This window comes from Massilia niastensis DSM 21313, from assembly GCF_000382345.1.
Classification (GTDB): Bacteria; Pseudomonadota; Gammaproteobacteria; order Burkholderiales; family Burkholderiaceae_D; genus Telluria; species Telluria niastensis.
In genome coordinates, this window is record NZ_KB908116.1 from 1 (window position 1) to 57,671 (window position 57,671).

Below are 57,671 nucleotides of genomic sequence, written 5' to 3' on the forward strand. Positions count from 1 at the left end.
TCCAGTTCAGCCAGTACCTGCCGTACCGAACGATGACGGTACAAGGCCAACGCAATGACCAACCACACTACCTGCTGTGCTGGCAAACGTCTTCGTCGAATGCTCGCCTTACCTGTATGGCTGAGCGCCTGCTCGATCCACTCAACTGGCAGATGCTCACCCAGCCGTTGCCAATCAGGAGCGGGAAGATCTGCGGTTACAAGTGGGAGGGTATCGGCTAGCATCGGAACCGCAGGTTAACAGAGCCGCTACACGTTTACAACAGCCAAATGATCAAAGGTGGCTTAACTTAACCGCATTAGGGTCAGAGTTGAATTGTTGGGCAATTGCCACACCAATAAATAGGGTCAGTGTCGAATTATTGAGCAATTTCCTTGGCAAACTTGGTCGGAAGCTGGAATTTTGGCTAATTAGGGACAGAGTCAATTGTTTCTTAGTATCATTTCCAAATAAATAGGGACAGAGTCAAGCTGACATAAGCAAGGCTTGAGATTAATTAGGGACAGAGTCGATTTCTCGGGTAAAATATCTGCTCAACGTTGAAGCAGACGCCATGGCCCGCCAATCCCGACTCATCGTTCCGAACCAGCCTTACCATGTGATCCAGCGCGGAAACGATCGGCAGCCGATCTTCCGTGAGCCAGCCGACTACCAGCGCTTCCTCATGTGGCTCAAGGAAAGCGCGCGCTTCTACGAGGTGGCGATCCATGCCTATGTGCTGATGCCGAACCACCTGCATCTGCTCGTCACCCCGGCGAACGACACCGGCCTGGCCCTGATGATGCAGAAAGTCGGCCGTTTCTACGTGCCCTGGTTCAATCACAAGTACGAGCGCACCGGCGGCCTGTTCGAGGGGCGCTTCCGCACTTCGCTGATCGATACCGACCGTTATTTCCTGACCTGCAGCCGGTATATCGAGCTCAACCCGGTGCGCGCCCACCTGGCGCCGGCGCCGGGCGAGTATCCGTGGTCGAGCTATGCCCACCACGCCGGCGTGCGCCACGACGCCCTGGTCACCGAACACATGCTGTACTGGGGACTGGGCAATACGCCCTTCCAGCGCGAGGCCGCCTACATCGACCTGATCCAGCAGGGCCTGTCGGCCGAAGAGGTCGATTTCATCACCACCTCGATCCTGAAGAACCAGCCGCTGGGTTCGGATGCATTCAAGGCCGAGCTCGAACGCAAGACCCGGCGCCAGATCCTGCCGGCCAAGCGCGGACGCCCGTTCAGCCCGAAGATTCCGCCTCTTCCCCAGCCCTGATTCCACATTCCCCTACAGGCGGCACGGTTATCCGTGCCGTTTTTTTTCGCCGAGCACCAGCAAAATCAAGGGTTTACGAATGTACTTACGCCAGCGGCATGCATGGAGTTGACTCTGTCCCCAATTAATCGAGATTTAAAAAAGTTGTCAAACAATTCGACTCTGACCCTAATTATTCTGGTTGCCAGTTCTGCTGCATTGCACTATTCTCGGCCTTCACCCCCCGTAAAGCTGTGGAGAACGACTCATGATTGCCCAAGGTTTGTACGATCCCGCCAATGAACACGATGCCTGCGGCGTCGGTTTCATCGCCCATATCAAGGGCAACAAGAGCCACTCGATCATCGAGCAAGGCCTGCTGATCCTTAAGAATCTCGACCACCGGGGCGCCGTCGGCGCCGATGCGCTGATGGGCGACGGTGCCGGTATCCTGATCCAGATCCCCGACCAGTACTACCGCGACGAGATGGCCAAGCAGGGCGTCGAGCTGCCGCCGCCAGGCGAGTACGGCGTCGGCATGGTGTTCCTGCCGAAGGAACACGCTTCGCGCATCGCCTGCGAACAGGAAATCGAGCGCGCCGTGCGCATCGAAGGCCAGGTGGTGCTCGGCTGGCGCAACGTGCCGGTCGACGAGACCATGCCGATGTCGCCTTTCGTCAAGGCCAAGGAACCGGTCATCCGCCAGATCTTCATCGGCCGCGGCCCGGACATCATGGTCACCGACGCGCTCGAGCGTAAGCTGTACGTGATCCGCAAGTCGTCCGGCCACGCGATCCAGGCGCTCAAGCTCCTGCACGGCAAGGAATTCTTCGTGCCGTCGATGTCGGCGCGCACCATCGTGTACAAGGGCCTGCTGCTGGCCGACCAGGTCGGCGTCTACTACAAGGACCTGCAGGACCCGCGCTGCATCTCGGCCCTGGCCCTGGTGCACCAGCGCTTCTCGACCAACACCTTCCCCGAATGGCCGCTTGCCCACCCGTACCGCCTGATCGCCCACAACGGCGAGATCAACACGGTCAAGGGCAACTTCAACTGGACGCGCGCCCGCGAAGGCATGCTCAAGTCGGCCGTGCTGGGCGAGGACCTGGGCAAGCTGTTCCCCCTGATTTACGAAGGCCAGTCCGACACCGCCTGCTTCGACAACGCGCTCGAGCTGCTGGTCATGGCCGGCTACCCGGTCGCCCAGGCGATGATGATGATGATCCCGGAAGCCTGGGAAAACCACACCTCGATGGACGACAACCGCCGCGCCTTCTACGAATACCACGCCGCGATGATGGAGCCGTGGGACGGCCCGGCCGCGATGGCCTTCACCGACGGCCGCCACATCGGCGGCACCCTCGACCGCAACGGCCTGCGCCCGGCGCGCTACGTGGTCACCGAGGACGACCTGGTGGTGATGGCGTCCGAATCCGGCGTGCTGCCGATCCCCGAATCGCGCATCGTCAAGAAATGGCGCCTCCAGCCGGGCAAGATGTTCCTGATCGACCTCGAGGCCGGCCGCATCATCGACGACAAGGAGCTGAAGGACACCTACGCCAACGCCAAGCCGTACAAGGCCTGGATCAAGTCGGTGCGCATCAAGCTCAACGAAATCAAGCTGTCCGAAAGCCAGCTGGCCCAGCATCGCCTGAAGGACGTGCCGGCCCAGGGCGAGAAGCAGGCCGTCACCCTGCTGGACCGCCAGCAGGCCTTCGGCTATACCCAGGAAGACCTGAAGTTCCTGATGGCGCCGATGGCCGTGCTGGGCGAGGAAGCCACCGGCTCGATGGGCAACGACTCGCCGCTGGCGGTGATGTCGAACAAGCTCAAGCCGCTGTATAACTACTTCAAGCAGCTGTTCGCCCAGGTCACCAACCCGCCGATCGACCCGATCCGCGAAGCCATGGTGATGTCGCTGGTGTCCTTCATCGGCCCGAAGCCGAACCTGCTCGACACCAACAACGTCAACCCGCCGATGCGCCTCGAAGTCGCGCAGCCGGTGCTCGGCTTCGACGACATGGCGCGCCTGCGCAACATCAGCCAGCACACCGGCGGCAAGTTCAAGTCGTATGAGCTGAACATCTGCTATCCGACCACCTGGGGCAAGGAAGGCATCGAGGCGTCGCTGGCCTCGCTGTGCGCCGAAGCCGTGGACGCGGTCAAGTCCGGCCACAACATCCTGATCGTCTCGGACCGCAAGCTGTCGCCCGAGACGGTCGCGATCCCGGCCCTGCTGGCCACCTCGAGCATCCACCAGCACCTGGTGGGCCGCGGCCTGCGCGCCTCCACCGGCCTGGTGGTCGAAACCGGCTCGGCGCGCGAGACCCACCACTTCGCCCTGCTGGCCGGCTACGGCGCGGAAGCGGTCCACCCCTACCTGGCGCTGGAAACCCTGGCCGAGATCGCGCACGGCCTGCCGCACGAGATGGCGGCCGACACCGCGATCTACAACTACACCAAGGCGATCGGCAAGGGCCTGATGAAGGTGATGTCGAAGATGGGCATCTCCACCTACATGTCCTACTGCGGCGCCCAGATCTTCGAAGCCGTGGGCCTGAACAAGTCGCTGGTCGACAAGTACTTCCGCGGCACCTCGTCGACGGTCGAAGGCATCGGCCTGTTCGAAGTGGCCGAGGAAGCGCTGCGCCTGCACACCCTGGCCTTCGGCAGCGATCCGGTGCTGGCCAATTCGCTCGACGCCGGCGGCGAGTACGCCTTCCGCGTGCGCGGCGAGGACCACATGTGGACCCCGGATGCGATCGCCAAGCTGCAGCACTCGACCCGCGCCAACAACTTCAGCACCTACAAGGAATACGCGCAGCTGATCAACGACCAGACCCGCCGTCACCTGACCCTGCGCGGCCTGTTCGAGTTCAAGATCGACCCGGCCAAGGCCATTCCGCTCGAGGAAGTCGAGCCGGCCAAGGAAATCGTCAAGCGCTTCGCCACCGGCGCGATGTCGCTCGGCTCGATCAGCACCGAGGCGCACGCCACCCTGGCGATCGCGATGAACCGTATCGGCGGCAAGAGCAACACCGGCGAAGGCGGCGAGGATCCGGCGCGCTACATGGGCGAGTTCAAGGGCATCAAGATCAGCAAGGGCGAGACCCTGGCCTCGATCCTGGGCAACGAGCGCGTGGTGGCCGACATCCCGCTGCAGGAAGGCGACTCGCTGCGTTCGAAGATCAAGCAGGTGGCGTCGGGCCGCTTCGGCGTCACCGCCGAGTACCTGAACTCGGCCGACCAGATCCAGATCAAGATGGCGCAGGGCGCCAAGCCGGGCGAAGGCGGCCAGCTGCCGGGCCACAAGGTGACCGAGTACATCGCCAGCCTGCGCTTCTCGGTGCCGGGCGTGGGCCTGATCTCGCCGCCGCCGCACCACGACATCTACTCGATCGAAGACCTGGCGCAGCTGATCCACGACCTGAAGAACGCCAATCCGCGCGCCTCGATCTCGGTCAAGCTGGTGTCGGAAGTCGGCATCGGCACCGTCGCCGCGGGCGTCTCGAAAGCCAAGGCCGACCACCTGGTGGTGGCCGGCCATGACGGCGGCACCGGCGCTTCGCCGCTGTCCTCGGTCAAGCACGCCGGCACCCCGTGGGAGCTGGGCCTGGCCGAAACCCAGCAGACGCTGGTGCTCAACGGCCTGCGCAGCCGCATCCGCGTGCAGGCCGACGGCCAGATGAAGACCGGCCGCGACGTCGTCATCGCCGCCCTGCTGGGCGCCGACGAAATCGGCTTCGCCACCGCGCCGCTGGTGGTGGAAGGCTGCATCATGATGCGCAAGTGCCACCTGAACACCTGCCCGGTGGGCGTGGCGACCCAGGACCCGGTCCTGCGCGCCAAGTTCCAGGGCAAGCCGGAACACGTGGTGAACTACTTCTTCTTCGTGGCCGAGGAAGCGCGCCAGATCATGGCGCAGCTGGGCATCCGCAGCTACGACGAGCTGATCGGCCGCGCCGACCTGCTCGACAAGTCGAAGGCGATCGGGCACTGGAAGGCGCAGGGCCTGGACTTCTCGAACATCTTCTACCAGCCGAAGGCCGACTCGCCGCGTGCGCTGTTCCACACCGACGAGCAGGACCACGGCCTGGACCGCGCGCTCGATCACAAGCTGATCGCGCAGGCCAAGGCCGCGCTGGAGAAGGGCGAGCGGGTCTCGTTCATCTCGCCGGTGAAGAACCTCAACCGCACCGTCGGCGCGATGCTGTCGGGCGAAGTGGCCAAGCGCTACGGCCATGCCGGCCTGCCGGACGACACCATCCACATCCAGCTGCAGGGCACCGCGGGCCAGTCGGCCGCGGCCTTCCTGGCGGCGGGCATCACGATGGACCTGGTCGGCGAAGGCAACGACTACGTCGGCAAGGGCCTGTCGGGCGGCCGCATCATCGTGCGTCCGAACACCGAGTTCCGCGGCTGGGCGGTGGACAACATCATCGTCGGCAACACCGTGCTGTACGGCGCGATCTCGGGCGAAGCCTTCTTCAACGGCGTGGCCGGCGAGCGCTTCGCAGTGCGTAACTCGGGCGCCACCACGGTGGTGGAAGGCCTGGGCGACCACGGCTGCGAGTACATGACCGGCGGCACCGTGGTGGTGCTGGGCGAGACCGGCCGCAACTTCGCGGCGGGCATGTCGGGCGGCGTGGCCTATGTGTACGACCCGAAGGGCGAGTTCGAGGGCCGCTGCAACATGACCATGGTGAACCTGGAGCGCGTGCTGCCGACCAAGGAACAGGGCGACCGTTCGGGCTGGCACAGCCAGACCCGCGACGGCGAGCGCGAATCCGACGAGGTGATCCTGCGCCGCCTGATCGAACGCCACTTCAAGCACACGGGCAGCACCCGCGCGCGCAACCTGCTCGACGACTGGGCCAACAGCCGCACCAAGTTCGTCAAGGTCTTCCCGACCGAATACAAGCGGGCGCTCGAGGAGATGCACAACTCGAGCATGGAAGAAGCGAACGACAAGATCGAACTGGCGGCGTAAAGGGATCTCGAAAAACCGTAGCGAGCGGCAGCAATGTTGACCGAGAAGCGCAGCTGTACGGGAGTACAGCGAGCATCGCAGGCCTCGGCGGCCCCGTCGACAGTGCAACGCGTAGTAGGTTTTTCGAGGTTCCCTTAACAGCACATCATCCAACGTCGCTCCCGCCGGTGCGGGAACGACGGGAGTTAGCGTAGCGTTACTCCCGACCGATACAAGGAAAGCAACGTGGGCAAAATTACCGGCTTCATGGAATTCGCACGGCAGGAAGAGGACCACCTCGAACCGGCCGATCGCGTCAAGAACTACAAGGAATTCGTCGTCACCCTGACCGATGGCCAGGCCAAGGTGCAGGGCGCGCGCTGCATGGATTGCGGCATCCCGTTCTGTAACACGGGCTGCCCGGTCAACAACATGATCCCGGACTGGAACGACCTGGTCTACCACGGCGACTACCGTCACGCCGTGGAGAACCTGCATTCGACCAACAACTTCCCCGAATTCACCGGCCGCATCTGCCCCGCACCCTGCGAGTCGGCCTGCACGCTGGGCATCAACAGCGACCCGGTCGGCATCAAGTCGATCGAGCGCAAGATCGCCGACGCCGGCTGGGAGCACGGCTGGATCGTGCCGCAGCCGTCCGCCACCAGGACCGGCAAGAAGGTCGCCGTGGTCGGCTCCGGCCCCGCAGGCCTGGCCGCCGCCCAGCAGCTGGCGCGCGTCGGCCACGACGTGACGGTGTTCGAGAAGAGCGACCGCCTCGGCGGCCTGCTGCGCTACGGGATCCCCGACTTCAAGATGGAGAAGGACCTGATCGACCGCCGCGTCGAGCAGATGAAGGCGGAAGGCGTCACCTTCCGCACCAGTGTCCTGATCGGCAAGGACTTCCCGGCCGCCGTCAGCAACATGGCGCGCGACACCATCTTCCCGGAAGACCTGGAGAAGGAATTCGACGCGGTGGTCCTGGCCGGCGGCGCGGAATACCCGCGCGACCTGCCGGTGCCGGGCCGCCAGCTCAAGGGCGTGCACTTCGCGATGGACTTCCTGCCGCAGCAGAACCGCGTCAACGCGGGCGACAAGCTGAAGGACCAGATCAAGGCCACCGGCAAGCACGTGGTCGTGATCGGCGGCGGCGACACCGGTTCCGACTGCGTCGGCACCTCGAACCGCCACGGCGCGGCTTCGGTCACCCAGTTCGAGCTGCTGCCCCAGCCGCCCGAGCAGGAAAACAAGCCGCTGGTGTGGCCTTACTGGCCGACCCGCCTGCGCACCTCGTCCTCGCACGAGGAAGGCTGCCAGCGCGACTGGGCGGTGGCGACCAAGCGCCTCGAAGGCAAGAACGGCAAGGTCGAGAAGCTGATCGCCTGCCGCGTCGAGTGGAAAGAGGGCAAGATGGTCGAAGTGCCGGACTCGGAATTCGAGATGAAGGCCGACCTGGTGTTCCTGGCGATGGGCTTCGTCTCGCCGGTCCAGCAGGTGCTCGACGCCTTCGGCGTGCAGAAGGACGCCCGCGGCAACGCGCGCGCCAGCACCGAGGGCGAGACCAGCTACCAGACCTCGTCGCCGAAGGTGTTCGCAGCCGGCGACATGCGCCGCGGCCAGTCGCTGGTGGTGTGGGCGATCCGCGAAGGCCGCCAGTGCGCCCGCGCAGTCGACGAGTTCCTGATGGGCAGCTCGGTCCTGCCGCGCTGATGCGTTCCGGGCGCGCTCAGCCCGGACCGGGGCCGCGCAACGCGGCCGCCGCCGCGCGCGCGCCCGCTTCGATCTGGGCCTCGTCGAAGGCCGCAAATCCCATTACCAGCGAGGGCGGCTGCACCGCCCGCGCCGTGTAGCGCCCGAGCGGAAACGCCGACAGGCCGCTCGCGGCCAGCCGCTGCCAGGCATCCCGCTCCTCGTGCGCCAGCAGGCGCGTTACCACGTCCAGTCCCGCCGTGATCGGCGGCACCGCGATCAATCCCTCCCAATGGCGCCGCGCCGCATCCTCGAACGCGGCCGCCCGCCCCGCATACACGCGCCGCATGCGCCGCACATGGCGGTCGAAATGTCCCTCGTCGATGAAGTCGGCCAGCACCGCCTGGGTCAGGGCATTGGCGTTGCGCGCCGCCAGCGAGGCGGCGCGCACGAAGGGATCGACCAGCTGCCAGGGCAGGGCCACGAAGGCGATGCGGATCGCCGGGAACAGCAGCTTGCTGAAGGTGCCGGCCAGGACCACGTGGGTGTCGCCGCCTTCCATGCTGCGCAGCGCCGGCACCGGCCTGGCCGAGAACCGGTATTCGCTGTCGTAGTCGTCCTCGAAGATGACGGCGCCCTGTTCGCGCGCCCAGCGCAGCAGCGCCAGCCGGCGTTCCGGCGACAGCGCCATGCCCAGCGGCGCCTGGCGCGCCGGCGTCACGTAGGCCAGCCGCGCCGCGGGCGCCAGGCGCTCGCCCTCGGCCACCTGCAGCCCGGCCCCGTCGACCGGGACATCGACCACCCGCGCCCCGTAGGCGCGCAGGGCCTGGCTGGCGCCGGGATAGCCGGGATCTTCCATCCATACCGCGTCGCCCGGCTCCACCAGCAGCCGCAGGCAGATGTCGAGCGCCTGCTGCACGCTGCCGAGGACCACGATCTGGTCCGGCGACACCGACACCCCGCGCGCCAGGTCGAGGTGGCGGGCGATCGCCGCGCGCAGCGCCGGCCGTCCGGCGGGCGGGTTTTCGGACAGGATGGCCAGCCGCGAGGGCCGCAGGTGGCGCCCATGCAGGCGCCGCCAGAGGTCGACCGGAAAGCTGCGCACGTCGCAGCGGTGCGGATGGAAGGGCGGCGGCAGGCTGTCGGAAGGGTGCAGCGGAAAGGCGGGAGCTTCGGCGCCGACGTGGCGCAGCCATGGCCCGCCGGGCCGGAGCGCCGCTTCGGGCTGGGGATGCGGCACGGCCGGCCCGGCCTGCAGGCTGCGCTCCGGCAGCACGCGGCTGACCCGGGTGCCGCTGCCGCGCTCGGCCAGCAGGTAGCCTTCGGACAGCAGCTGGTCGTAGGCCTGCTGCACCGTGCCGCGCGCCACGCCGTACTGCTGCGCCAGGGTGCGCGAGCCGGGCAGCAGCGTGCCTTCGGCCAGGCGGCCGTCGAGGATGGCCTGGCGCAGCGTGCGGTAGAGCCAGCGCTGCAGGGTCTCGCCCGGCGCGGGCGTGCCCAGCGCGAGCGTCCACGCGGTCTTTTCCGCGCGGGAGAGAGTCTGCTCTGTCAGAGGAAGTGGACTAGTCATTTCTACTTGAACTGGACCAATACATGGGACCACTGTAGCCACACAATGCCGCCATCACCAACCCTCCGAAGGAGTGCATCATGAAACACAGCATCGTCATCGCCGGCAGCGGCTTCGCAGGCATGTGGGCCGCCCTTGCCGCCGCCCGCGCCGCGCACGTCGCCGGCAAGTCGGACGACATCAGCATCACGGTGGTGTCGCCCGTGGCCGAACTGCACATGCGCCCGCGCCTGTACGAAGCGGCGCTGGAAGGCATGGCGCCGGAACTCGGTCCGCTGTTCACCGCCGTCGGCGTGCGCCATGTCGCCGGCAAGATCGAGGCCATCCATGCCGCCGACCGCCACGTCGCGGTGGTGCGCAACGACGGCGCCCGCGAAAACCTGTCCTACGATCGTTTCATCCTGGCCACCGGCAGCCAGGTCGTGTCGCCGCCGGTCCCGGGGCTGGCCGAGTATAGCTTCAACGTCGACCAGTTGCACGAGGCCCAAAAGCTGGAGCGCCACCTGCGCGACCTGCCGAACCGGCCCGAGAGCGAAGCGCGCAATACGGTCGTGATCGTGGGCGGCGGCTTCACCGGTATCGAGACCGCGACCGAGATGCCGGAACGCCTGCGCGCGATCCTGGGCCAGGACGCCAAGGTGCGCGTGGTGGTGGTGGATCACGCGCCGGCGGTCGGCTTCGAGCTCGGCCCGGTGCCGCGCCCGGTGATCGAGGAAGCGCTGCGCGAGTGCGGCGTCGAATCCGTGGCCTCGTCCGGCGTGACGGCGATCGAGGCCGGCGGGGTGGTGATCGCCGACGGCAGCCGCATCCCGGCCGCCACCGTGATCTGGACCGCCGGCATGCGCGCCAACCCGCTGGCCGCCCAGATCGGCGAGGGGCACGACCGCTTCGGCCGCCTGCCGGTCGACCCCTACCTGCGCGCGCCCGGCGTGCCGGCCGTGTACGTCACCGGCGACGTGGCGCGCGCCGCCACCGACGACCTCGGCAACGTGGCCGCGATGTCGTGCCAGCACGCGCTGAGCCTGGGCCGGGTGGCCGGCTACAACGCCGTCGCCGAACTGGTGGGCCTGCCGCTGCATCCGTACAGCCAGCCGAAATACGTGACCTGCCTCGACCTCGGCGCCTGGGGCGCGCTCTACACCGAGGGCTGGGACCGCCAGGTGAGGCTGACCCGCGAAGAGGGCAAGGCGCTCAAGGTCGCCATCAACACCCAGTGGATCTACCCGCCGGCGCCGAACCGCGAAGCAGCCTTCGAGTATGCCAAGCCTGACCACGTGATCGTGCCGTGAGCGTTCGCGAGGAAAACAGCATGAGCCGGACCCGCACGGTCCACGCCACCGCCGCCGTGGTCCAGCCCCACTGGTTCGCGGCGCCGCTGGCGGCGGCGACCTATCCCTTCCTGCTGGCCGCGTTCCACGAGGCGGCCACGGCGATCGGGCGGGGCGCTGGCGCCGGCGCCGGCGCCTGGATCGGGGCCGGCCTGGCCCTGCTGGCGGCGCTGGCGATGCCGGCGGTGGCGCTGTGGGCAGCCATGCGCCTGGGCCGGATCGAGTCTCCCAGCCCCGCCGAGCTGGCGGCGCGCCGCACCGCCCTGCTGGCGGTGGCGGTGCCGCCGATGTTCACCCTGACCGGCGTGCTGGCCATGCTGCTGGGGCATCCGGACTGGGACATCGGCTTCCTGCTGGCGCTGTGGACGGTGCTGGCGGTGCGCATCGCCAGCGCCGGGCGCGCGAGCGTGCGGCCGGCGGCGGGCGGTTCGGCTGGCAACTGGCGCGTGGCGCACGGCGGCGCCGCCGTGCTGGCGATCCTGTTCCTGATGGCGCACTTCAGCAACCACCTGGTGGGACTGCTCGGACCGGAAGCGCATACGGCGGTGATGAAGGTGCTGCGCGTGGTCTACCGCTCGGCCGTCATGGAGCCGATCCTGATCGGCGTGTTCGCCTTCCTGATCCTGACCGGCCTGCGGCTGGCATGGCGCTGGAGCGCGCGTCCGATGGACCGCGCACGCAGCTTCCAGGTGGCGGGCGGCGTGTTCGTGACCTTCGCCGCGATCAGCCACCTGAACGCCGTGCTGTACCTGGCGCGGGTGCACTTCGGGATCGACACCGACTGGGCCTTCGCGACCGGGGCGCCGGCCGGCATGCTGATGGATCCATGGAACATCCGCCTGCTGCCTTACTACCTGGGCGGGGTGTTCTTCGTGGTGGCGCATGCATTCTGCGGCCTGCGCATCGTGATGCTGGCGCACCACATGCCGCGCGTGCTGGCCAACCGCGTGCTGGCCGGAGGCACCGTGTTCGCCGGACTGCTGGCCAGCGTCATCATCCTGGCCATGTGCGGCGTGCGCATCCACCTGGCCTGACACCTTCGACCGGAGCTTGACCATGAATATCCTGCACCTCAGCGCCAGCCCGCGCGGCGACCAGGGCGACAGCCACCAGCTGTCTTCCTGCATCGTCGAGCAGCTGCTGGCGCGCCATCCCGGCGCCGGCGTCACCCGGCGCGCCCTCGCCGGGGGCGCCCTGGCGCACGTCGACGGCGACTATGCCCGCGTCCTGGCCAGCGCTTCCGACGAAACCGGCGGCCACGGGTCGCTGGGGTGCTCGGAACGCCTGATCGAGGAACTGGCCTGCGCCGATGTGCTGGTGATCGGCACGCCGATGTACAACCTGACCGTTCCTTCCACCCTGAAGTCGTGGATCGACCATGTAGTGCGCATCCACCGCACCATGCGCCGCACGCCCGGGGGCAAGGTCGGCACGCTGCCGGACCGTCCGGTCTACATCGCGATCGCGAGCGGCAGCTGGCGCACCGGCGAACGCGCGCGCCAGCCCGACTTCCTCGAGCCCTACCTGCGCGCCGTGCTGCCGATGATCGGGCTGAAGGACATCACCGTGTTCACGGTCGAGGGCCTGGGGCTCGGGCCGGAACAGGCGGCGGCCTCGCGCACGCAGGCGCGGGCGGCGGTGGAGCGCTTTTTTGCGGTGCAGCAGGCGGCCTGAAGCCGCTCGGAGGACGCCTGCTGCGGGCCAGGGAAAAGGAAGCAAAGGGGGCTGGAAACGGCCCCCTTTTGTTACACGCCGATCCATCCCTTCGGCACCATCTTTACCCACCCATGAGGGAGGTTTCTCCAGGGAATTTATTGATATGATTCAATAAAGGTAATTTTGCCTTATATACATATCTCTTAAAAAACAGTCACTTACAAACGAAAATAGCTGACTCAAAAGTTATTTTTGTTGTAATAGCGCAGCGATCCAAGCGCCAAAACGGGGGCGTCTTCAGCAGGGTTTGCCCTTTCTGAACTACAATACTGGATTACTCAAATATTAATTACGCTGTGTCGAACCTAGTCGAAATCCGCGATCTGCACTTTGCATACGGAGAGCGTTCCATCCTGTCGAACCTCCGCATGGACTTCCCACGCGGTAAGCTGGTGGCTGTCATGGGCGGCTCGGGTTGCGGCAAGACCACGGTGCTGCGCCTGATCGGCGGACAGATCCGTCCCCAGCGCGGCGAAGTCCGGGTGGGCGGCGAAGTCGTGCACCGGCTTGATACCGAAGGCCTGTATCGCCTGCGCCGCCGCATGGGTATGCTGTTCCAGTTCGGCGCCCTGTTCACCGACCTGTCGGTATTCGATAACGTCGCCTTCCCGCTGCGCGAGCACACCGAGCTGCCGGAAGAACTGATCCGCGACCTGGTACTCATGAAACTGAATGCTGTCGGCCTGCGCAATGCGCACCGCCTGAAGCCGGCCGAAATCTCGGGCGGCATGGCGCGCCGCGTCGCCGTGGCGCGCGCCGTCGCGCTCGACCCCGAACTGATCATGTACGACGAGCCCTTCGCCGGCCTCGACCCGATCTCGATGGGCGTGACCGCCAACCTGATCCGCAACCTGAACGACGCCCTCGGCTCGACCTCGATCCTGGTCTCGCACGACGTGCACGAGTGCTTTGCGATCGCCGACTACGTGTATTTCATGTCGGCAGGCAAGATCGTCGCCGAAGGCAGCCCGGCCGAACTGCGCGTGTCCGAAGACCCCTACGTGAAGCAGTTCGTGAACGCCGCCCCGGACGGTCCGGTGCCCTTCCACTATCCCGGCAAGTCGCTGGCCGAGGACCTCGGCCTGGGAGCGCGCAAATGATCGCCCGCATCCTCGAAACCGTCGGCCGCCAGACGCGCGAAGTGATCGCCAGCATCGGCTTCGCCACTCGCGCCTTCTTCAACCTGCTGGGCGTGTCGCCCGGCGCGTTCCGCCGCCCGGCCCTGATCTCGGAGCAGGTCCACTTCATCGGCAACTATTCGCTGGTGATCATCGTCGTTTCCGGCCTGTTCGTCGGCATGGTGCTGGGCCTGCAGGGCTACTACACGCTGAACCAGTACGGCGCCGAGCAGAAGCTCGGCCAGGTGGTCGCGCTGGCGCTAACCCGCGAACTCGGTCCCGTGGTCACCGCGCTGCTGTTCGCCGGCCGCGCCGGCACCTCGCTCACCGCGCAGATCGGCCTGATGAAGGCCGGCGAGCAGCTGACGGCCATGGAAATGATGGCGATTAACCCGGTCCAGCGCGTGCTGGCGCCGCGCTTCTGGGCCGGCGTGATCGCCATGCCGATCCTGGCCACCGTGTTCTCGGCGGTCGGCGTGATGGGCGGCTACCTGGTGGGCGTGCAGCTGATCGGCGTCGACGAAGGCGCATTCTGGTCGCAGATGCAATCCGGCGTCGATGTGCGCGCTGACGTACTGAACGGTGTGATCAAAAGCTTTATCTTCGGCATCGCGGTCACGTTCACCGCGTTGTTCCAGGGTTACCAGGCCCAGCCGACGCCGGAAGACGTGTCGCGTGCGACCACGCGCACCGTCGTCATCGCCTCGCTGATGGTCTGGGGGCTGGACTTCATCCTGACCGCACTGATGTTTAACAAGTAATTTAGGTTCCGTAGGGTATACGTATGCATCGCAAAACTATCGACGTCTGGGTTGGCCTGTTCGTTCTGCTGGGCGCGGCTTCGCTGCTGTTCCTCGCCCTCAAGGCGGGCAACCTGAGCACGGTTTCGTTCAGCCAGACCTATACGATCACCGGCAAGTTCGACAACATCGGCGGCCTCAAGCCGCAGGCGCCGGTCAAGAGCGCCGGTGTGGTGGTCGGCCGCGTGGGGGAAATCAGCTTCGACGACAAGACCTTCCAGGCTCTGGTGCGCCTCGATATGGAGCCTGCGTATAAATTCCCGAAGGACAGTTCTTTGAAGATCTTGACCGCCGGCTTGCTGGGCGAACAGTACATCGGCATCGAACCCGGTGGCGATACCCAGAACCTGGCGAACGGCGACCGCATCAACCGTACCCAGTCGGCCGCCGTGCTGGAAGACTTGATTAATCAGTTTATTTATAGCAAGGCCGCTGAAGGAAAGGAAGGTAGCGAATGAAGCGCATTTCCCGTATCAACAGCATCCTGGCCGCTTGCGCAATACTGGCCCTGAGCGGTTGCGCCAGCACGGCGAACAATCCGCAGGATCCGTTCGAAGGCTATAACCGCGCCGTCTTCACGTTCAACGATGCGGTCGACCGCACCGTCCTGAAGCCGACCGCCACCGCCTACAAGAAAACCCTGCCGGATTTCGCGCAGACCGGCGTGAACAACTTCTTCGGCAACCTGTCGGACGCCTGGAGCGCAGTGAATAACTTGTTGCAAGGCAAAGGCCAGGCCGGCATGGGCGACGTCACCCGCGTCGCCCTGAACTCGACCTTCGGCATCTTCGGCCTGCTCGACATCGCCTCGGAAGCCGGCATCCCGAAGCACAACGAGGATTTCGGCCAGACCCTGGGCGTATGGGGCGTGTCGAGCGGTCCCTACTTGATGTTGCCATTGTTGGGCCCATCTACGGTACGTGATACCGCGGCGCTGCCGGCCGATTTCGCCGGCGACCCATGGAAGTACAAGGAGCCGACCAACTGGCGCAACATCGGCGCCGCGGTGCGTGTCGTCGACAAGCGCGCCACCCTGCTGGATGCCTCGAACCTGCTGGAAGACGCCGCCCTGGACCGCTACGAATTCATCCGCGACGGCTACATGCAGCGCCGCCAGAGCCAGGTCTACGACGGCAACGTGCCCGAACAGGCCGAGCCCGAGGAAGACAAGTCCTCGAATTCGCAGGTCGTGCCGCAGCCGGTGTCATCCGAAAAGCAGTAAGAAGAGTTAACCGGGACAGTGCCACGCCGTCGGCGCCACGGGGCGCGCGGCGCGGCAGGCCAACGAAAGGAAAAATATGCACATGAAGCCACTGATTCAACTGATTGCCAGCGCGACCGCCAGCATCGCTTTCGCCACCAGCGTGATCGCCGCGCCGGCGCCGGCCGCCAACGAGGCGCCGGACGTACTGATCAAGCGCATCAGCGCCGACGTGATCGACGCCGTCAAGGCCGACAAGGATATCCAGGCCGGCAACCGCTCCAAGATCATGGACCTGGTGAACGTGAAGATCCTGCCGTACGTGGATTCCGAAAAGATGACCGCGCAGGCCGCCGGCCGCTTCTGGCGCCAGGCCACCCCGGAACAGCAGAAGCGCCTGTCGGAGGAATTCCGCACCCTGCTGGTCTACACCTATGCCGGCGCGCTGTCGCAGATCAAGAACGAGACCGTCGAATTCAAGCCGATGCGCTCCGATCCGGCCGACACCGAAGTCGAGGTGCGCTCGCAGGTGAACGTCACCCGCGGCGAGCCGATCACCCTGAATTACCGCCTGAGCAAGACGCCTCAGAGCTGGAAGATTTACGACGTGAACGTGCTGGGGGCCTGGCTGGTCGAGACCTACAAGAGCACCTTCACCAGCGAGATCAACAAGAACGGCATCGATGGCCTGATCAAGCGTCTGGCCGACCGCAACCAGCAACTGGCCGCCAAGCCGCTGAAGGCGCCGAAGTAATGGCCGAGGCCAATCCCATGCTCTCGCTCGAGGCCCTGACCTTCCAGAGCGCGCCCGCCGCGCTGGAGCAGGGCTGCGCCGCGATTGCGGCGGGCGAGACCGAGTTCGACCTGGGCGGCATCAAGGCCGCCGACTCGTCGGGCATCGCCTTGCTGCTGGCCTGGCAGCGCCGCGCGCTGGCTGCCGGCCAGCGCCTCACCTTCGTCAACGTTCCCGAGAACGTGCTCAAGCTGGCGGCCCTGTACGGGGTCGACGGGCTGCTGCCGCGGTCCTGATGCATGTAGGGTGGACGGCTATGCCGTCCACGCGTCGATCGATATCGGCGCCGCTATCGGGCGCGATGATCTCGCTTCCGCCTGTCACCGCGTGGGCGGAAAATCCGCCCACCCTACCTCCCATTCCACCCCGTAAAACGCCGGTCAAGTTCTTGACACGGCAATTTCCCCTATAATGGACCGTTTCCCCGCACGGTCCGGGCGCGCCCGCGCCATCCAACAAGAATGACAGCGATCCAGATAGACAGCGTCGAGAAGAGCTACAAAGGCTTCAAGGCCCTCAAGGGCGTATCCCTGAGCATCGAGGAAGGCGAGTTCTTCGGCCTCCTGGGTCCGAACGGCGCCGGCAAGACCACCCTGATCTCCACCATCGCGGGGCTGATCCGTCCCGATGCCGGCAGCGTGCGCATCCATGGCCACGACGTCGTCAGGGAATTCCGCGACGCGCGCATGCGCCTGGGCGTGGTGCCGCAGGAGCTGGTGTTCGATCCCTTCTTCACGGTGCGCGAGACCCTGCGCCTGCAGTCCGGCTACTTCGGCATCAGGAACAACGACGCCTGGATCGACGAGGTCATGCACAACCTCGACCTGACCAACAAGGCCGACGTCAACATGCGCGCCCTGTCCGGCGGCATGAAGCGGCGCGTGCTGGTGGCCCAGGCCCTGGTGCACAAGCCGCCCGTGATCGTGCTCGACGAGCCGACCGCCGGCGTCGACGTCGAGCTGCGCCAGACCCTGTGGAAGTTCATCGCGCGCCTGAACCGCGAAGGCCATACCGTGGTCCTGACCACCCACTACCTGGAAGAAGCGCAGGCGATGTGCCAGCGCGTGGCCATGCTCAAGCTGGGGCAGGTGGTGGCGCTCGACACCATGCCGGCCCTGCTGCGCCGGGTGTCGGGTTCGCAGCTGGTGGTGCACCTGAAGAGCGGCGAGCTGCCGGGCGAGCTGCGCCACCTGGTCTCGCATGATGAACATGACAATGGCCACGGCAACAAGTACACCCTGCGCGTGAACGATTACTCGGACGTCGAGCCCATCCTGGCGCGCCTGCGCCAGTCGGGCGCGGTGATCGACGAGATGCAGCTGGAGCAGGCCGACCTGGAAGACATCTTCATCCAGATCATGGAGGGAAAATAATGAACCTGTTCTCGGTGGGCTTCCGCACCCTGTTCTACAAGGAGTCGCTGCGCTTCTGGAAGGTCGCGACCCAGACCGTGGCGGCGCCGGTCGTCACCGCCATGCTGTATCTGCTGATCTTCGGCCATGTGCTCGACGGCCGCATCGAGATGCTCGATGGCGTCAGCTACACCTCCTTCCTGATCCCGGGCCTGGTGATGATGAGCGTGCTGCAGAACGCGTTCGCGAATTCGTCCTCGTCCCTGATCCAGTCGAAAATCACCGGCAACCTGGTGTTCATCCTGCTGCCGCCGCTGTCGCACGCCGAGATCCTGTCGGCCTATGTGCTGGCCTCGGTGCTGCGCGGGCTCGCGGTCGGCGCCGGCGTGTTCATCGTGACCGCCTGGTTTGCGCACCTGAGCTTCGTGGCGCCGCTGTGGATCGCGGTGTTCGCCCTGCTGGGCGCGGCGATCCTGGGCACCATGGGCGTCATCGCCGGCATCTGGGCCGAGAAGTTCGACCAGCTGGCGGCTTTCCAGAACTTCCTGATCATGCCCGCCACTTTCCTGGCCGGTGTGTTCTATTCCATCCAAAAACTGCCGCCTTTCTGGCTTGCCGTCTCGCATTTCAATCCGTTCTTTTATATGATTGACGGATTCCGTTACGGATTCTTCGGCAAATCCGACGTCTCGCCCTGGACCAGCCTGGCCATCGTGGCCGTGTTCTTCGCGGTGCTGGCGACAATTGCAATCAACCTGCTCAAGCGCGGCTACAAGCTGCGTCACTAGGCAACAAGCACCAAGCATTAGAAATTAAACCTCTGGAGTTACCGTGGCGACCACACCCGAACTGATTCATAGCTATATCAGCAATGGCCTGGAGTGCACCCATCTGCACGTGGAAGGCGATGGCCAGCACTTCACCGCCGTGATCGTGTCGCCGGCCTTTGCCGGCAAGCGCCCGATCCAGCGCCACCAGCTGGTGTATGCGGCGCTGGGCGACCGCATGCGCGAGGAAATCCACGCGCTGTCGATGAAAACCCTCACCCCTGAAGAGTATCAAGGATAAGCATGGACAAGCTCCAGATTGTCGGCGGCAAGCGCCTGAATGGTGAAATCGCGGTGTCCGGCGCCAAGAACGCGGCGCTGCCGATCCTGTGCGCGGGCCTCCTGACCGCCGGCGACGTCGAACTGTCGAACGTGCCGCGCCTGCACGATGTGCGCACCATGCTCAAGCTGCTCGAGCAGACCGGCCTGAAAGTGACCCAGGAGGACGAGCGCGTCACCCTGAACGGCGCCCACATCGACACCCTGGTCGCGCCATATGAACTGGTCAAGACCATGCGCGCCTCGATCCTGGTGCTCGGGCCGCTGCTGGCGCGCTTCGGCGAAGCCCGGGTCTCGCTGCCGGGCGGCTGCGCGATCGGTTCGCGTCCGGTCGACCAGCACATCAAGGGCCTGCGCGCGATGGGCGCCGAGATCACGATCGAAGGCGGCTACATCCACGCCAGGGCGGACAAGCTGAAGGGCGCGCGCATCCGCACCGACATGATCACCGTGACCGGCACCGAGAACCTGCTGATGGCCGCCACCCTGGCCGAAGGCGAGACGGTGCTGGAAAACGCCGCGCGCGAGCCGGAAGTGACCGACCTGGCCAAGCTGCTGGTGGCCATGGGCGCGAAGATCGAAGGCATCGGCACCGACCGCCTGGTGATCCAGGGCGTGCCCGAACTGCACGGCGCGCGCCACGCGGTGATCTCCGACCGCATCGAGGCCGCCACCTTCCTGTGCGCGGTCGCGGCCACCGGCGGCGACATCCTGCTGACCAACACCCGCACCGACATCTTCGACGTCGCCATCGACAAGCTGAACGAGATGGGCCTGCAGCTGACCGTCAGCGGCGACACCATCCGTGCGCGCATGGACGGCCGTCCGACCCCGGTATCCTTCCGCACCACGGAATACCCGGGCTTCCCGACCGACATGCAGGCCCAGTTCATGGCCGTGAACACGATCGCCTCGGGCCCGAGCCGCGTGACCGAGACCATCTTCGAGAACCGCTTCATGCACGTGCAGGAAATGAACCGCCTGGGCGCGCAGATCTCGACCGAGGGCAATACCGCCTTCATCAAGGGCGTGGACCGCCTGGTCGGCGCGCCGGTGATGGCGACCGACCTGCGCGCCTCGGCCTCCCTGGTGATCGCCGGCATGGCCGCCGAGGGCACGACCCTGATCGACCGCATCTACCACCTGGACCGCGGCTACGACCGGATGGAAGTGAAGCTGTCGGCCGTCGGCGCCGATATCGTGCGGATCAAATAAAGCAAGCCATGACTTCGACTAGTATGAGTAAAACCGCCGGTGAACCCCAGCTGATCCTGGCCCTGTCCAAGGGCCGCATCTTCGAGGACACCATGCCGCTGCTGGCGGCGGCGGGCATCGAGGTGCTCGAGAACCCGGAAACCTCGCGCAAGCTGATCCTGCCGACCAACGATCCGGGCGTGCGCGTCCTGATCGTGCGCGCCAGCGACGTGCCGACCTATGTCCAGCATGGCGCCGCCGACTTCGGCGTGGCCGGCAAGGACGTGCTGCTCGAGCATGGGGGCGAAGGCCTGTACCAGCCGATCGACCTGTGCATCGCGCAGTGCCGCATGTCGGTGGCGGTGAACGCCGGCTTCGACTACGAGACCGCGGTGCGCCAGGGCGCGCGCCTGCGCGTGGCGACCAAGTTCGTCAACACCGCGCGCGAGCACTTCGCCGCCAAGGGCGTGCACGTCGACCTGATCAAGCTGTACGGCTCGATGGAGCTGGCGCCGCTGGTCGGGCTGTCGGACGCGATCGTCGACGTGGTCTCGACCGGCGGCACCCTGCGCGCCAACAACCTGGTCGAAGTCGAAAAGATCATGGACATTTCCTCGCGCCTGGTCGTCAACCAGGCCGCGCTCAAGCTCAAGCGCGAGCGCCTGCAACCGATCCTCGCAGCGTTCGAACGCGCTTCCAAACTTCAAGGCTGAACCATGGCAGTACAGATCCGCAAGCTCGATTCCACCGCTCCCGACTTCAAGGCCACCCTGGATGCGCTGCTCGCCTTCGAGGCGGAGACCGACGACGCCATCGAATCGGCGGTCGCCAGGATCCTGGCTGACGTGAAGAAGCGCGGCGACGCCGCCGTGCTCGAATACACCAACCGCTTCGACCGCATCCCGGGCGGCGCCGCGTCGATGGCCGCCTTCGACATCGGGCAGGCCGAACTGGACGAGGCGCTGGCCTCGCTGCCGGAAGCCCAGCGCGCCGCGCTGCGCACCGCCGCCGAGCGCATCCGCGTGTTCCACGAGCGCCAGAAGCAGGAACTGAACGGCTTCAGCTTCACCGAGCCTGACGGCACGCTGCTGGGCCAGCGCGTCACCCCGCTGGACCGCGTCGGCATCTACGTCCCGGGCGGCAAGGCCGCCTATCCGTCCTCGGTGCTGATGAATGCGATTCCGGCGCAGGTGGCGGGCGTGAAGGACATCGTCATGGTGGTGCCGACCCCCGACGGCGTGAAGAACCGGATGGTGCTGGCCGCCGCCGCGATCGCCGGCGTGACGCGCGTGATCACCATCGGCGGCGCCCAGGCCGTGGCCGCGCTGGCCTACGGCACCGAAACCATTCCCCCGGTCGACAAGATCGTCGGCCCCGGCAACGCCTATGTCGCCTCGGCCAAGCGCCGCGTGTTCGGCACGGTCGGCATCGACATGATCGCCGGTCCTTCCGAGATCCTGGTGCTGTGCGACGGCTCGACCGACCCGGACTGGGTGGCGATGGACCTGTTCTCGCAGGCCGAGCACGACGAGCTGGCCCAGGCCATCCTGCTGTGCCCGGACGCGGACTACATCGCCAGGGTCGAAGAGAGCATCCACAGGCTGCTGCCGACCATGCCGCGCCATGCGACGATCACCACCTCGCTGACCGACCGCGGCGCGCTGGTGAAGGTGCGCGACATGGAAGAAGCTTGCGAGATCGCCAACGCGATCGCGGCCGAGCACCTGGAAATCTCCGCCGCAGAGCCTTTGCTGTGGGCCGACAAGATCCGCCACGCGGGCGCCATGTTCCTCGGCCGCTTCTCGTCCGAATCGCTGGGCGACTACTGCTGCGGCCCGAACCACGTGCTGCCGACCTCGCGCACCGCGCGTTTCTCGTCGCCGCTGGGCGTGTACGACTTCCAGAAGCGCTCGTCGGTGATCATGGTGAGCGAGGCCGGCGCCCGGACGCTGGGCAAGGTTGCGGCCGAACTGGCCTACGGCGAAGGCTTGCAGGCCCACGCAAGGAGCGCGGAGCTGCGCCTCGAGAAGTCATGACCGGCTGGGTCAACCAGGTATTCTGCGAGGATGCGCTGGCAGGTATGGCGCGCATTCCGGACGGGTCGATCGACCTGATCCTGACCGACCCGCCTTATAACCTTGGCAAGGACTACGGCAACGCCTCCGACCAGCAGAGCGTCGAGGCCTACCTGGCCTGGACCGAGCAGTGGATCGATGCCGCCCTGCCCAAGCTGAAAGCCAACGGCAGCCTGTACGTGTTCCTGACCTGGCGCTTCGCGCCGGAGATCTTCGTGATGCTGAAGAAGCGCATGACGATGATGAACGAGATCATCTGGGACCGCCGCGTGCCCTCGATGGGCGGCAGCGTGCGCAGTTACAGCTCGGTGCACGACACCATCGGTTTCTTCGTGAACCGCAAGGATTACTACTTCGACCTGGATGCGGTGCGCATCCCGTACGACGCCGAAACCAAGAAGGCGCGCTCGCGTTCGATATTCGTGGGGGCGAAATGGCTCGAAGTCGGCTACAATCCCAAGGATGTGTGGAGCGTATCCCGTCTCCACCGCGAGCATCCGGAACGGGCAGACCACCCGACCCAGAAGCCGCTCGAAATCATCGAGCGCATGCTCAAGGCCTCCTGTCCACCGGATGGGATCGTGCTTGACCCCTTCATGGGCAGCGGCACCACGGCGATCGCGGCCAAACGCCTCGGTCGCCGCTTCACAGGCTTCGAACTGAATCCCGCCTACTGCGACATCATCCAGGAGCGCCTTGCCGCGCCCGAGGTGCCTGTCGTGGGAAGCAAGAAACGTAAGGCGGCCGCGAAGACCGCCGTCACCACCGAAGGAACGCCATGACCTCCATCGACAAGCTGGTCGAGAACACCATCCGCGCCGACGTCCGCGAGATCGGCAGCTACCACGTGCCCGACGCGACCGGCTACATCAAGCTCGACGCGATGGAGAATCCGTACGAGCTGCCCGAGGAACTGCGCCGCGAACTGGGTGCGCGCCTGGCCGATGCGGCGCTGAACCGTTATCCGGTGCCGTCCTACGCCACCCTGAAGGGGAAGATCTGCGCCAGCCTGGGCGTGCCGGGCGGTTACGACGTCCTGCTCGGCAACGGCTCGGACGAGCTGATTGCCATCATGGCAACCGCGATCGCGCACCAGGACCGGCGCGCCGTGGTCATGGCCCCGGTGCCGGCCTTCGTGATGTTCTCGCGTTCGGCCCAGTTCGCGGGCGCGGATTTCGTCGGCGTGCCCTTGAAGGAAGACTTCTCGCTCGACCGCGAGGCGATGCTGGCCGCGATCGCCGAGCACAAGCCGTCGCTGGTGTTCCTGGCCTACCCGAACAACCCGACCGGCAACCTGTTCGACGCCGCCGACATCGAAGCCGTCATCCGCGCGCTGGGCGACACCGGCATCGCGGTGGTGGACGAGGCCTACCAGCCGTTCGCGCGCACCAGCTTCATGGGCCGCCTGCCGGAATTCCCGAACCTGGTCGTGATGCGCACCCTGTCCAAGCTCGGCCTGGCCGGCATCCGCCTGGGCTACCTGTCCGGCGCCGCGGCCCTGCTGGAGCAGTTCGAGAAGGTGCGCCCGCCGTACAACGTGAACGTGCTGACCCAGGTGGCGGCCGAATTCGCGCTCGACCATATCGACGTGCTCGACCGCCAGGCGGAACAGCTCAACGCCGAGCGCACCCGCCTGGCCGCCGAGCTCGGCAAGCTGCCCGGCGTCGAAGTCTTCCCTTCGAGCGCCAATTTCATCTCGCTGCGCGTCCCGGACGCCGAGAAGACTTGCGCCCGCCTCCATTCGGAGAGGGTGCTGATCAAAAATTTGAGTAAAATGCATAAGATGCTGACGAATTGCATCCGTGTCACGATCAGCACTCCGGACGAGAACACCCAATTCCTGACAGCCCTGAAAGCGTCCCTGTAACCGTCCTTCCCCACGGGGAGGACGACTGACGAGCATCCCGCAATGACACGCACCGCCGAAATCACGCGCAACACCAACGAGACGCAGATCCGCGTCGCGATCAACCTCGACGGCACCGGCCGCCAGAAGCTCAATACCGGCGTCCCCTTCCTCGACCATATGCTCGACCAGATCGCGCGCCACGGCATGTTCGACCTCGAAGTCGAAGCCGTCGGCGACCTGCATATCGACGCCCACCATACCGTCGAGGACACCGGCATCACCCTCGGCATGGCGGTCGCGAAGGCGATCGGCGACAAGAAGGGCATCCGCCGCTACGGCCATGCCTATGTGCCGCTGGACGAAGCGCTGTCGCGCGTGGTCATCGATTTCTCGGGCCGCCCGGGGCTGGAACTGCACGTTCCCTTCACGCGCGCCATGATCGGCACCTTCGACGTCGACCTGACCGGAGAATTCTTCCGCGGCTTCGTGAACCACGCCGGCGTGACCCTGCACATCGATAACCTGCGCGGCGTGAACGCGCACCACCAGTGCGAAACCGTGTTCAAGGCCTTCGGCCGCGCCCTGCGCATGGCCACCGAGCTCGACGAGCGCGCCGCCGGCATCATCCCCTCGACCAAAGGCAGCCTGTAAGCGGCGGACATCATGACGAACAAGATTGTTGTGGTGGACGGGCTCGGCAACCTGCGCTCGGTCGCGCAGGCCTTGCGCGCCGCCGCGCCCGAAGCCGAGGTGATCGTGTCGAGCAGCGCGGCCGACATCGACCGCGCCGACCGCATCGTGCTGCCCGGCCAGGGCGCCATGCGCGACTGCATGACCAGCCTGCGCGAATCCGGCGCCGAGGAAGCGCTGCTGCGCGCCGTGAAGACCCGCCCGGTGATGGGCGTGTGCGTGGGCGAGCAGATGCTGTTCGAGTCCAGCGAAGAAAACGAGGGGACGCCCGGCCTGGGCTTGCTGCCCGGCAAAGTCGTGCGTTTCCAGCTCGACGGCAAGCTGCAGGCGGACGGTTCGCGCTTCAAGGTGCCCCAGATGGGCTGGAACCGCGTGCGCCAGGTCCGTCCCCACGCCCTGTGGGAAGGCGTCGCGGACGGCAGCTATTTCTATTTCGTGCACAGTTATTACGCGGCGCCCGGCGAAGCGGGCGACGTGATCGGCGAGACCGACTACGGCGGGCCGTATTGCTGCGCCGTCGCGCGCGACAACCTCGTCGCCACCCAGTTCCACCCGGAGAAAAGCGCGGCCGCCGGGCTGCGCCTGTACCGCAATTTCATCCACTGGAATCCCTGATCCACCCGTCAACCTTACGACAACGACCATGCTGCTGATCCCCGCCATCGACCTGAAAGACGGTCACTGCGTTCGCCTGAAACAGGGCGATATGGACCTTGCCACCGTGTTTTCCGAAGATCCCGCCGACATGGCGCTGCATTGGCTCAAGAAGGGCGCGCGCCGGCTGCACCTGGTCGATCTGAACGGAGCATTCGCGGGCAAGCCGAAGAACGAAGAAGCGATCAAATCGATCCTCACCGCGGTGCAGGATTACGCCGAAGAGAACGGCATCGACGAGATCCCGGTCCAGCTGGGCGGCGGCGTCCGCGACCTCGACACCATCGAGCGCTACCTGGACGCCGGCATCAGCTACATCATCGTCGGCACCGCCGCGGTGAAGAACCCCGGCTTCCTGCACGATGCCTGCGGCGCCTTCCCGGGCCACATCATCGTCGGCCTGGACGCCAAGGACGGCAAGGTCGCCACCGACGGCTGGAGCAAGATGTCGGGCCACGAAGTCATCGACCTGGCCAAGAAATTCGAAGGCTATGGCGTCGAATCGATCATCTACACCGACATCGGCCGCGACGGCATGATGGGCGGCGTGAACATCGACGCCACCGTCAAGCTGGCCCAGGCCGTGCGCATCCCGATCATCGCATCGGGCGGCGTGCACAACCTGGCCGACGTGGAAGCGCTGTGCGCGGTGCAGGACGAAGGCATCGAAGGCGTGATCTGCGGCCGATCCATCTACGAAGGCACGCTCGACCTGGCATCGGCCCAGGAACGCGCCGACGAACTGACCGAGGGCGCCGACGCCTAAGCTTTATGCTCGCAAAACGCATCATTCCCTGCCTCGACGTGACCGGCGGCCGTGTGGTCAAGGGCGTCAACTTCACCGAGCTGCGCGACGCCGGCGACCCGGTCGAGATCGCGCGCCGCTACGACGGGCAGGGCGCCGACGAGATCACCTTCCTCGACATCACCGCCTCGAGCGACGGCCGCGACCTGATCCTGCCGATCATCGAGGCCGTGGCCTCGACCGTGTTCATCCCGCTCACCGTCGGTGGCGGCGTGCGCAAGGTCGAGGACGTGCGCCGCCTGCTCAATGCCGGCGCCGACAAGGTCAGCATGAACACCTCGGCGGTCACCAATCCGCAGCTGGTGTTCGACGCCTCGCAGAAGCACGGTTCGCAGTGCATCGTGGTCGCGATCGACGCCAAGCAGGTCGCGCCCGGCAAGTGGGAAGTCTTCACCCACGGCGGACGCAACCCGACCGGCCTCGACGCGGTCGAGTGGGCGCGCAAGATGGAAAGCCTGGGCGCCGGTGAGTTGCTGCTCACTTCCATGGACCGCGACGGCACCAAGGTCGGCTTCGACCTGGGCCTGACCCGCGCCGTGTCGGATGCGGTCGGCATCCCGGTGATCGCCTCGGGCGGCGTCGGCGGCCTGCAGGACCTGGCCGACGGCGTGCTGAAGGGCCATGCCGACGCCGTGCTGGCGGCCAGCATCTTCCATTACGGGCAGCATACGGTCGGCGAAGCCAAGCGCTTCATGGCCGAACGCGGTATCCCGATGCGCCTGGACTGAAGGAAGCGACATGGCAATCAAGTGGCTCAACAAGATCAAATGGGACGAGCACGGCCTGGTGCCCGTCATCGCCCAGGAAGCGGGCAGCGGCGACATCCTGATGTTCGCCTGGATGAACCGCGACGCCCTGGCCCGCACCGTCGAGCTGGGCGAGGCGGTGTACTGGAGCCGTTCGCGCAAGAAGCTGTGGCACAAGGGCGAGGAATCCGGCCACACCCAGAAGGTGCTGGAAATCCGCCTCGACTGCGACGAGGACGTCGTGCTGCTCAAGATCGAGCAGGCCGGCGGCATCGCCTGCCATACCGGGCGCCATTCCTGCTTCTTCCAGAAATTCGACGGCGCCGACTGGCGGAGCGTCGAACCGGTGCTGCAGGACCCCGCCACCATCTATTCCGCCCCCAAAGCAAAGAAGACCCCATGAGCCTTACCCTGGCCCGCCTGGCGGCCGTGATCGAATCGCGCAAGCCGGAAAACGGCGGCGACCCCGCCACCTCCTATGTGGCCAAGCTGTTCACCAAGGGCGACGACGCCATCCTCAAGAAGATCGGCGAGGAAGCCACCGAGACCGTGCTGGCCGCCAAGGACGCGCGCGTCTCGGGCGACAGCGCCAAGGTCCTCTACGAATGCGCCGACCTGTGGTTCCACTCGATGGTCATGCTGGCCAGCTTCGGCCTGAGCCCGCAACAGGTGCTCGACGAGCTGGCGCGCCGCGAAGGCCTGTCCGGCCTCGAAGAAAAAGCGTCGAGAAAAGACGAGTAAGCGCCTACTTACTCCACTTCTGGCACCTTCCGGTGTCATAATCGGGGCAGGATCGTCACACCGGTGTCATGAGGCACGGGTAGGATGCATGGGTTTCCTGGGCTGGGCGCCTGTGGAACGGTGTAATACATCTGGAGAGAAGATGGATAACTGCATTTTTTGCAAGATTGCCGCCAAGCAGATTCCGGCCAGCGTAGTCTATGAAGATGACGAGGTGCTGGCGTTCAAGGACATCAATCCGGCCGCTCCGGTACACCTGCTGGTGATCCCGAAGCAGCACGTGGCCACCTTGTCCGACTGCACCGAGGAACACACCGCGCTGCTGGGCAAGATGCTGGCCCTGGTGCCGAAGCTTGCCGCTGAGCATGGTATTGCGGTTAAGACCGGTCCGGACGGCAGCCGCAGCGGCGGCTTCAAGACCCTGATCAACAGCGGTCCGGACGGCGGCCAGGAAGTCCATCACCTGCATCTCCACATGTACGGCGGCCCGCGTCCGTGGCGCGGCCTGCACGTATAAGTATTGCATTACATGTTACAAGGGGGCAGTATGCCTCCGCATCGCATATACTGCGATATACGTTTCCCGATTTACAGGCGGTAGTCGCCTTGCTAGGAGAAAAATATGGGTTCGATGAGTATTTGGCACTGGGTCATTGTCCTGGTCGTCGTCATGCTGATTTTTGGCACCAAGAAGATCGGCAATATCGGCTCCGATCTCGGCAAAGCCGTCAAGGGTTTCAAGGATGGCGTGAAGGGCGATGAAGACAAGGCGAACGCGAATGCGAACGCCAGCGCGAACGCGGCCCAGCCGCCGCAGCAGGTCGCCGACAAGACGACCATCGACGTGGAAGCCCGCGACAAGACCCGTTCGTAATCCCCGGGTCCCATGATCGATCTCGGACTGTCGAAACTGGCGATCATCGGCGTGGTCGCGCTGATCGTGATCGGCCCTGAAAAGCTGCCGAAGGTGGCGCGCATGGCCGGGACGCTCTATGGGCGGGCGCAGCGCTACCTGCACGACGTCAAGTCCGAAGTCAGCCGCGAGATCGAGCTGGACGAGCTGCGCAACCTGCACAAGGAAGTGCAGGACAGTGCGCAATCGTTCAAGGACGAGGTCGAGCACAGCGTGTCCAGCCATGTCGACGAGGTCGAGGCATTGTGGGACGGCCGCGCCGCCCACGATACCGACGTGACGGCGCCGGCGCCGGCGACGCCGGCCGACATCGACCGCAAGGCGCGCGACTTCCGCCGCAAGAAGCTGGTGCGCACCTCGGCCGTGCCGGCCTGGTACAAGAACCGCCATGGCACCAGGAGCCATGTGATTTCGGGCGCCGCCCGCGTACGCAAGTTCCGTCCGTCTTCCGGCGCCACCTCTTCCAAATCGTTCTTCCGATGACTGAACCAGCCGCAGGCGAAGAAACCTTCATTTCCCACCTGGTCGAATTGCGTGACCGCCTGGTCAAGGCCTCGATCGGGATCGCGCTCGCCTGCGCGGCGCTGATGCTGTGGCCGGGGCCGTCGGAGATCTACGACCTGCTGGCCGCGCCGATGATCGCCTCGCTGCCGCCCGGCTCGAAGATGATCGCGACCGGCGTGATTTCCCCCTTCCTGGTGCCGATGAAGGTGACCCTGCTGCTGGCCTTCATCGTGGCGCTGCCCTGGGTGTTCTACCAGCTCTGGGCCTTCGTCGCGCCCGGCCTGTACGCGCACGAGAAGCGCCTGGTGCTGCCGCTGGTGATCTCGTCCTCGGTGCTGTTCATCGCCGGCGTGGCGTTCTGCTATTTCTTCGTGTTCGGGCGGGTGTTCCACTTCATCGGCGAATTCGCGCCGGACTCGATCGCGGTGACGCCGGATATCGAAAACTACCTCGACTTCGTGATGTCGATGTGCCTGGCCTTCGGCGCGGCCTTCGAAGTGCCGGTGGTGGTGGTGATCCTGGTCCGCATGGGCATCGTCAGCATCGAGAAGCTGCGCGCGGTGCGTTCGTACGTGATCGTGGGCGCCTTCGTGATCGCGGCCATCGTGACGCCGCCGGACGTGGTCAGCCAGCTGGCGCTGGCGATTCCGATGTGCCTGCTCTACGAGCTGGGCCTGCTGGTGGCGCCGATGTTTGCGCGGGTAACCAGGGCGCCGGAAGAAACGGCCTGACGAATGACAGAGGTCATGCGCAAGCATGGCCCCTGATGCATTCAAGGACAGTTACCGATGATGTAATACCGCGCGGCCGTCTGCGCCAGCGTGCTCGTATAGAACGTGTTGTAGAGCCCCATATTCTGGTTCGACCCATTCGCCAGTGCATAGCCTCCACTGTGATGCGCCCGCCCTGCCTGCACGTGCGCGTAATTGCTAGCCGTGGTCGCCGTGCACACGAAGCCTGAGGTCGTGCTTCCGCTCACCGCATTCGACAACACGCTTTCCACGCCGTTGGCCAGCGCCGAGACCTGGTAGCTGTAGCTGGTCGCCGCCGCCAGCCCGGTATCGGTGAAGGCGGTCGCCGTCAACGCGCCGGCATTCACCTTCGCTCCGTTGCGATACAGGTTGTACCCGGTCGCCCCGCTCGCCGCATTCCAGGACAGCGCAATGCTGCTGGCCGTGGCCGCGCCCACCGCCAGGCCGGCGGGCGGCTGCAGCGCCGGCGCCGCGCCGACCAGGAACTGGCCGATGTGTCAGGCCGCCGAGACCTGCCCGGTGCTGCCGGTGGCGGTGACCGCGCCCGTGTAGTAGCCGTCGGCTCGGCCGGTATACGCCTTGCTGAAGCCGGCCCCGCTGCCCGCAGCCGCATCGTTCACCAGCGAAGGACCGTTCAGCACCACCTTGTAGCCGCCGATGGACCCTGAAGGATCGTTCGCCGCTCCGTTCACCGTCACGGTCGACCCGGACACGCTGGCGCTGCACGAGCTCATGGTGGGCGGTGCCGCGCGCGCCACGCGCGGGGTGTTGTTGAACCAGAAATCCATCACGAAGGCCGGGTAGTTGACCTTGGCCGAGCTGACGTAGTTGCTGTTCTGGCCACCGGCGCAGGCCGGCCACGCATGGCCCATGCCGCTCACCGTGATCTCGGAAGTGCGCAGCTTGCCGTTCGCGTCGGTATGGGGAATGTTGCTACCGCTGCCAGGCACGCTGGCGGTCGTGCCCTGGGTGAAGCTGCCGCCATAGACCTGGCGCATGGCCGCCGCATCCAGCGGACCGTAGCCCTGGGCCACCGTGAAATCGCTGCTGCCCCAGATCACGCTCGCGACCTGGGTCTGGTTCGCGCTTCAGGTGCCCGGCCCGGCCTGAACCTGGGCAGCCGCCTGCGTCCAGGGCGCCAGCAGCGCCAGGCAGGCAGCGGCGGTCCGTCGTGTGTTTTACGAGGAATGCCATTCAAAGCCTCCGTTCTTTGCGTGGAAGGACTGCTGAACCGGACGTACGGGCGTGGCAGGGCACGCCGCGCAGGTCCGGCTTCGATGACAAACAGAAAAAGACTGCGGGCCGCGCGTTCGCTAGGACGGCGGCGAAGAAGAAGCCGGGTGCATGGGATGTCTCCGGCTGATGGTGTCGTGACCCGTGGGTCCGAATCCATTGTAGACCTGGAGATATTGCGTACAAGCGAGCGTGCGAGCACGCCGCTTGTGCGATTTTGCACAGCGGGTTTGCTGTGCAGGATCAAACCATGCTTACTGCATCAGCTCCGAGATCATCTTCACCGGCGCGTTGCCGTAGCTGAGGAACTGGTCGTGGAATTCCTTCAGGTTGAAGCGCTCGCCCAGCTGCTGCTTGCGGCGTTCGCGCAATTCCACGATCTGCTCGTAGCCGCTGAAGTAGCTGGTCAGCTGCACCGAGGTCAGGCTCACGCGGCGCCATTTTTCGTCGGCTTCCTGGCGCGTCTGGAAGGCCTGGCGGGTCAGCAGGTCGATCGCCTCGGCCTGCTGCATGCCCAGCACGTGCACGCCGTAGTCGAGGATGGTGTTGGTCACGCTGCGCAGGTTCCACTTCGAGTACATCAGCCACATCTCGGGCGCGTTGCCGCCATAGCCCGATTCCAGCATCATGCGCTCGCCGTACACGGCCCAGCCCTCGACCATCGCGCCATTCCCGAACAGCGACTTGATCAGCGAAGGCGAGCGGTTCGCGTACACCAGCTGCGCGTAGTGGCCCGGGATCGCCTCGTGGATGTTGAGGATCTGGAGGATCCACTCGTTGTACTCGCGCAGGCTGCTCTCGGCCTGTTCCGGCGTCAGGCTGTCCAGCGGGGTGACGTTGTAGTAGGTCTTGTCCTTCGGACGATAAGGGCCGGGCGCGTCGATGCTGGCGCCGGCCACGCCGCGCTGGTACATCGGGGTCTCGCGCACTTCGAGCGGCTTGTCGGCGTCGAGGGTCAGCAGGTTATGCTTCGTCACCCATTCGTGCAGCATGGGGATCTGGCGGCGGATCTCGGGGAGGAAGTTCTCGCGCGCGACGTGGCGCGCCGACAGCTTGTCGATCATCATGCCGATCTTCTGGAAGCGGTCGTTCGGCTTGGCCACGCCGGCCATGTAGCGCGGCCAGAGTTCGTCCGAGATCGTGTCCATGCGCGCGAGCAGCTCCGCGCGCGTGGCCAGCGCCTTGCGGTAGGTCTGCTCGGCGCTGCTGGAGGACTGGATCTCGAGCGCGAACTTCTGTTCGTACATCTCCTTCCCGGTGCGGAACGGGCGTGCGCCCCTGGACGCCACCAGGCTCTTGTCGAGCTGGGTCAGGAAGTCGACATAGCCCAGCACCGCGCTGCCGGCGTTGGCGATGCGCTGCGCGAAGATCGCTTTCTCCTGCGCCGTCAGGATCGATTCCTGGGCCGCCTGGCCGAGGTCGGCCAGCACGGCGAGCGTACCCGGCGCCTGGGTGATCGCCAGCCGGGTGTGTTCGAGGGTCGGGGTGGTGATCGATGCCTGCGCGGCCTGGTAGAACTCGGGCACGTTGGCCAGGCGCCTGAGGATGGTGCGCAGGCGCTGCGGCTTGGCCGCGTAGTCGGTGTTCAGGACCAGGTCGAGCGGCTGGGCCACGTTGTACAGCGCCGGATTCCATTCGAATTCGCGCCAGGTGGTGAGGTTCCAGCGCTCCTTCTCCAGCTTGTTGACCAGCAGGGCCAGGTCGGTGCGTTGGCGTGCCGAGAGCTGTTTCGTATCGAGCTTGCTGAACTTGTCCAGCCACTCGGTGTAGAAGGCCAGCTTCTTCGCGCGGGTGGCGGCGTCGGGAATGGTCAGGCTGGCGGCCTGGTCGAACTTGCCGACATAGATGCCGCCTTCCGGATCGATGCGCCACAGCGCGGTCAGGAACTGCATGCTCATCGTGTCCATGCGGCGGTCGAGACGGCGCTCGGCGGGGCCGGCCGGCGGCGCCGCAGCCACCGCGGTCGCGGCGACGGCGGTAGCGGCGGCAGCCGCCGCGGCCTTCTTCACGGGCGCCTTCCTGCGCTTGTCGGCGGCCTTCGACTTGACCACCTTGGTGGCCTTCGCCTTGCCCTTGGCAGGCTTGGAAGTCCTGGCGCTGGCCGGCGCCAGTGCGAAACACGCCAGCAGCACCGCCAGCGCGATTTTCGTTTTCATCATCGTATTCGGCCCTGTAACAACAAAAGAAAGGTCGGGACGCCCCGGAGCGCAGGCTGCCGTGCGGCGCGTGCAGATTAGCACCATTCACACCGCTTGCGGGCGGCGGAAACATTCCGACATGTAACGCAGAGCCCCGCATGATCACACGGAAGAGCTGGCGTTTGCAACGCGACAGGACGAGCCCAAGCGTCCAACGTCATTTTTTCAAGCATTCAGGGTCAGGTCTGTCATTCGGACATAGACGCACAACCCTTGCGAAATCTCAAAACGACTTTGAATATGCTGGGATGGTTTTCCTGTTCGATGTCATCGTCGTGCGTCGCAGGACAGAGCGATCAGATCCTCCCATGAACGGGCCACTTAACGCATCGGGGATAAACAAACCAGCGTTTTGAGCTAAATCAAAGGTGCTCGATCGGTGTCCGAATGACAGACCTGACCCTGAATGGAAACGGTAGAGGTCATTTTTGCAAGCCCTGGCGCAGCATGGCCAGCATGGCTTCGGGCGACATGCGCGCCGCCATCTCGGTCCCTTCGAGCAGGCTGTCGGCCAGGTCGCGCTTGTGGTGGTGCAGGTCGACGATGCCTTCCTCGATGGTGCCGTGCGCGACCAGGCGGTAGATGGTCACGGGGCGCTGCTGGCCCATGCGGTGGGCGCGGTCCGAGGCCTGGTCCTCGACCGCCGGGTTCCACCACGGGTCCATGTGGATCACGTAGTCGGCCGCGGTGAGGTTGATGCCGACCCCGCCCGCCTTCAGGCTGATCAGGAACAGCTCCCCTTCGCCCCGCTGGAAGGCGTCGACGCGGCGCTGGCGCTCCTGGATCGGGGTGCTGCCGTCCAGGTACTGGTAGGGCACGCCGCGCCCGTCGAGGTAGTTGCGGATCAGGGTCAGGTGGTCGACGAACTGGCTGAACACCAGCGCCTTGTGGCGGTTCTCGAGCAGGTCGTCGAGCAGGCGCGCGAAGGCATTCAGCTTGCTGCTGGCGATGCCGGCGCCCGGGGCCACCAGCTCCGGATTGCAGACCGCGCGGCGCAGCCGCATCATCTCGGCCAGGATCGCGATCGATTTCTGGTTCTCGGGCGCTTCCAGCGCGGCCAGCCTGTCGAGTGCCTCGCGGCGCAGCGATTCGTACAGCGCGGTTTCTTCCTGGGTGAGTTCGACCGGCAGCACGATCTCGGTGCGCGGCGGCAGCTCGGACAGCACCTGGGTCTTGGTGCGGCGCAGGATGAAAGGCTGGACCAGGCGCCGCAGCCGGGTGCGCGCGCCGGCTTCGGCGCGCTTGTCCTGCGCCTTCTCGATCGGGCCGGCAAAGCGCAGCTGGAACTGGTCGGCCGTGCCCAGCAGGCCCGGATTGATGAAGCGGAACAGGTTCCACAGCTCGCCCAGGTGGTTTTCCAGCGGCGTGCCGGTGGCCGCCATGCGGAAGTCGCCCTGCAGCGCCATCACGGCCTGCGAGCGCTTGGTGTGCATGTTCTTGACCGCCTGCGCCTCGTCGAGCACGATGCTGTGCCAGCGCTTCCTGGCGAACTGCGGCGCTTCCAGCTGCAGCAGGCCATAGCTGGCCACGACCACGTCGAACGGACCGGCTTCCTCGAGCAGGGCGGCGCGGTCGCCCGGGCCGAACAGCTTCAGGTTCAGGGTCGGCGCGAAGCGCGCCGCTTCCGCGATCCAGTTCAGGCACACCGAGGTCGGCGCGATCACCAGCGCCGGGCCGTTCGGCGCGCGCGTCAGCAGCAGCGCCAGCGCCTGCAGGGTTTTGCCCAGGCCCATGTCGTCGGCCAGGCAGGCGCCCACGCCCCAGTGGGCCAGCCGCGCCAGCCATTCGAAGCCTTCGCGCTGGTAGTCGCGCAGCTCGGCCTGAAGGGTGGTCGGCACGGTCGGCACGAAGGCCGCACTGTCTTCCATGCGCTTCAGGTGCTTGCGCCAGGCGGCATCCGCATCGACTTCACCGGCCTCGCGCGCCAGTTCGTCGAGCGCGAAGCTGGCCAGCGCATGCATGCGCACGCCGTCGCCCTGGACCTCGCCATACGAGTAGAGTTCGGCCAGGCGCCGGTGCAGCTCGTCGCTCAGGGCCAGGTATTCGTTGTCGCCCAGCGCCACGAAGCGGTTGCCGCCTTCGCGCAGGCGCGCCAGGATGGTGCGCAGGTCGAGCACGCGACCCTCGTCGATGACGATTTCGCCACTGGCCTCGAACCAGTCGCGGTCGCGCCGGATCTGTACGCGTAGCGACTTGCTGCTGGCGCGCTTCGCCACCCGGAATTTCTCGCCTTCCGGCCAGGCCACCATCACGCTCGCAGGATCGAGCGCGCGCAGCTGGTCGACCAGTTCCAGGCAGTGCAAGGGCGTAGCGAGCAGCCATTCGCCGTGGTCCAGCTCCGCATGCTCGAACGCCTGGCAGGCGCCGATCAACTGGCGCTCGGCTTCGCGCTCGGCGTTCAGATCGCGCCGCGCCTCGGTGCGGATGCCGTTCACATCGGCGATCACATTCCCGGCGCCTTCGCCGGGCGTGTAATAGGCGCCGGCGTCGGGCAGGGGGCGGATCAGCAGTTGCATGCGCAAGCCCTGCTGGTAGGGCCGCAGGTGCACGTGAATGCGCGGATCGGCGGCCACCGGTTCGATGTCGGTAGGGCTGGCGCCGATGTCCGACTGCACCGTGACGATCGAGGAAATCGCGCTGATTGCGCGCAGCACGCGGCGCTCGGCCGACAGCGGTACTTCGAGGCCCTCGCCGAGGATGGCGGCGATGCGCCGGTGTTCTTCCTTGACCTGCACCAGGCGCAAACGGGTCGGCGTTTCGCGGCTGACGATCACGTCGCCATCCTGCTCGCCTACCGGCGGCTGCAAGGTGATCATGACCTGGCCGGCGCGCGCCTTCACCAGCAGCTCGGGTTCGCCCGGCAGCAGCTCGACCCGGGTACCGGGCGAATCCATCCAGAACAGCAGCGGATGGCCGACCAGGGCCGCCAGCGCCTTGTCCAGCTCGAACTCGAAACGCACGCTGCTGCTGCCATAGTAGCGGCGGCCGGCGATCGCGTTCACCGCCTGCAAGTCCTGGGCGGTCAGGTAATCCAGTTCCGGGCCTTCCTCGGCCAGCCGTTTCAGGCCGACCGCGCGTCCGCGCGTCCAGCCGCCCTGGGCGTCGCGCTTCTGCTCGCGCGGCTCGACTTCCTGCACGCCCAGCGTCGGGTCGTAGCGGATCATCCACACCAGGCGCGATTCGCGCACCACCTCGGTATTCACGGCCGGCTGCAGATTGATCAGGGCATTGAGCTGGCGTTCCCAGGCTTCCTCGCGCTCGAACCAGTGGGTCAGGTCGGCGAAGCGGTGCCGGCGCCGCAGCTCGCCGGCGCGCTGCTCGTGGCCGACGTAGCCGAGCTGGCCCAGCAGCCCGGCCAGCTGGGCCGAGAAGAAATCGAAACCGGCGCGCTCGGACTGTTCCAGCATCTCCTCGAGCTGGGGCTTTTTCCCCGCGAGTTGCGGCAGGCCGAGCCAGTGGTGCATCAGGGCGCGGAACAGGAAGGGTTCCAGCGCCATCTCCCAGTTGCGCGAGGCCAGCACCTCGGTGTTCACGGTGCCGCGCCGGATTTCGCTCAGCATGCCGAGCTGGAACCAGACCGCGTTGTCGGGGCGCTGCACCGCACGCGTGGCGATATCGAGCCAGGCATCGGCCAGCTTCTGGTGGGCCGGTTGCTTGCTGCGCAACAGGGCCGTGAGGTACAGGTGGGCGCCGGTGCCTTCGAAGATCGCCTTGCGCTTGCCGGTCTCGCGGCGCAGAAGCTTGAGGGCCTGCTCGACGCCGGTCAGGCCGGCATCGGCATCGTCGCGTAACAAGGCGATGACGCTGCGCAGGAACAGCCCCGGCGAATCGCTCACCTCGGCCAGCAGGGCAAGTGCGTCGTCGAGCCGGCCGCACAGGAGGTAGTGTTCGGACAGGGCGATACGCAGCGAGGTCGACGGATCGCCTCGCGCCGCATGCCGTTCAGCAGCCGCGCGGAGAGCGGGCGCACTGTCCGGTTCGCGCTGGGCGTGGGCGATGAGCGTGGCCAGCACGCCGTCGCGCAATCCCGGATGGATGCGGTTGACGAGGGCCGGATCGAAGGGGCGCGCGCAGACATCGACCAGCGGATGCAGGTAGCTGGCTTCGTGGCAGCGCAGGCAGGCCGCCAGCAGCGGCGTGACGATGGACGCGTCTTCTCCCGTCAGCAGCGCGATGCGCAACAGCGCCAGTCCCTGGCGGTAGCTGCGCAGCATCAGGTTTCCCTGCCAGTCGGTGCGCACCGGTGTCACCATGCCGTAGACGGTAGCGACGCCCGCGAACACGCCGCGGTCGAGCGCATCGTCCATGACCGGCCAGGCTGCCTCGGGCGCGATGATCACGCCGCGCCCGGTCACGTCCCTGATCAGGCCAGCGGCGCGCAGGCGGTCCAGTTCCGCGGCCCATTGCTCGGGCGGCAAGGGGACACCGGCCGCCATCATGTGTTCGAGGATACGCTGGCGTCCCATCGGCTCGCCGGCAATCGCCAGCAGGATCAAGATCACACGCTCTTCGCCAGTGCAGGCCGCCAGGCGGACGGGCAGGTCGGCTGGGGTCATGCCCCTCCCAGGTTGTCGATCGCGACCTGCGGCAGGCCGGCCGGCACCGGCACGCCGAACACGCGCAGGTAGAACACCAGCTCCGCTTCCAGGGTCTGGACCACGCTCTCGGCCTTGCGGAAGCCATGGCCTTCGCCCTCCAGGGTGATGTAGGCGACCGGCAGCTTGCGCGCGCGCAGCGCCTCGACCATGCTCTCCGACTGCTGCGGCGGCACCACCTTGTCGTCCAGGCCCTGGAAGAAGATCATCGGGTGGCGCAGCCTGTCGGTGTGGTGGATCGGCGAGCGTTCGCGGTACACCGCTTGCGCGCGCTCGGGCGGGGCGATCAGGTACTGGTTGTAGTGCGATTCGAACTTGTGCGAATCGGCGTCCAGGCCCGCCAGGTCGGACACGCCGTAGTAGCAGGCGCCGGCCTTGAACACGTCGTGGAAGGCGAGGGCGCACAGGGTGGTCAGGCCGCCCGCGCTGCTGCCGCGGATCAGCAGGCGGTCCGGGTCGACCAGTCCCTGTCCGGCCAGGTGGCGCGCGCCGGCCACGCAATCCTCGACATCGACCACGCCCCACTGGCCCTTGAGCAGGTCGCGGTAGGCGCGCCCGAAGCCGGTGCTGCCGCCGTAGTTCACGTCCAGCACGGCGAAGCCGCGGCTGGTCCAGAACTGGGTGGCCAGCTTGAGCGTGCTGGCCGCCATGCCGGTCGGGCCGCCGTGGCCGATCACGATCAGGGGCGGCAGTTCGCCATGCGGCGCCGCGAAGTCCGCATTGCAGGGCGGGTAGTAGAAGGCGTGGGCCGTCCGGCCGCTGGCGCTCGGATAGCTGATGCTGAGCGGGACCGACAGGTAGCCCTCCTCGGGCAGCTGTTCGATCGAACGCGCCAGCACTTCGCGGCTGCCATCCAGCAGGTCGATGCGCGCCAGTTCGAGCGCGATGGTGGGAGCGCCGGCCAGCACCGCCACCGAGTCGCCGGCCACGCGCAGTTCGCGGATTTCCTGGTAGGGCGAGGCGACCTGGGTCAGTTGGCCGTCGCGCGCCAGGCGCGCCAGCCGGCTGACGCCCGCCTCGATGTAGGCGCAGACGATCTCGCCGTCGGGGCGGAAGCCGTACAGCGAGCCGCCGAAGCTCCAGTGCGGGCCGCCGAACTCCGCTGCGCGCGGGCACAGCGCGTGCACCACGCCATGGTCGTAGCGGTACAGGTTCCACCAGCCGCTGCGGTCCGACACGAAGTGCAGCTCGCCCTGCGGCGACCATTCCGGCTGGCAGATCGATTCCTGCGGGCCGCCGGCGATCAGCCGGCCATCCACCAGGGTGCCGTCTTCGGCGATCTCGGCCAGCCACAGCTCGGTGCCTTCCCAGGGCATGCGCGGGTGGTCCCAGCTCAGCCAGGCCAGCTGGCGCCCGCTTGGGGACAGGCGCGGCGCGGCATAGAAGTCGTTGCCTTCCATGAGCACGGTCTCGGCGCCGTCGAAGCCGATCGCGCAGATGGTGTTGTCGGGGTAGGCGGCGCCGCTCGTGTGGTCTTCGCGCACGCCGACCAGGCGCCGGCGCCGGGTATCGGCCACGAAGTCGGCGTAGCGGCGCGCGCCCTCGGCGGTCACCGGCGCCGGCTGGCCATCCGGGCCCACGCGGTAGATGCGGTTGTCGCCGTAGTGCGAGAACCATGCCGCGCCGTCCGCGACCGCATAGGCGCCGCCGCCGTATTCGTGCACGCGGCTGCGCACGTTGAACGGGGCCGGGGTCAGTTCGCGCTGCGCCGCGCCGTCGCGCCGGACCAGGGTGGTGCGCCCGGCTTCGCTGGCGCGGCCTTCCAGCCAATACAATTCGCCACAATCGAGCGCCAGCTGGGACAGCGGCGTGGCGCCGGCGGCCACCACTGCGGCGCTGATGGGAGAGGTCCAGGCGCCGCAGGGCGCGAGTAGTTTGCTCTTGGCAACGGTCATGGCGCATTCCTTCTTTGGGTGGATTGGCATTATAAGTGTGCACCGGGGGATGCGATAATAGAGGTTTTCCCTTCGTCCGGATTGCCTGCCATGCCACAATTTGCCCCGCTCCAGAACGACACCTTCCTGCGTGCGCTGCTGCGCCAGCCGACCGACTACACCCCGGTGTGGCTGATGCGCCAGGCAGGGCGCTACCTGCCGGAATACCGCGCCACGCGCGAGCGCGCCGGCTCGTTCCTGGGCCTGGCCAAGAATCCGGACTTCGCCACCGAAGTCACCCTGCAGCCGATCGACCGCTACCCGCTGGACGCCTCGATCCTGTTCTCGGACATCCTGACCGTGCCGGACGCGATGGGCCTGGGGCTGTACTTCGCCGACGGCGAGGGCCCGAAGTTCGAGCGCCCGCTGCGCACCGAGGAGCAGGTGAAGGCGCTGGTAGTGCCTGATATGGACTCCCTCGACTATGTCTTCAAGGCCGTGACCCAGATCCGCACCGCCCTGAACGGCCGCGTGCCGCTGATCGGCTTCTCGGGCAGCCCCTGGACCCTGGCCTGCTACATGGTCGAAGGCGGCGGCTCGCGTGAATTCCACACCATCAAGAAGATGCTGTACCAGCGCCCGGACCTGATGCACCGCATCCTGGACATCAACGCGCAAGCCGTCGTGCAATACCTGAACGCCCAGATCGATGCCGGCGCCCAGGCCGTGATGATCTTCGATTCCTGGGGCGGGGCGCTGGCCGACGGCGCCTACCAGGAATTCTCGCTGCGTACCATGCAGAAAGTGCTGGATGGCCTGCAGCGCGAAAAGGACGGCGTGCGCATCCCGGCGATCGTGTTCACCAAGGGCGGCGGCATCTGGCTGGACGAGATGGCCGGCATCGGCGCCGACGCGCTGGGCCTGGACTGGACCGTCAACCTGGGCCGCGCCCGTGCCCTGGTGGGCGACCGCGTGGCCCTGCAGGGCAACCTCGATCCGGCGATCCTGTTCGCCAATCCGGAGCAGATCCGCGCCGAAGTCGAACGCTCGCTGGGCGCCTACGGCGTCCCCTCCGCCGGCCATGGCCATGTGTTCAACCTGGGCCACGGCATCTCGCAATTCACCCCGCCGGAATCGGTCAGCGCCATGGTCGAGGCTGTGCACAGCTTCAGCCGCAAGCAGCGCGCAGCCTGAGTCGTTCTCCCCTTTGCCGGTGCGCTGGAGTGCACCGGCAAATACAAAACCCCTACTTGTTCACAACTTCGCCAAAACGCTCAAAAAATTCTGTGGACATCTTTAGGGCCGGGCGAAAAGTGCAAGTCGATGATTCATAAGCGTTTTTTGCATGTCATCCAGGGCGCGTGCCGGTCCGGCCACAAGCTTGTCCCACGGAATACGTTGAATTTCGCGCCCTTGTTCACAAAGTTATCAACAGATACCGAAACGATGGGGAAAAATGCTTCGTTTACCGGCACTTAGCCGCGATCCTTAAGTAAAGCCTTCAGTTTTTGACGCAGCGCAGCGAGTTTTCCCAAACAAAACACCTACTTATGCACAACAACGCCATTCCAGCCCGGGTTGTTAACAGGTCTGGAAGCCATTGTGTAAGTACTTGAATTAAAAGGGAAAAATAAAGTTGAATTTAAGTATTTTCAGTTTCGACTTGATCTAACGTAAACCTTTAACAGGGTCAAGTCCCACGCTATTCACAAAGTTTTCCACAGTTTTGCACAGGGCCCAGATTGGCATATTGCATCCTCGAGGTGGTGCTCGACACCCCGCTCAACAGCAGCTTCGATTACCGCTGGCCCTGCCAGCCGGGCGAAGAGCCGCAGGCCGGCCAACTGGTGCTGCTGCCGTTCGCGCGGCGCGAGGTGATCGGCCTGATCGTTGCCATCAAGCACGATACCGAGGTGCCGCCGGAAAAGCTCAAGGATGCGCTGGACGTGCGCAGCCAGCTGTCGCCGCTGCCGGAGCGCTGGATCGCGCTGGCGCGTTTTGCCGCCGAGTACTACCAGCGCCCGGTGGGCGAGGTGGCGCTGCCCGGGCTGCCGAAGAACCTGCGCGTGCCCAAGACCGTGGCGCTCGACCGCGCGCTGAAGAAGCTCGCCAGGCTCGATCCCGTGCAGGACGCCACCGCCACCGGCATGCCCGTGCTGAACCCCGCCCAGCAGGAGGCCGCCGCCGCCATCGGCCAGGCCGAGGGCTTCACGCCGCTGCTGCTGTACGGCGTGACCGGCAGCGGCAAGACCGAGGTGTACCTGCAGGCCTGCGCCCAGGTGCTGGCGCGCGATCCGTCCGCCCAGATCCTGGTCATGGTCCCCGAGATCAACCTGACGCCCCAGCTGGAGGGCAACATCAGCGCGCGCTTCCCGGGCGTCATGCTGGCCACCCTGCACAGCAGCCTGTCGGAGGGCGAGCGCATGCTGCACTGGCTGGCCGCGCACCAGGGCCAGGCGCGCATCATCCTCGGCACCCGGCTGGCGATCCTGGCCTCGCTGCCGAACCTGAAGCTGATCGTCATCGACGAGGAGCACGACCCTTCGTACAAGCAGCAGGAAGGCCTGCGCTATTCGGCGCGCGACCTGGCCGTGTGGCGCGCGCGCCAGCTCGGCATCCCGATCGTGCTCGGTTCGGCCACGCCCTCGCTGGAGAGCTGGCACCATGCGCAGTCCGGGCGCTACCGCAGGCTGGAGCTGCGCGAGCGCGCGGTGCGCGACGCCGTGCTGCCCGGCGTGCGCCTGATCGACACCGAACGCGACCGCCCGCGCGACGGCCTCACCGGCGAGCTGCTGAAGGCCCTGCGCCAGCGCCTCGAGCGCGGCGAACAGTCGCTGCTGTTCCTGAACCGGCGCGGCTATGCCCCGGTGATCTCCTGCGACGCCTGCGGCTGGATCAGCAACTGCACCCGCTGCACCGCCTTCATGGTGCTGCACAAGCCGGAGAACCGGCTGCGCTGCCACCACTGCAGCCTGGAGCTGCGCATCCCGCGCCACTGCCCGACCTGCGGCAACGTCGACCTGCAGCCGCTGGGACGCGGCACCCAGCGCGTCGAGGAAGGCTTGCAGGCCATGTTCCCCGAGGCGAGGGTGCTGCGCATCGACGCCGACTCCACGCGCCGCAAGGGCAGCGCCCAGGCCGCGTTCGAGACCGTGCACCGGGGCGAAGTCGATATCCTGGTCGGCACCCAGATGGTCGCCAAGGGACACGACTTCAAGAACCTGACCCTGGTCGGCATCCTGAACCCCGATACCGCGCTGTTCTCGCAGGACTACCGCGCCAGCGAGCGCCTGTTCGCGCAGCTGATGCAGGTGGCGGGACGCGCCGGCCGCGCCGGCGGCGCCGTGTCCGAAGTGCTGGTCCAGACCCGCTACGCCAGCCATCCGCTGTACGGCGCCGTGATGCGCCACGACTACGAGCGCTTCGCCGGCAGCCTGCTCGACGAACGCCGCGAGGCCGGCCTGCCGCCCTTCATGTACCAGGCCCTGCTGCGTGCGGAAGCGCGTGAGCTGCCGATCGCGATCGAGTTCCTGGAACAGGCGCGCGACTGCCTGCCGGCGGGTGGCATTCTTGTCAACGATCCGATCCCGATGACGATGACGCGGGTGCATAATGTCGACCGGGCCCAGTTGCTGGTGGAGTCTGCGTCGCGCCCCGCGCTGCAGGCCTTCCTGCGCGAATGGGTGGAGCTGCTGCGGGCGATGAAGTCGCGCGTCAAATGGTCGCTGGAAGTCGATCCTCTCGACATTTAGTAGGGTGGGCGGGTTTCCCGCCCACGCGTTCGGCCAGCGCAGGCCTGGACGATGCGCACCATGTAGTTGAACGCGTGGGGGACATCAGTCCAGTGGACTGATGTCCGAGCCGCCCACCCTATCAATGGCGCGCTGCCCCCCTCCCGAAAATAGCGTATCGTCATGTACGCACAGCTAGCGGAGAACAAGCATGAACAAACTGGATGTGGATGTCGCCATCATCGGCACCGGCACGGCCGGGATGACCGCCTACCGGGCGGCAAAGGCGCAGGGCGCCAGCGTGGTCCTGATCGAAAGCGGGCCGTACGGCACCACCTGCGCGCGCGTCGGCTGCATGCCGAGCAAGCTCCTGATCGCGGCCGCCGAGGCGGCGCATGTGATGCAGTCTTCGGCGCCATTCGGCGTGCACGCGGGCGAAGTGCGGATCGACGGCCGCGCCGTGATGGACCGGGTCAAGCGCGAGCGCGACCGTTTCGTGGGCTTCGTGGTCGAGGGCGTGGACGCCACGCCCGACACCGACAAGCTGCGCGGCCACGCGCGCTTCACCGGCCCGCGCACCCTGGTGGTCGACGACCATACCGAAGTCTGCGCCGGGCGCATCGTGATCGCGACCGGCTCCACGCCGACGCGCCTGCCGCAGCTCGAGAACGTCGGCCCCGGCATCGTCACCAGCGACGACGTGTTCTACTGGGACGAGCTGCCGCGTTCGGTGGCCGTGATCGGCACCGGCGTGATCGGGCTGGAACTGGGCCAGGCCCTGAGCCGGCTCGGGGTGCGCACGCGCCTGATCGCGCGCGGCGGCAGCATCGCCCAGATCACCGATCCCGAAGTGCTGCGCGCCGCCTCCCGGGTCCTGAACGAAGAACTCGACATCCAGTTCCAGACCGAGGTGGTGGGCGCGGTGCAGGACGGCGACGAGGTGGCGCTCACGGTGCGCGACGCCCTCGGCAAGGAGAGCACCGAGCGCTTCCAGTTCGTGCTGATGGCGGCCGGCCGCCGGCCCAACGTGCACGACATCGGCCTGGAGCACACGGGCCTGGAGCGCGGCCCGGACGGCATCCCGCACTTCGATACCCGCACCATGCAGTGCGGGAACAGCCATATCTTCATCGCGGGCGACGCCAACAACGAGCGCCCGCTGCTGCACGACGCGGCCGACCACGGCAAGATCGCCGGCGACAACGCCGGGCGCTATCCGGACGTGCGCCCGGGCCTGCGCCGCGCCGCGATCTCGGTCGCCTTCACCGAGCCGAACATCGCCACCCTCGGTGCGAACTACCGCAGCCTGTGCGCAGGCGGCAAGCGCAAGTTCGCGATCGGCATGGTGTCGTTCGCGAACCAGGGCCGCAGCCGCGTGATGTTGCAGAACAAGGGGATGCTGCGCGTGTATGGCGAATACGGCACCCGGCAGTTCCTGGGCGCCGAGATGATCGGCCCGCGCGCCGAGCACCTGGCGCACACGCTGTCCTGGGCCGTCCAGCTGTGCATGACGGTCGACCAGATGCTCGAGATGCCGTTCTACCACCCGGTGATCGAGGAGGGCGTGCGCACCGCGCTGCGCGACCTGGCGTCGAATCTCACCAAGGGCGAAGGCGAGACCGACGCGGCCGATACCGAGCCGGGCACCTGAGGCAGGCTGTTAGTTGAGGTAGCTGGAGTCCAGCTTGCCCTCGGAGGCAAGCTGGCGCAGGATGCGGACGGTGTCGACGTCGGCTTCCTGGTAGGCCGACTTCTTGAAGTCGTCGTACATCACGTTGGCTTCGTCGGTGTGCTCGCCCTGGCCGTCGTCGTAGATGAAGCGCACCAGCAGCATCGCGCTGGTCGGGGCCTCGATGATCATGCGCAGGCTCGACGCCGCGATCTCGCCCTGCGGCGGCACATCGAAGCGCACCTCCTGCATCGGGGTCAGGACCACGCGGTCCTCGATCACCAGTTCGCCGAAGCGCAGGCGGCGCCGGAAGCTGCCGCTTTCGCGCTCGAAGATGTCGCAGGCGTCCAGGTGCGGCATGAACATCGTGGGGGACTCGGCGCGCAGCACCAGGCCGTGCCACAGCTGTTCGCGCGAGATGGTATCGGCCAGCGGATTGAGCGGATCGTTGATCTCGACGAGATGTTCAAATTTCATTGCGAAAAATCCTAAAAAAGCAGGGGCGCCGTGCGCCGGCTCCAAAGGTCAAATGGTACCCGATTGCGCGTCCTCCGTGTCCCGGGAGGCGGTGTTGCATTCCTGTTCATTCCGGAATATTTTCCTCGCAGCATGCCCGTGTGCAGGCGCCAGATCGTTAAAATGGCGAACTATCCTGCTGAAAACTTTCCCATGTCCAATGCACCGAAGTTCGGCCTGAACGGGCCGCAAAGCGAAGCCGTGCTCTATCTCGACGGTCCCTGCCTCGTGCTGGCCGGCGCCGGTTCGGGCAAGACGCGCGTGATCACCCAGAAGATCGCCTACATGATCGAGGATCGCGGCTACGATCCGCGCACCATCGCGGCCCTGACCTTCACCAACAAGGCCGCCCTCGAGATGCAGGAACGCATCGCCAAGCTGCTCAAGCAGCCGAAGCAGGCCAAGCAGCTGACGGTGTCGACCTTCCACTCGCTGGGCGTCAAGATCCTGCGCCAGGAAGCGGCCGGGGTCGGCCTGAAGGACAAGTTCTCGATCATGGACAGCGACGACTGCTACACCATCGTCTCGGACCTGGCGCTGACCACCGACAAGCAGGAGATCCGCGGCATCCAGAACGCGATCTCGCTGTGGAAGAACGGCCTGGTCGACCCGGAGGATGCGATCCGCAACGCGGTCGATGAGGAGGAGGCCCTGGCCGGGCGCGTCTACCGCAGCTACATGGCGACCCTGCAGGCTTACCAGGCGGTCGACTTCGATGACCTGATCCGCCTGCCGGTGGAGCTGTTCCGCAACAACGAATCGATCCGCGACCGCTGGCAGCGCCGCCTGCGCTACCTGCTGATGGACGAGTACCAGGACACCAACACCTGCCAGTACGAACTGGTCAAGCTGCTGGTCACGGGACTGGGCAAGAAGCCGATGTTCACCGCCGTCGGCGACGACGACCAGGCCATCTATGCCTGGCGCGGCGCCTCGGTGGAAAACCTGAAGACCCTGCAGGTCGACTTCCCCGACCTGCGCGTCATCAAGCTGGAACAGAACTACCGCTCCACCACCCGCATCCTGCAGGCGGCCAACGCGGTCATCGGCAACAACCCGAAGCTGTTCGAGAAGTCGCTGTGGTCCGAGCACGGGCTGGGCGAACCGATCGAGGTGCTGGGCATGCAGAACGACGACCAGGAAGCCGACCAGGTCGCGATCATGATCTCGGCCGACCATTTCCAGCGCAAGAACAAGTGGTCCGATTTCGCGATCCTGTACCGCGGCAACCACCAGGCGCGCGTGATCGAACAGGCGCTGCGCAAGGAACGCATCCCGTACACGATGTCGGGCGGCCAGAGCTTCTTCGACAAGGCCGAGATCAAGGACATCATCGCCTACCTGCGCCTGATCGCGAACCAGGACGACGACCCGGCCTTCATCCGCGCCGTCACCACGCCCAAGCGCGGGGTCGGCATGTCCACCCTGGAGACGCTGGGCGAATTCTCGAAGCAGTGGAACTGCTCGCTGTTCGAGGCGGCGCGCAAGGGCGGCATCGAGGCCAAGCTGGCCGAGCGCCAGCTGGCGCCGCTGCGCGACTTCTGCCGCTTCATGCTGGAGCTGGAAGACCGCGCGACCCGTCCCGGCCCGTCCGGCAGCGGCGACAACGCGGCCGAGGTGCTCGACGACATGATGAAGGAGATGAACTACGAGCACTACCTGTACGAGAACTTCGACGACCGTGCAGCGCAGGGCAAGTGGCAGAACGTGCTCGAGTTCACCAACTGGCTGAAGGAGCGCGGGCGCGGCGGACGCGACCGCGACGGCGAGGAAAAGAACCTGCTGGAACTGACCCAGATGGTGGCCCTGATGTCGATGCTCGAAGGGCAGGACGAGGAACAGGACGCGGTGCGCATGTCCACCCTGCATGCCTCGAAAGGGCTGGAGTATCCGCACGTCTACCTGGTCGGGGTCGAGGAGGGCATCCTGCCGCACAAGGGCGATCCGGACGCCTCGGTCGAGTCGATCGCGGCCCGCATCCAGGAAGAGCGGCGCCTGATGTACGTCGGGATCACGCGCGCCCAGCGCACCCTGCACATCACCTGGTGCAAGCGCCGCAAGCGCGCGGGCGAACTGGTGAATTGCGACCCGTCGCGCTTCATCAAGGAGATGGCGCTCGACGTCGGCGATGCGCCGCCGAAAGAGACCGAGGTAATGACGCCGAAGGAACGCTTGGCGAACTTGAAAGCCTTGCTGGCAACACCGAAACCCGTGCCGAACTAGGTGTTGCGCGGAAGCCTTGAAGCCCTGACAAGGGGTGCGCACGATTGAACGTTGCCGTTTGACTTGAACTGCTGAGCAGGAAATACTTGCTCATCAGAGATTTCACACAGCAATTGTTGCTGTCGCGTAAAACAATCATGGCAACCGTTTCCGAACTCAACACCACCCCGACCTCGGGGCTGAACCACATCGACGCCCTGCTGGACGAAGGTCCCGACTGGAATTACCTGACGCCGGCGGGCAATACGATCTACTACACGTTCTCGGTGGCTTCCGGGAACGAGCAGGGCCGCACCGGACAGGAAGCGTTCACGCTGGCGCAGCAGGGCGCCACGCGTGGCGCGTTCGACTACATCTCGCGCCTGACCGGCATCCAGTTCGTCGAAACCGTCAACGGCGCCGATGCGCAGATCCACCTGTGCAGTGTCGATATCGAAAGCAGCAGCACGGTCGGCCTGTGCAGCTGGAAGGCCGGCTACCGCTACAACCCGAGCACCAACGAGATCATCAGCTACGACGCCGACGCCTATGTCTACCTCGACAAGGTCGAATGGCGCGCCCAGAACGCCAACCTCGCGCCCGGCTCGCAGGGCTACGAGACGCTGTTGCATGAGCTCGGCCATGCGCTCGGCCTGAAGCACCCGTTCGAGGACGACATCCGCCTGCCCGACAGCCAGGACAACACCGGCAATACCCTGATGTCGTACGACTCCGCGGGCGGCGCGCATGCGCAGTACAGCCAGTACGACATCGCGGCGCTCAACTGGATCTACGGCGGCGACGGCCTGGGCGGCGCCCTCGGCATCAATAGCGCGAGCGGTGCGCGCTATCTCGCCGGCACGGCAGGCGCCGACGCCCTGACGGGCACATCTCATAACGACACCCTGCAAGGTAATGGAGGCAACGACATGATCAATGGCGGAGAAGGTATCGATACGGTGGTGTTCGGCGGCCTGCGCAGCGCCTACACGTTCAGGACCCAGGCCGATGGGACGATGGTGGCGAGCGGCACGGACGGTACGGACACCCTGGCTGGGGTGGAAATCTTCCAGTTCGCCGACATGACCGTCGAGCGCGCGGCCGTGAATGGCGTCGTCGCGGCGCCCACGGTGGCCGTGGCGCAGAACGGCAATCATTACGCGTTCGGTAACAAGCCCCTGGTCAGCGGCTCGGCGGAAGCCGACTCGACGGTTCGCGTCTACCTGGGCACGACCGTGATCGCCACCACCACGGCCGATGCGAACGGCCTGTGGCAGGTGGTCGCCAATGCGCTGCCCGATGGCGAGAATTACCGGGTCCATGCCACCGCCACCGATGCCGCGGGCGTGGTCTCGGCCCCCAGCGCCTTCGCCACCTTCAGCGTCGACTCGCGCGCGCCGAGCGTGCCGACCGGCAGCGTGGTGCTGGGAGCGGGCAACAACCAGCCGGTGTTCAGCGGCACCGGCGAAGCGGGCACCGTCATCCAGCTGTTCCGCACCAGCGACTTCACCGAGATCGGACAGGCGACGGTGGGCGCCAACGGACGCTGGACCCTGAATTCGACGCCGCTGCCGAACGGCGACTACGAGGTCGGCATCGCGTCGGTCGACAAGGCCGGCAACGCCACCAGCGGCTCCGGGCGCTTCGCCATGACGATCAACAGCAGCGCCGGGGTGAACGGCAGCGGCGGCAACGAGGTATTTGCCATGCAGCCGGGTAACAGTGCGATCGATGGCAAGGGCGGTCTCGACGTGGCCGTGTATACCGGCGCACGTGCCGACTATGCGATCTCGAAAGGCGTGTGGGGCTCGGTGGTGCGCAGCGCCTCGGGCGAGGTCGATGCGCTGTTCGATGTCGAGCGCATCCAGTTCAGCGACGGCTGGTCGGCGCTCGACGTCGATGGCGTGGCCGGCCAGATCTATCGCCTGTATAAGGCGACCTTCGACCGCCCGGCGGAAGAGGGCGGTCTCGGCTACTGGATGTGGCGCATGGAACATGGCGCATCGCTGCTGCAAATTGCCGACGAGTTCACCACGCATCCGGAATTCGACACCAAGTTCGGCGTCGATCCGACCGACGAAGTGTTCATCACCAACCTCTATCGCAACGTGCTCGATCGCGCGCCGGACAGCGGCGGTTTTGCCTTCTGGCTGAACAGCATCAAGATCGCCAGCCGCGCCGAAGTCCTGGTCGAATTCAGCGAAAGCGTCGAGAACAAGGGGGCGGTGATCGAGCTGGTCGGCCAGGGCATGGACTACACGCCGTGGTCGCCGCCGGGCGGCTGAACCCGTGCAAGCGCGGCATGGCTGGCATAATGCCGGCTTTGCCGCGGGAGCTGCCGTGAACCACGAAGATCGCTTTGTCGACATCGAGATCAAGCTCGCCCACCAGGAAGACCTGGTGGAAACCTTGAACCAGACCATCTACCAGCAGGGCCGCCGCATCGACCAGCTCGAGGCCATGGTGGCCAAGCTGGCCGACCATGTGCGCAACCTGCAGGAAGCGGGGCAGGCGCCGCTCAACGAACGGCCGCCGCACTACTGACCGTCTTCCCGGGAACCCCGCGGCTCAGCCGCGCGTCGCCAGGTGCCGGCCCAGGCGCGTGCCCAGGCACAGCAGGGTGAGGGTGGGCGGCAAGCCCCAGGGCTGCGGGATCACCGAGGCGTCGCACACGTACAGGCCCGCCGCCTTCGTTTCGAGGTCGGCGTCGACCCCCGCGCCGATGCGCACGCTGCCGCCGGGATGGGCGGCGAAATGCCAGGTGCTGAACACGTGGCGCGCGCCGGCGCGCGCCAGCACGCCGCGCGCGAGTTCCACCCCCTTGCGCAGTTTCTCCCGGTCCGACGGCGCCAGCCGCTTGTCGGCCCAGCGCGGACCGATGCGTCCGCCGATCTCGTCGCGGATCTTCACCATGACCGACAGCGTGCGCGCATGCGCGAACAGGCGGTCGAAGCGTCCCACCTGGGCCGCGAAGGCCTGGTACATCGGGCGCGGCAGGGTCAGGTCGGCCAGCGCGACGCTATCCTCCTCGAGGTGCACGCCGGCCGCCATCGGCACTTCGGCGCCGCCCAGGTCTTCGTCCACGCTGCCCATCACCGCCACCACCGGATCGCTGAAGAAGGGCGCATGGCGCGGCGCCAGGCCGCTCTGGTGGAGGATGCGCGGACTGCCGATTCCCCCGCCGGCCAGCACCACGAGCGGGGCGCGCACCGTTTCCACCCTGCCGTCGCGGACCAGTTCGACGCCGCGGGCGCGCCCGCCTTCCAGCAGCACGCGCGTGACGCGGCGGCGCGCCGCCAGCTGCGCGCCGTGGCGCACGGCTTCCTCGACCAGGTCGCGCGCGGTCCACTTGGCGCCGAACGGGCAGCCGTACACGCAGCGCCAGCAGCCGCTGCGGCAGATCTGCGGCCGGATCATCTTGTCGAGCCGGCGCCAGTCCAGGCCCGCCGCCAGCGCCGCCCCGGCGATGCGCGCCGCCATCGGGCCGACCAGGCGGTCGGGCAGGGGCGCCATCGGCAATTCGGCGCGCAGGGAGGCCAGCGCCGGCGCCAGGTCGATCCCGCAGGCGGCGAACAGGGCCGGCGGGGGCGGCGCGGCGGTGGCGAAATTGACGGCGGAACTGCCGCCCAGGGTGGCGCCGCTCACCAGCAGCGAGGCGTCGCGGTGGATGAAGGCGGCGCGCCCCGGCACCGCGGCCATGGACGCCATCTGCTGCAAGGTGCCGCTGAGCGGGGCGGCGCCGCCCTGTTCCAGGATCAGCACGCGGCTGCCGGCGCGCGCCAGTTCGCGCGCCACGCTGGCGCCGCCGGGGCCGGTGCCGACCACGATGGCGTCGAAGGAAGTGGATGCAGGGGAGTCCATGAAGGTGTGGAAGGTGTGGAAACTACTCGGAAAATGCGGGGCCCGCCGATGCTAGCACGGCGGCCGCGGGAAGGCTGCGGAGTGCGGTTCCTGGAGGTGCATATCTGTCAATATCGCCTGTATTCACGGGCTGTCTGGACGCTCGTCCATACACGTATGCATGCCGATTTTTTCTTGTGACGGAGCATATCAAGCCTGCTATGATCTGCGCGCACAGCTGTCGAGCTTGCCCGGCAGCTCCTTCCCTAGTGTCCGAGAAAGATTCCATGAACCGTCCACAATTGCTCATCGTTGCTACCAGCATCGCCCTTGCGCATGCAGCGGTCGCGGCGCCATCCGCGCCTGCCCTCGACGCCGCCAATCCGTTTGCCCAGCCAAGCAGCCTGCCGCTGAACTATCCGGCCTTCGACAAGATCAAGGACGATCACTTCCTGCCGGCCTATGCGGCGGGCATGCGCGCGCAGCTGCGCGAAGTGGAAGCGATCGCCAACAATGCGAAAGCCCCGAGCTTCGACAATACGATCGTCGCCATGGAGCGTTCCGGGCAGTTGCTGGCGCGTGTCGCCGCGGTGTTCTCGAACCTGCAGACCGCCAACACCAACGACAAGCTGGACGCGGTCGACCGCGAGATGTCGCCCAAGCTGGCGGCGCACAACGACGCGATCTTCCTGAATCCGAAGCTGTTCAAGCGCATCAAGACCCTGCACGACAAGCGCGCCAGCCTGGGCCTGGACGCCGAGTCGACCTTCCTGCTCGAGCGCTACTACAAGGAATTCGTGCGCGCCGGCGCCAACCTGTCGAATGCCGACAAGCAGAAGCTGAAGGCCTACAACGGCGAGATCGCTTCGCTGCAGTCGGACTTCTCGCAGCGCGTGCTGAAGGAAGCGAACGCCTCGGCGCTGGTGGTCGACACCCGCGCGGAACTGGAGGGCATGTCCGAAGCCGAGATCAGCGCCGCCGCGCTTGAGGCGGAGAAGCGCGGCCTGAAGGGCAAGTTCGCGATCCCGATCGCCAACACCTCCAGCCAGCCGGCGCTGTCCTCGCTGACCAACCGTTCCACCCGCGAGCGCCTGATGGCGGCCTCGCTGGGACGCGGCAGCCGCGGCGGCCAGTTCGATACCCGCGAGCTGGTGCTGCGCCTGGCCAGGCTGCGCGCCGAGCGCGCCGCGCTGCTGGGCTACCCGAACTACGCCGCGTATTCGCAGGAGCTGGAGACCGCCAAGAACCCGGCCGCCGTCAACGGGCTGCTGGCCGAACTGGCCAAGCCGGCGGTGAACAACGCGCGCAAGGAAGCGGCCGAGATCCAGAAGCTGATCGATGCCGGCAAGGGCGGCTTCCAGGTCGCCTCGCATGACTGGCCGTTCTACCAGGACAAGGTGCGCGCCGCCAAGTACAACTTCGACGAAAACCAGCTGCGCCCCTACTTCGAACTGAACCGCGTGCTGGTGGACGGCGTGTTCTTCGCCGCGACCAGGGAATTCGGCATCACCTTCAAGGAACGCAAGGACCTGCCGGTGTACGACCCCGACGTGCGCGTGTTCGACGTGTTCGACGCCGACGGCAAGCAGCTCGCGATCTTCCTGTTCGACCCCTACGCCCGCGGCAACAAGCAGGGCGGCGCCTGGATGAACGAATACGTGTCGCAGTCGCACCTGCTGGGCCGCAAACCCGTGGTCGGCAACCACCTGAACATCCCGAAGCCTCCAAGCGGCGAGCCGACCCTGCTGACCTATGACGAGGTGCGCACCACCTTCCACGAGTTCGGCCACGCGCTGCACGGCATGTTCTCGGACGTGAAGTATCCGCACTTCTCGGGTACCAGCGTGCCGCGCGACTTCGTCGAGTACCCGTCGCAGGTCAACGAGATGTGGGCGATCTGGCCGGAAGTGCTGGCCAACTATGCGAAGCACCACAAGACCGGTGAAGCGATGCCGAAGGCGCTGCTGGACAAGGTGGTCGCGTCGAAGAAGTTCAACCAGGGCTACATGACCAGCGAATACCTGGCCGCCTCGCTGCTCGACCAGCGCTGGCACCAGCTCAAGCCGAGCGAGATCCCGACCGACGTGCTGTCCTTCGAAGCGAAGGCGCTCAAGGATGCGGGCGTCGACTTCGCGCCGGTGCCGCCGCGCTACCGCTCGACCTACTTCTCGCACTCGATGAACGGCGGCTACTCGGCCGGCTACTACGCCTACCTGTGGAGCGAGAAGCTGGACGCCGACACCGTCGAGTGGTTCATGGCGAACGGCGGCCTGACCCGCAAGAACGGCGACCACTTCCGCAAGACCCTGCTGTCGCGCGGTGGCACCGCCGAGGCCATGGACCTGTTCCGCAATTTCCGCGGCCGCGACCCCGTCATCGAGCCGCTGCTGGAACGCCGTGGCCTGACCGGCAACTGATTTTTTTGCGCCGCCAGCCGCGCCGCCACGAGCGGCGTGCGCCGGCGGCGTGTTGTTCGCAGTACCCCTACCCACCAGAGACACCATGAATCGTCCACACATCATGCTGGTTGCCGCCGCGAGCGTCGCGGTCGCCAACTTCGCGTATGCCGCTCCCGCCTCGCAGCTCGAAGCGTCGAACCCGTTCGCACAGAAGAGCAGCCTGCCGCTCAACTACCCGGCCTGGGACAAGGTCCGGAACGAGCACTTCGCGCCGGCCTACGCCGAGGGCATGCGCCAGCAGGCCGCCGAAATGGAGGCGATCGCCAACAGCAAGGCCGCGCCGACCTTCGAGAACACCATCGTCGCGATGGAGCGCTCGGGCCAGCTCCTGAGCCGTGTCGGCACCGTGTTCGGCACCCTGTCGAGCTCGTACACCAACGACACCATCATCGCCCTGGACAAGGACCTGGCGCCCAAGCTGTCCGCCCACGGCGACGCGATCCGCCTGAACGCCAGGCTGTACCAGCGCATCAAGACGCTGTACGACAAGCGCGGCAAGCTGAAGCTGGACCCTGAATCGGCCTACCTGCTCGAGCGCTACCACACCGACTTCGTGCGCGCCGGCGCCAGGCTGTCGGATGCCGACAAGCAGAAGCTGAAGGAGTACAACGGCCAGCTGGCCGCGCTGCAGACCCAGTTCAGCCAGAACGTGCTGAAGGAAGCCAACGCCTCGGCGCTGGTGGTCGACACCCGCGCCGAACTGGCCGGCATGTCGGACAAGGCGATCGACGCCGCCGCCGCCGAAGCGAAGAAGCGCGGCCTGGAAGGCAAGTTCGTGGTCCCGGTCGTGAACACCACCGGCCAGGCCGGCCTGTCGGTGCTGACCAACCGCGCCACCCGCGAGAAGCTGCTGGCCGCCTCGCTGGTGCGCGGCAGCCGCGGCAGCGAATTCGACAACCGCGAGGTGGTGCTGAAGATCGCCAGGCTGCGCGCCGAGCGCGCCGCGCTGCTGGGCTACCCGAACCATGCGGCCTACATGCTGGAAGACCAGACCGCGAAGACCACCCAGGCCGTCAACAGCCTGCTGGCCGAACTGGCCACGCCGGCGGTGAACAATGCGAAGAAGGAAGCGGCCGAGATCCAGAACGTGATCGATGCCGAGAAGGGCGGCTTCCAGGCCGCCGCGCAGGACTGGGCCTTCTACAGCGACAAGGTGCGCTCGCAGCGCTACGCCTTCGACGCCGGCCAGCTGCGTCCGTACTTCGAGCTGAACCGCGTGCTGGTGGATGGCGTGTTCTTCGCCGCCAACAAGGAGTTCGGCCTGAGCTTCAAGGAGCGCAAGGACCTGCCGGCCTATAACGAGGACGTGCGCGTGTTCGACGTGTTCGACGCCGACGGCAAGCAGCTCGCGATCTTCACCTTCGACCCGTACGCGCGCGCGAACAAGCGCGGCGGCGCCTGGGCCAATGCCTGGGTCGGCCAGAACAAGCTGCTGAACCAGAAGCCGGTCATCGCCAACAACCTGAACATCGCCAAGCCGGCCGCCGGCGAGCCGACCCTGCTGACCTACGACGAGGTGCGCACCACCTTCCACGAGTTCGGCCACGCGCTGCACGGCATGTTCTCGAACGTGAAGTACCCGCGCTTCTCGGGTTCGCGCGTGCCGCGCGACTACGTCGAGTTCCCGTCGCAGGTGAACGAGATGTGGATGGCCTGGCCGGAAGTGCTGGCAAATTACGCCAAGCACTACCAGACCGGCGAGCCGATGCCGAAGGAACTGCTGGACAAGGTGCAGGCTTCGCAGCAGTTCAACGAAGGCTTCCGCACCACCGAGTACCTGGCGGCCTCGCTGCTGGACCAGGCCTGGCACCAGCTGAGCCCATCGCAGATCCCGACCGACGTGCTGGCGTTCGAGGCTGAGGCGCTGAAGAAGGCCGGCGTCGACTTCGCCCTGGTGCCGCCGCGCTACCGCACCACCTACTTCTCGCACGTGTTCTCGGGCGGCTACTCGGCCGGCTACTACGGCTACCTGTGGGCCGAGAAGCTGGACGCCGACACCGTCGAGTGGTTCAAGGCCAACGGCGGCCTGACCCGCAAGAACGGCGACCACTTCCGCAAGATGCTGCTGTCGCGCGGCGGTACGCTGGATGCGATGCAGATGTACCGCAACTTCCGCGGCAAGGATGCGGTGATCGAGCCGCTGCTGGAGCGCCGTGGCCTGACCGCCAAGTGACGTATCCGCCGGCCGTGCAACGCGGCCGGCGCGTATCACCGCGTAGGCGGAGACCCGCCTACGCTACCTAGGGTGGGCGGATTCCGCCCACGCGTTCGAGCGGCGGTAAATTATCGCCACCCTCGGCCCACAGCCGTGTTCTGCTTCCTCCTCCGCATGCCGTACAATCAAACCGTGGCAACCCATGGAGGACACGATGCAAAACGATAACGATGCGAACCTGAAAGCGCACCTGAAGACCTTGCACCGTCACCTGCAGGAGACCGGCGAGGTCGATACCGAACTGCAGATGCTGCTGCGCCAGCTCGACGGCGACATCAACCGGGTGCTCGAACGCCGCGCCGAACAGGAGCTCGACAGCAACACCTATGGCCTGGCCTCGCGCACCCAGGAACTGGCGGCCCGCTTCGCGGTCCGTCATCCGCGCATGGCGCCTGCCTTGCGCGAGCTCGGCAATATGCTGTCGAATATGGGAATCTAGCCACAAGTCATTGATTTTAAGCCATTTTTCGGGGCCGGCGGCGCCCCGAAAGCGGTTTTCCGGTAAAATACCGGCCAATGAACTCCCCAGCCAATCTTTTCGCGAACGTTGCCAAGCGTTCCAGCCGCGCTCCCGCCGCGCCTTTCCTCCCGATGACCCGCGCCGAAATGGACAAGCTGGGATGGGATTCGTGCGACATCATCCTGATCACCGGCGACGCCTACATCGACCACCCGAGCTTCGGGATGGCGCTGGTCGGCCGCCTGCTGGAAGCGCAGGGCTACCGGGTCGGCATCATCAGCCAGCCCGACTGGACCTCGGTCGAGCCGTTCCGCGCGCTGGGCAAGCCGAACCTGTACTGGGGCGTTACCGCCGGCAACATGGACTCGATGGTCAACCGCTATACGGCCGACCGCAAGATCCGTTCCGACGACGCCTATACCCCGAACGCCGAGCCGAACAAGCGCCCCGACCGCGCCGTGACGGTGTACTGCCAGCGCGCCCGCGAAGCCTTCCCGGGCGTGCCGGTGATTGCCGGCAGCATCGAGGCCTCGCTGCGCCGCATCGCGCATTACGACTACTGGTCCGACAAGGTGCGCCGTTCGGTGCTGTTCGAATCGAAAGCCGACTTGCTGATCTTCGGCAATGCCGAGCGTGCGCTGGTGGACGTCACGCGCCGCCTGGCCGCCGGCGAGAACATCAAGGACATCCGCGACCTGCGCGGCACCGCCTTCCTGGTGCCGCAGGGCTGGCTGCCGGACGCCGAATGGAGCGTGCACAATTCCACCCGCGTGGACGTGCCGGGCCGCATCGACGTCCATCCGAATCCCTATGCGATGGCCCAGGAAGACACCAAGGCCTGCGCCACCGAGAACGCCAGGCCCGAGCCCGA

At 66.2% G+C, this 57,671-nt stretch carries 47 protein-coding genes and 1 pseudogene (1 of these 48 running past the window's edge); 40 read left to right on the forward strand and 8 right to left on the reverse strand.

What is annotated here, in order from left to right:
* On the reverse strand, positions 1–224 hold a 224-nt coding region (locus H162_RS33375), incomplete at its 3' end, for a transposase domain-containing protein (RefSeq protein WP_211223730.1).
* Positions 225–553: 329 nt separating this feature from the next.
* On the opposite strand from H162_RS33375, the gene H162_RS0120735 reads away from it, so the two are divergent.
* The 3 genes from H162_RS0120735 to H162_RS0120745 all read left to right on the forward strand — a co-directional run bounded on the left by H162_RS0120735 (position 554) and on the right by H162_RS0120745 (position 7,922).
* Positions 554–1,264, forward strand: coding sequence for a transposase (locus tag H162_RS0120735; protein WP_020655414.1), 711 nt, complete (start codon positions 554–556; stop codon positions 1,262–1,264).
* 247 nt (positions 1,265–1,511) lie between these two features.
* Positions 1,512–6,233 carry a glutamate synthase-related protein gene (locus tag H162_RS0120740; protein WP_020655415.1) on the forward strand — a complete coding sequence of 1,574 codons (4,722 nt, stop codon included), beginning with the start codon at positions 1,512–1,514 and terminating at the stop codon, positions 6,231–6,233.
* Between the two features lie 225 nt (positions 6,234–6,458).
* Positions 6,459–7,922 (forward strand): glutamate synthase subunit beta, encoded by a 1,464-nt coding sequence (locus H162_RS0120745; protein WP_020655416.1) that lies wholly within the window; start codon positions 6,459–6,461, stop codon positions 7,920–7,922.
* Positions 7,923–7,938: 16 nt separating this feature from the next.
* On the opposite strand, the gene pdxR is transcribed toward H162_RS0120745, so the two are convergent.
* Positions 7,939–9,471 carry a MocR-like pyridoxine biosynthesis transcription factor PdxR gene (pdxR, locus tag H162_RS0120750; protein WP_020655417.1) on the reverse strand — a complete coding sequence of 511 codons (1,533 nt, stop codon included), beginning with the start codon at positions 9,469–9,471 and terminating at the stop codon, positions 7,939–7,941.
* Positions 9,472–9,551: 80 nt separating this feature from the next.
* Here pdxR and H162_RS0120755 point away from each other — a divergent pair, with 80 nt between their 5' ends.
* The 27 genes from H162_RS0120755 (at position 9,552) to tatC (ending at position 29,787) form a co-directional block, all read left to right on the forward strand.
* The gene (locus tag H162_RS0120755; RefSeq protein ID WP_020655418.1) at positions 9,552–10,760 is read left to right on the forward strand and encodes an NAD(P)/FAD-dependent oxidoreductase; all 1,209 of its coding nucleotides are present in this window, start codon (positions 9,552–9,554) and stop codon (positions 10,758–10,760) included.
* 20 nt (positions 10,761–10,780) lie between these two features.
* Positions 10,781–11,833: a hypothetical protein gene (locus H162_RS34240; RefSeq protein ID WP_020655419.1), complete on the forward strand. Its 1,053-nt coding sequence runs from the start codon at positions 10,781–10,783 to the stop codon at positions 11,831–11,833.
* Positions 11,834–11,855: 22 nt separating this feature from the next.
* Complete coding sequence (locus H162_RS0120765) at positions 11,856–12,473, forward strand: FMN-dependent NADH-azoreductase (RefSeq protein ID WP_020655420.1); 618 nt, start codon at positions 11,856–11,858, stop codon at positions 12,471–12,473.
* 338 nt (positions 12,474–12,811) lie between these two features.
* Positions 12,812–13,615 carry an ABC transporter ATP-binding protein gene (locus H162_RS0120770; RefSeq protein WP_026354895.1) on the forward strand — a complete coding sequence of 268 codons (804 nt, stop codon included), beginning with the start codon at positions 12,812–12,814 and terminating at the stop codon, positions 13,613–13,615.
* Positions 13,612–14,394: a lipid asymmetry maintenance ABC transporter permease subunit MlaE gene (mlaE, locus tag H162_RS0120775; RefSeq protein ID WP_020655422.1), complete on the forward strand. Its 783-nt coding sequence runs from the start codon at positions 13,612–13,614 to the stop codon at positions 14,392–14,394. The genes H162_RS0120770 and mlaE overlap by 4 nt, the downstream gene beginning before the upstream one ends.
* A gap of 23 nt (positions 14,395–14,417) precedes the next feature.
* A complete protein-coding gene (mlaD, locus tag H162_RS0120780) occupies positions 14,418–14,891 on the forward strand; it encodes an outer membrane lipid asymmetry maintenance protein MlaD (RefSeq protein ID WP_020655423.1) in 474 nt (157 codons plus the stop codon).
* Positions 14,888–15,655, forward strand: coding sequence for an MlaA family lipoprotein (locus H162_RS0120785; RefSeq protein ID WP_020655424.1), 768 nt, complete (start codon positions 14,888–14,890; stop codon positions 15,653–15,655). Before mlaD ends, H162_RS0120785 begins: the two co-directional genes overlap by 4 nt.
* A gap of 82 nt (positions 15,656–15,737) precedes the next feature.
* Complete coding sequence (locus H162_RS0120790) at positions 15,738–16,388, forward strand: MlaC/ttg2D family ABC transporter substrate-binding protein (protein ID WP_020655425.1); 651 nt, start codon at positions 15,738–15,740, stop codon at positions 16,386–16,388.
* Positions 16,388–16,663 carry an STAS domain-containing protein gene (locus H162_RS0120795; RefSeq protein ID WP_020655426.1) on the forward strand — a complete coding sequence of 92 codons (276 nt, stop codon included), beginning with the start codon at positions 16,388–16,390 and terminating at the stop codon, positions 16,661–16,663. Before H162_RS0120790 ends, H162_RS0120795 begins: the two co-directional genes overlap by 1 nt.
* Before the next feature lie 225 nt (positions 16,664–16,888).
* Positions 16,889–17,800 (forward strand): ABC transporter ATP-binding protein, encoded by a 912-nt coding sequence (locus tag H162_RS0120800; protein WP_020655427.1) that lies wholly within the window; start codon positions 16,889–16,891, stop codon positions 17,798–17,800.
* The gene (locus H162_RS0120805; protein WP_020655428.1) at positions 17,800–18,567 is read left to right on the forward strand and encodes an ABC transporter permease; all 768 of its coding nucleotides are present in this window, start codon (positions 17,800–17,802) and stop codon (positions 18,565–18,567) included. Before H162_RS0120800 ends, H162_RS0120805 begins: the two co-directional genes overlap by 1 nt.
* A 43-nt stretch (positions 18,568–18,610) precedes the next feature.
* Complete coding sequence (locus H162_RS0120810; protein ID WP_020655429.1) at positions 18,611–18,847, forward strand: BolA family protein; 237 nt, start codon at positions 18,611–18,613, stop codon at positions 18,845–18,847.
* A 2-nt stretch (positions 18,848–18,849) separates the two neighbouring features.
* A complete protein-coding gene (gene murA / locus H162_RS0120815) occupies positions 18,850–20,100 on the forward strand; it encodes a UDP-N-acetylglucosamine 1-carboxyvinyltransferase (RefSeq protein ID WP_020655430.1) in 1,251 nt (416 codons plus the stop codon).
* Between the two features lie 23 nt (positions 20,101–20,123).
* Positions 20,124–20,792, forward strand: a complete 669-nt coding sequence (hisG, locus tag H162_RS0120820; protein ID WP_020655431.1) for an ATP phosphoribosyltransferase — start codon at positions 20,124–20,126, stop codon at positions 20,790–20,792.
* Between the two features lie 3 nt (positions 20,793–20,795).
* Complete coding sequence (gene hisD, locus H162_RS0120825) at positions 20,796–22,115, forward strand: histidinol dehydrogenase (protein ID WP_020655432.1); 1,320 nt, start codon at positions 20,796–20,798, stop codon at positions 22,113–22,115.
* Entirely contained in the window at positions 22,112–22,936 is an 825-nt protein-coding gene (locus tag H162_RS0120830; protein ID WP_020655433.1) for a DNA-methyltransferase, read from the forward strand. The genes hisD and H162_RS0120830 overlap by 4 nt, the downstream gene beginning before the upstream one ends.
* Positions 22,933–24,021 carry a histidinol-phosphate transaminase gene (gene hisC / locus H162_RS0120835; RefSeq protein ID WP_020655434.1) on the forward strand — a complete coding sequence of 363 codons (1,089 nt, stop codon included), beginning with the start codon at positions 22,933–22,935 and terminating at the stop codon, positions 24,019–24,021. The genes H162_RS0120830 and hisC overlap by 4 nt, the downstream gene beginning before the upstream one ends.
* Before the next feature lie 42 nt (positions 24,022–24,063).
* Complete coding sequence (gene hisB / locus H162_RS0120840) at positions 24,064–24,654, forward strand: imidazoleglycerol-phosphate dehydratase HisB (RefSeq protein WP_020655435.1); 591 nt, start codon at positions 24,064–24,066, stop codon at positions 24,652–24,654.
* Between the two features lie 12 nt (positions 24,655–24,666).
* The gene (gene hisH / locus H162_RS0120845) at positions 24,667–25,308 is read left to right on the forward strand and encodes an imidazole glycerol phosphate synthase subunit HisH (protein WP_020655436.1); all 642 of its coding nucleotides are present in this window, start codon (positions 24,667–24,669) and stop codon (positions 25,306–25,308) included.
* Between the two features lie 28 nt (positions 25,309–25,336).
* Positions 25,337–26,113, forward strand: a complete 777-nt coding sequence (hisA, locus tag H162_RS0120850; RefSeq protein WP_020655437.1) for a 1-(5-phosphoribosyl)-5-[(5-phosphoribosylamino)methylideneamino]imidazole-4-carboxamide isomerase — start codon at positions 25,337–25,339, stop codon at positions 26,111–26,113.
* A 5-nt stretch (positions 26,114–26,118) separates the two neighbouring features.
* Positions 26,119–26,880: an imidazole glycerol phosphate synthase subunit HisF gene (gene hisF / locus H162_RS0120855; RefSeq protein WP_020655438.1), complete on the forward strand. Its 762-nt coding sequence runs from the start codon at positions 26,119–26,121 to the stop codon at positions 26,878–26,880.
* 10 nt (positions 26,881–26,890) lie between these two features.
* The gene (hisI, locus tag H162_RS0120860; protein ID WP_020655439.1) at positions 26,891–27,301 is read left to right on the forward strand and encodes a phosphoribosyl-AMP cyclohydrolase; all 411 of its coding nucleotides are present in this window, start codon (positions 26,891–26,893) and stop codon (positions 27,299–27,301) included.
* The gene (locus H162_RS0120865; protein ID WP_020655440.1) at positions 27,298–27,639 is read left to right on the forward strand and encodes a phosphoribosyl-ATP diphosphatase; all 342 of its coding nucleotides are present in this window, start codon (positions 27,298–27,300) and stop codon (positions 27,637–27,639) included. Before hisI ends, H162_RS0120865 begins: the two co-directional genes overlap by 4 nt.
* Before the next feature lie 142 nt (positions 27,640–27,781).
* Positions 27,782–28,156 carry a histidine triad nucleotide-binding protein gene (locus H162_RS0120870; RefSeq protein WP_020655441.1) on the forward strand — a complete coding sequence of 125 codons (375 nt, stop codon included), beginning with the start codon at positions 27,782–27,784 and terminating at the stop codon, positions 28,154–28,156.
* 105 nt (positions 28,157–28,261) lie between these two features.
* The gene (gene tatA / locus H162_RS0120875; RefSeq protein ID WP_020655442.1) at positions 28,262–28,513 is read left to right on the forward strand and encodes a Sec-independent protein translocase subunit TatA; all 252 of its coding nucleotides are present in this window, start codon (positions 28,262–28,264) and stop codon (positions 28,511–28,513) included.
* Between the two features lie 12 nt (positions 28,514–28,525).
* Positions 28,526–29,035, forward strand: a complete 510-nt coding sequence (gene tatB, locus H162_RS0120880) for a Sec-independent protein translocase protein TatB (protein ID WP_020655443.1) — start codon at positions 28,526–28,528, stop codon at positions 29,033–29,035.
* Complete coding sequence (gene tatC / locus H162_RS0120885; protein WP_020655444.1) at positions 29,032–29,787, forward strand: twin-arginine translocase subunit TatC; 756 nt, start codon at positions 29,032–29,034, stop codon at positions 29,785–29,787. The genes tatB and tatC overlap by 4 nt, the downstream gene beginning before the upstream one ends.
* 41 nt (positions 29,788–29,828) lie before the next feature.
* Here the strand turns inward: tatC and H162_RS34780 are convergent.
* The 4 genes and pseudogenes from H162_RS34780 to H162_RS0120905 all read right to left on the reverse strand — a co-directional run.
* Positions 29,829–30,761 (reverse strand): annotated as a pseudogene (locus tag H162_RS34780) (rhamnogalacturonan endolyase family protein); the annotation flags it as partial.
* A 534-nt stretch (positions 30,762–31,295) separates the two neighbouring features.
* Positions 31,296–33,200 carry a DUF885 domain-containing protein gene (locus H162_RS0120895; RefSeq protein ID WP_020655447.1) on the reverse strand — a complete coding sequence of 635 codons (1,905 nt, stop codon included), beginning with the start codon at positions 33,198–33,200 and terminating at the stop codon, positions 31,296–31,298.
* Positions 33,201–33,661: 461 nt separating this feature from the next.
* Positions 33,662–37,795, reverse strand: a complete 4,134-nt coding sequence (locus tag H162_RS0120900) for a DEAD/DEAH box helicase (protein ID WP_020655448.1) — start codon at positions 37,793–37,795, stop codon at positions 33,662–33,664.
* Complete coding sequence (locus H162_RS0120905; protein ID WP_020655449.1) at positions 37,792–39,729, reverse strand: S9 family peptidase; 1,938 nt, start codon at positions 39,727–39,729, stop codon at positions 37,792–37,794. The genes H162_RS0120900 and H162_RS0120905 overlap by 4 nt, the downstream gene beginning before the upstream one ends.
* 90 nt (positions 39,730–39,819) lie before the next feature.
* Between H162_RS0120905 and hemE the strand changes: the two genes are divergently transcribed.
* The 3 genes from hemE to H162_RS0120920 all read left to right on the forward strand — a co-directional run bounded on the left by hemE (position 39,820) and on the right by H162_RS0120920 (position 45,090).
* Entirely contained in the window at positions 39,820–40,902 is a 1,083-nt protein-coding gene (hemE, locus tag H162_RS0120910) for a uroporphyrinogen decarboxylase (protein WP_020655450.1), read from the forward strand.
* A gap of 548 nt (positions 40,903–41,450) precedes the next feature.
* Positions 41,451–43,460 (forward strand): primosomal protein N', encoded by a 2,010-nt coding sequence (locus tag H162_RS0120915; protein ID WP_026354897.1) that lies wholly within the window; start codon positions 41,451–41,453, stop codon positions 43,458–43,460.
* 190 nt (positions 43,461–43,650) lie between these two features.
* Positions 43,651–45,090 carry a dihydrolipoyl dehydrogenase gene (locus H162_RS0120920; protein WP_020655452.1) on the forward strand — a complete coding sequence of 480 codons (1,440 nt, stop codon included), beginning with the start codon at positions 43,651–43,653 and terminating at the stop codon, positions 45,088–45,090.
* A gap of 9 nt (positions 45,091–45,099) precedes the next feature.
* Here the strand turns inward: H162_RS0120920 and H162_RS0120925 are convergent, their stop codons facing one another.
* Positions 45,100–45,585: an SRPBCC family protein gene (locus H162_RS0120925; protein WP_020655453.1), complete on the reverse strand. Its 486-nt coding sequence runs from the start codon at positions 45,583–45,585 to the stop codon at positions 45,100–45,102.
* 192 nt (positions 45,586–45,777) lie between these two features.
* Here H162_RS0120925 and H162_RS0120930 point away from each other — a divergent pair, with 192 nt between their 5' ends.
* From H162_RS0120930 to H162_RS0120940, 3 genes are all read left to right on the forward strand, one after another.
* A complete protein-coding gene (locus H162_RS0120930) occupies positions 45,778–47,847 on the forward strand; it encodes a UvrD-helicase domain-containing protein (protein WP_020655454.1) in 2,070 nt (689 codons plus the stop codon).
* A gap of 137 nt (positions 47,848–47,984) precedes the next feature.
* The gene (locus H162_RS0120935) at positions 47,985–50,111 is read left to right on the forward strand and encodes a DUF4214 domain-containing protein (protein WP_026354899.1); all 2,127 of its coding nucleotides are present in this window, start codon (positions 47,985–47,987) and stop codon (positions 50,109–50,111) included.
* A 55-nt stretch (positions 50,112–50,166) separates the two neighbouring features.
* Positions 50,167–50,370, forward strand: coding sequence for a SlyX family protein (locus tag H162_RS0120940; protein WP_020655455.1), 204 nt, complete (start codon positions 50,167–50,169; stop codon positions 50,368–50,370).
* A 24-nt stretch (positions 50,371–50,394) separates the two neighbouring features.
* On the opposite strand, the gene H162_RS0120945 is transcribed toward H162_RS0120940, so the two are convergent.
* Positions 50,395–51,687, reverse strand: coding sequence for a GMC family oxidoreductase N-terminal domain-containing protein (locus tag H162_RS0120945; RefSeq protein WP_020655456.1), 1,293 nt, complete (start codon positions 51,685–51,687; stop codon positions 50,395–50,397).
* Positions 51,688–51,953: 266 nt separating this feature from the next.
* Here H162_RS0120945 and H162_RS0120950 point away from each other — a divergent pair, with 266 nt between their 5' ends.
* From H162_RS0120950 to H162_RS0120965, 4 genes are all read left to right on the forward strand, one after another.
* The gene (locus H162_RS0120950) at positions 51,954–54,083 is read left to right on the forward strand and encodes a M3 family metallopeptidase (protein WP_040787821.1); all 2,130 of its coding nucleotides are present in this window, start codon (positions 51,954–51,956) and stop codon (positions 54,081–54,083) included.
* A gap of 85 nt (positions 54,084–54,168) precedes the next feature.
* Positions 54,169–56,298 carry a M3 family metallopeptidase gene (locus H162_RS0120955; RefSeq protein WP_156885726.1) on the forward strand — a complete coding sequence of 710 codons (2,130 nt, stop codon included), beginning with the start codon at positions 54,169–54,171 and terminating at the stop codon, positions 56,296–56,298.
* Between the two features lie 196 nt (positions 56,299–56,494).
* The gene (locus H162_RS0120960) at positions 56,495–56,779 is read left to right on the forward strand and encodes a DUF4404 family protein (RefSeq protein ID WP_156885727.1); all 285 of its coding nucleotides are present in this window, start codon (positions 56,495–56,497) and stop codon (positions 56,777–56,779) included.
* Between the two features lie 77 nt (positions 56,780–56,856).
* Positions 56,857–57,671 carry the start of a YgiQ family radical SAM protein gene (locus tag H162_RS0120965; protein ID WP_026354900.1) on the forward strand. It continues 1,486 nt past the right edge of the window, so 815 of the gene's 2,301 nt are visible here — the first part of the coding sequence; the start codon lies at positions 56,857–56,859; the stop codon falls past the right edge of the window.

Bases quoted from the DNA above. Each gene is read 5' to 3' on its own strand.
- H162_RS0120735 (WP_020655414.1), top strand. From the start codon at position 554: ATGGCCCGCCAATCCCGACTCATCGTTCCGAACCAGCCTTACCATGTG.
- H162_RS0120740 (WP_020655415.1), top strand. From the start codon at position 1,512: ATGATTGCCCAAGGTTTGTACGATCCCGCCAATGAACACGATGCCTGC.
- pdxR (WP_020655417.1), bottom strand. From the start codon at position 9,471: ATGACTAGTCCACTTCCTCTGACAGAGCAGACTCTCTCCCGCGCGGAA.
- H162_RS0120755 (WP_020655418.1), top strand. From the start codon at position 9,552: ATGAAACACAGCATCGTCATCGCCGGCAGCGGCTTCGCAGGCATGTGG.
- H162_RS34240 (WP_020655419.1), top strand. From the start codon at position 10,781: ATGAGCCGGACCCGCACGGTCCACGCCACCGCCGCCGTGGTCCAGCCC.
- H162_RS0120765 (WP_020655420.1), top strand. From the start codon at position 11,856: ATGAATATCCTGCACCTCAGCGCCAGCCCGCGCGGCGACCAGGGCGAC.
- mlaE (WP_020655422.1), top strand. From the start codon at position 13,612: ATGATCGCCCGCATCCTCGAAACCGTCGGCCGCCAGACGCGCGAAGTG.
- mlaD (WP_020655423.1), top strand. From the start codon at position 14,418: ATGCATCGCAAAACTATCGACGTCTGGGTTGGCCTGTTCGTTCTGCTG.
- H162_RS0120785 (WP_020655424.1), top strand. From the start codon at position 14,888: ATGAAGCGCATTTCCCGTATCAACAGCATCCTGGCCGCTTGCGCAATA.
- H162_RS0120790 (WP_020655425.1), top strand. From the start codon at position 15,738: ATGAAGCCACTGATTCAACTGATTGCCAGCGCGACCGCCAGCATCGCT.
- H162_RS0120795 (WP_020655426.1), top strand. From the start codon at position 16,388: ATGGCCGAGGCCAATCCCATGCTCTCGCTCGAGGCCCTGACCTTCCAG.
- H162_RS0120800 (WP_020655427.1), top strand. From the start codon at position 16,889: ATGACAGCGATCCAGATAGACAGCGTCGAGAAGAGCTACAAAGGCTTC.
- H162_RS0120805 (WP_020655428.1), top strand. From the start codon at position 17,800: ATGAACCTGTTCTCGGTGGGCTTCCGCACCCTGTTCTACAAGGAGTCG.
- murA (WP_020655430.1), top strand. From the start codon at position 18,850: ATGGACAAGCTCCAGATTGTCGGCGGCAAGCGCCTGAATGGTGAAATC.
- hisG (WP_020655431.1), top strand. From the start codon at position 20,124: ATGAGTAAAACCGCCGGTGAACCCCAGCTGATCCTGGCCCTGTCCAAG.
- hisD (WP_020655432.1), top strand. From the start codon at position 20,796: ATGGCAGTACAGATCCGCAAGCTCGATTCCACCGCTCCCGACTTCAAG.
- H162_RS0120830 (WP_020655433.1), top strand. From the start codon at position 22,112: ATGACCGGCTGGGTCAACCAGGTATTCTGCGAGGATGCGCTGGCAGGT.
- hisC (WP_020655434.1), top strand. From the start codon at position 22,933: ATGACCTCCATCGACAAGCTGGTCGAGAACACCATCCGCGCCGACGTC.
- hisB (WP_020655435.1), top strand. From the start codon at position 24,064: ATGACACGCACCGCCGAAATCACGCGCAACACCAACGAGACGCAGATC.
- hisH (WP_020655436.1), top strand. From the start codon at position 24,667: ATGACGAACAAGATTGTTGTGGTGGACGGGCTCGGCAACCTGCGCTCG.
- hisA (WP_020655437.1), top strand. From the start codon at position 25,337: ATGCTGCTGATCCCCGCCATCGACCTGAAAGACGGTCACTGCGTTCGC.
- hisF (WP_020655438.1), top strand. From the start codon at position 26,119: ATGCTCGCAAAACGCATCATTCCCTGCCTCGACGTGACCGGCGGCCGT.
- hisI (WP_020655439.1), top strand. From the start codon at position 26,891: ATGGCAATCAAGTGGCTCAACAAGATCAAATGGGACGAGCACGGCCTG.
- H162_RS0120865 (WP_020655440.1), top strand. From the start codon at position 27,298: ATGAGCCTTACCCTGGCCCGCCTGGCGGCCGTGATCGAATCGCGCAAG.
- H162_RS0120870 (WP_020655441.1), top strand. From the start codon at position 27,782: ATGGATAACTGCATTTTTTGCAAGATTGCCGCCAAGCAGATTCCGGCC.
- tatA (WP_020655442.1), top strand. From the start codon at position 28,262: ATGGGTTCGATGAGTATTTGGCACTGGGTCATTGTCCTGGTCGTCGTC.
- tatB (WP_020655443.1), top strand. From the start codon at position 28,526: ATGATCGATCTCGGACTGTCGAAACTGGCGATCATCGGCGTGGTCGCG.
- tatC (WP_020655444.1), top strand. From the start codon at position 29,032: ATGACTGAACCAGCCGCAGGCGAAGAAACCTTCATTTCCCACCTGGTC.
- H162_RS0120895 (WP_020655447.1), bottom strand. From the start codon at position 33,200: ATGATGAAAACGAAAATCGCGCTGGCGGTGCTGCTGGCGTGTTTCGCA.
- H162_RS0120900 (WP_020655448.1), bottom strand. From the start codon at position 37,795: ATGACCCCAGCCGACCTGCCCGTCCGCCTGGCGGCCTGCACTGGCGAA.
- H162_RS0120905 (WP_020655449.1), bottom strand. From the start codon at position 39,729: ATGACCGTTGCCAAGAGCAAACTACTCGCGCCCTGCGGCGCCTGGACC.
- hemE (WP_020655450.1), top strand. From the start codon at position 39,820: ATGCCACAATTTGCCCCGCTCCAGAACGACACCTTCCTGCGTGCGCTG.
- H162_RS0120920 (WP_020655452.1), top strand. From the start codon at position 43,651: ATGAACAAACTGGATGTGGATGTCGCCATCATCGGCACCGGCACGGCC.
- H162_RS0120925 (WP_020655453.1), bottom strand. From the start codon at position 45,585: ATGAAATTTGAACATCTCGTCGAGATCAACGATCCGCTCAATCCGCTG.
- H162_RS0120930 (WP_020655454.1), top strand. From the start codon at position 45,778: ATGTCCAATGCACCGAAGTTCGGCCTGAACGGGCCGCAAAGCGAAGCC.
- H162_RS0120935 (WP_026354899.1), top strand. From the start codon at position 47,985: ATGGCAACCGTTTCCGAACTCAACACCACCCCGACCTCGGGGCTGAAC.
- H162_RS0120945 (WP_020655456.1), bottom strand. From the start codon at position 51,687: ATGGACTCCCCTGCATCCACTTCCTTCGACGCCATCGTGGTCGGCACC.
- H162_RS0120950 (WP_040787821.1), top strand. From the start codon at position 51,954: ATGAACCGTCCACAATTGCTCATCGTTGCTACCAGCATCGCCCTTGCG.
- H162_RS0120955 (WP_156885726.1), top strand. From the start codon at position 54,169: ATGAATCGTCCACACATCATGCTGGTTGCCGCCGCGAGCGTCGCGGTC.
- H162_RS0120960 (WP_156885727.1), top strand. From the start codon at position 56,495: ATGCAAAACGATAACGATGCGAACCTGAAAGCGCACCTGAAGACCTTG.